The organism is Streptomyces sp. NPDC053755, from assembly GCF_040677675.1.
In the GTDB taxonomy this organism is placed as follows: domain Bacteria; phylum Actinomycetota; class Actinomycetes; order Streptomycetales; family Streptomycetaceae; genus Streptomyces.
In genome coordinates, this window is the sequence record NZ_JBFASK010000003.1 from 277,327 (window position 1) to 334,666 (window position 57,340).

The window sequence follows — 57,340 nt, forward strand, 5'->3', positions numbered from 1 at the left end:
GGCGACGGCGATACGGCCCGGGGTGCCCGAGCCACCGAGACCGAGCCCGACACGGCCCGGGATGCCGAGACCGAGATCGGGCCCGGCGCGGCCCTCGGCGCCCAGGGTGCCGTGTCCTCCACGGCCCGGGACGCCGCCACGGGGGCGGCCGACGGAACCGGCGCCGACACGGCCCAGGGTGCCCAGGGCACCGAGACCGACACGGCCCAGGACGCCCACGGCACCGAGCCCGACACCGCCCAGGGCACCGTCCCGTCGGGCTGGCTGGACACCGAGACCGCGCTCGCCCTGCTCGCCTCGCCGCTCGCCGGGATGGACCCCGCCGACCTCCGGAGGCTCGGGCGGGCCCTGCGGGACGAGGAGCGGGCCGGGGGGAACAAGGTGCCGCCGCCCTCCGACGTGCTGCTCACCCGCGCCCTCGCCGAGCCCGAGCGGCTCGTCGCCCACGACCAGTCCTACGCCCGCGGGGCCAAGCGCCTCGGCGACCTCCTGCGGCAGGCCCGTGCCCGCCTCGCCGCCGGAGGCACCGCCGAGGACGCCCTCTGGCTCCTGTGGAACGGCACCCCCTGGCCCGGCCGCCTGGAACGGGCCGCGCTGCGCGGCGGCGCCGCCGGGCGCAACGCCGACCGCGACCTCGACGCCGTCTGCGCGCTGTTCGAGACCGCCGCCCGGGCCGAGGACCGCGTCGGCGGGCGCGGCGCCCTCAACTTCCTCGAAGAGCTCGACGCCCAGGACATCGCCGCCGACACCCTCTCCAAGCGCCAGGCCCGTCCCGACGCCGTCCGGCTCATGACCGCCCACCGCTCCAAGGGCCTGGAATGGAGCCTGGTCGTCGTCCCCGGTGTCCAGGAGGGCCTCTGGCCCGACCTGCGCCGCCGCGGCTCTCTCCTCGAAGCCGACCGGATCGGCCGCGACGGCCTCGCCGAACCTCTCACCCCGGGCGCCCTCCTCGCCGAGGAACGCCGCCTCTTCTACGTCGCGGCCACCCGCGCCCGCGACCGCCTCGTCGTCACCGCCGTGAAGGCCCCCGCCGAGGACGGCGACCAGCCCTCCCGCTTCCTCGCCGAACTCGGCGTCGAGCCCAAGGACGTCCCGGGCCGCCCCCGCCGTCCCCTCGCCGTCGCCGCCCTCGTCGCCGAGCTCCGCGCCACCACCGTCGACCCCGCCGCCTCGCCCGCGCTGCGGGAAGCCGCGGCACAGCGCCTGGCCCGGCTCGCCGCTCTCACCGACGACGAGGACCAGCCGCTGGTCCCCGCCGCGCACCCGGACCGCTGGTGGGGCCTCTTCGAGCCGACCCACAGCACGGTCCCGCTCCGCGACCGCGACCACCCCGTGGCCCTGTCCGGCTCCGCGCTCGACCAGCTCGCCAACACCTGCGCCCTCCAGTGGTTCCTGGGCCGCGAGGTGAAGGCCGACGCGCCCGCCACCGCCGCCCAGGGCTTCGGCAACGTCGTCCACGTCCTCGCCGACGAGGTCGCCTCCGGCCGCACCCCCGCGGACCTGGACGTCCTGATGGCCCGCCTGGACTCGGTCTGGGACGCGCTCGCCTTCGACGCGCCCTGGAAGTCGGCCCAGGAGAAGGAGCACGCGCGCGTGGCGCTGGAACGGTTCCTGCGCTGGCACGTCATGGACCGCGGCGGTCGCACGCCCGCTGCCACCGAGCACGACTTCGACGTCACCCTCGAAGCCGGCGCGTACGAGGTCCGGATCCGCGGCTCCATGGACCGCGTCGAGACGGACGAGCACGGCCGCGCCTACGTCGTCGACTTCAAGACGGGCAAGTCGGCTCCCACCCGTGAGGAGGTGGCCCACCACCCCCAGCTCGCCGTCTACCAGCTCGCGGTCCGCGAGGGGGCCCTCGACGAGGTCTTCGACGGCCGCCGTCCCGCACCCGGTGGCGCCGAACTCGTACAGTTGCGCCAGCCCGCTCCCAAGAAGGAGGGCGGCGAAGCCCTCCCGCGGGTCCAGGCTCAGGAGCCCCTCGCGGGGGAGTGGGTCGGCGATCTGCTGGCCACGGCGGCGGGCCGGGTCCTCGACGAGCGCTTCACGCCCGCCACGGGACAGCACTGCACGCACTGCGCGTTCCGCGCCTCGTGCAGCGCCCAGCCGGAAGGCCGCCACATCGTCGAGTGAGGGCGCGGGACCCGCCGCCGCCTCGCCGACGAAGCCGAAGGTGATCCTCCTCTCCGCCTACGACAGGCCGGTGAGGGCCGTCGTCCCGCCGGCGGATGGGACGGTCGACCTCTCCCGACCGGGCCGGTGGCCGAGCCGCCGAGTTCCCGGGCCGGTGAGCCGACGAGCCGCCGAGTTCCCGGGCCGGTGAGCCGACGAGCCGCTCAACCCGCCGAGCCCCGGCTTACCGGGCCGCCGAGCCGTGCGCCGCCGTCGGCCCCCTCCCCGCCCGACGGCCCCGGGCGGGATTGTCGGTGGTCCCCGTTAGCCTCTTTGGAGTGACCGCACGCATCACCGACCCCGAGCAGCTCAAGGAGCTGCTCGGCATCCCGTTCACCCCGGAGCAGACGGCCTGCATCATCGCGCCGCCCGCCCCGCAGGTCATCGTGGCCGGAGCCGGTTCCGGCAAGACGACGGTGATGGCCGCTCGGGTGGTCTGGCTGGTCGGCACGGGCCAGGTCGCGCCCGAGCAGGTCCTCGGCCTGACCTTCACCAACAAGGCCGCCGGCGAGCTGGCCGAACGCGTCCGCACCGCCCTCGTCAGGGCCGGGGTCACCGACCCGGACGCCATCGACCCGGACGACCCCCCGGGCGAGCCGCGCATCTCCACGTACCACGCCTTCGCCGGACAGCTGCTCACCGACCACGGTCTGCGCATCGGCCTGGAGCCCACCTCCCGGCTCCTCGCCGACGCCACCCGCTATCAGCTCGCCGCACGTGTGCTGCGCGAGGCCCCGGGGCCGTATCCCGCCCTGACCAAGTCCTTCCCCACCCTGGTCGGCGACCTGCTCGCGCTCGACGCCGAGCTCGCCGAGCACCTCGTGCGGCCGCAGGACCTCGCGGCCTACGACTCCGACCTCCTCGACACCCTCTCCCGCGCCAAGCTGTCCAACGCCGACCTGCGCAAGGTGCCCGAGACCGCGGCCGCCCGCCGCGAACTGCTCGACCTCGTCGTCCGCTACCGCGCGGCCAAACGCTCCCGGGACCTCCTCGACTTCGGCGACCAGATCGCCCTGTCCGCCGAACTCGCCACCACCCGCCCCGAGGTCGGCGCGATCCTCCGGGACGAGTTCCGGGTGGTCCTCCTCGACGAGTACCAGGACACCTCCGTCGCCCAGCGACTGCTGCTCTCCGGTCTCTTCGGCGGCGGCAGCGGGCACGCCGTGACCGCCGTCGGCGACCCCTGCCAGGCGATCTACGGCTGGCGCGGGGCGTCCGTCGCCAACCTCGACGACTTCCCCGACCACTTCCCCTACGAGGACGGCAGCCCCGCCGCCCGCTACGCCCTCTCCGAGAACCGGCGCAGCGGAGGCCGCCTCCTCGACCTCGCCAACGGGCTCGCCGCCCCCCTGCGCGCCATGCACGCGGGCGTCGAGGCGCTGCGGCCCGCCCCCGGCGCGGAGCGCGACGGCTCGGTGCGCATCGCGCTGCTGCCCACCCACGCCGAGGAGATCGACTGGCTCGCCGACTCCCTCGCCCACCTCGTCCGCACCGGCAGGGAACCGGGCGAGATCGCCGTCCTGTGCCGCACGGCCACCGACTTCCCCGCCATCCAGGCCGCCCTGGTGGCCCGGGACGTGCCCGTCGAGGTCGTCGGCCTCTCCGGCCTGCTGCACCTGCCCGAGGTCGCCGACCTGGTCGCCGTGTGCGAGGTCCTCCAGGACCCGGGGGCCAACGCCTCCCTGGTCCGTCTCCTCACCGGCCCCCGCTGGCGCATCGGCCCCCGCGACCTGGCCCTCCTCGGCCGCCGCGCCCGGCTCCTCGTGCACCGTGAGCGGGGCGGCGGCACCGATGCCGACGAGCGCCTCGCCGCTGCCGTCGAGGGCGTCGACCCGGCCGAGGTGGTCTCGCTCGCCGACGCGCTCGACACCTTCCTGGAGTCCGGCGGCGAGGACGACGGCCTGCCGTTCTCCGCCGAGGCCCGGGTCCGCTTCGCCCGCCTCGCCGCCGAACTGCGCAGCCTGCGCTCCTCGCTCGCGGACCCCCTGATGGACGTCCTGCACCGCGTCCTCGCGACCACCGGCCTGGAGGTGGAGCTCTCCGCCTCCCCGCACGCCCTGGCCGCCCGGCGACGCGAGACCCTCTCGAACTTCCTGGACACGGCGGCGGGCTTCGCCTCCCTGGACGGCGAGGCGACCCTGCTGGCCTTCCTCGGCTTCCTGCGCACGGCCGCGCAGTACGAGAAGGGCCTGGACAACGCCCTCCCGGGCGGCGAGAACACCGTCAAGGTCCTCACCGCCCACAAGTCCAAGGGGCTGGAGTGGGACGTCGTGGCGGTGCCCGGCCTGGTCGCCTCCCAGTTCCCCAGCGGCAGGTCCCGCGAGTCGTGGACCTCCCAGCCTCAGGTGCTGCCGCACGCCCTGCGCGGCGACGCCGCCACCCTGCCGGACGTCGACGGCTGGGACGCGGCCTCCCTGAAGGCCTTCAAGGAGCGGATGCGCGAGCACCAGCACACCGAGGAGCTGCGCCTCGGCTATGTGACGTTCACCCGCCCGCGGTCCCTCCTGCTCGGCTCCGCCCACTGGTGGGGCCCGGCCCAGAAGAAGCCCCGTGGCCCGTCCGCGTTCCTCCACGACCTGTACGAGCACTGCGCGGCCGGCTTCGGCGACATCGAGGCCTGGGCAGACGAGCCGGACCAGGACGCCGAGAACCCCTCCCTCGCCGAACCCACGACGGACCGGGCCTGGCCGCTTCCGCTCGACCCGGACTCCCTGGCCCGCCGCCGGAAGGCGGCGGAGCGCGTGAAGACCCTGCTGTGGTCCACGGGCGAGCTGCCCGCGCAGGGTTCCGGGAGGCAGGACCACGAACCGGGGAACGACGCGCCGCGGGATCACGGGCTTCGGGATCACGGACCGCGGGACCACGCGCCGTCCGGTGAGGAACCCTGGCCGGAGGAGGAGCCCGTCTGGGACGACGAGCCCCTGTGGGACGAGGACCCCTTCCGTGACGACGAGCTGTCCCCCTGCGGCGGCCGCGCCGACGCCGACGACGGGATCGACGCCGACGGCCTGCCCCGCTCCGGCGGCCGCCCCGACGCCGACGGCCGGACGAACGCCGCCGACGCCTCCCGGGCCGGCTCGTCGTCGCTCTCAGCGCCCCCGCCCGCCGACGACGTTCCCGCCCCCCGCGCGCCCCTGGACGACGACCCCGTCCAGGGGGAGGACCGGTCCGGCCTCACCCCCGAGGAGCAGCGCACCCTCGCCTCCTGGGACCGCGACCTGGCCACCCTCACGACCGAGCTGCGCCGGGCCCGCGCCACCACCCGCGACGTCCTGCTGCCCGCCTATCTGTCCGCCTCCCAGGTCCTCCGCCTCGCCGCCGACCCCGACGGCTTCGCCCAGGACCTGGCCCGACCCATGCCCCGGCCCCCGCAGCCCGCCGCCCGCCGCGGCACCCGGTTCCACGCCTGGGTGGAGTCCCGGTTCGAGGAGCTGCCGCTCCCCCTGCTCGGACCCGACGAACTCCCCGGCGGCGAGGACTTCGCCGGCGAACCGGAGATCGCCGACGAGCGCGACCTCGACGCCCTCAAGGACGCCTTCGCCCTCACCCCGTACGCCCACCGCACCCCGTACCGCGTCGAGGTCCCGGTCCATCTCTCCCTCGCGGGGCGGGTCGTGCGCGGCAGGATCGACGCCGTCTACCGGGACCCGGATTCCGGCGCGTACGAGATCGTCGACTGGAAGACCAGCCACCTGCGCACGGCCGATCCCCTCCAGCTCGCGATCTACCGCCTCGCCTGGGCCGAGCAGCACGGCCTGCGCGTCGACCAGGTCACCGCCGCCTTCGTCTACGTCCGGACCGGCGACGTCGTGCGTCCCGCCCGCCTCCCCGGCCGGGCCGAGCTGGAGGAGATCCTGTCGGGCGAAGCGCCGGACACGGCGCCCGACGGAGAGCGGTACGGACCGCCGTACGGACAGGTGTACGGACCGCCGGACGGACCGGACCCGGACGCCGGATAGGCTCAGGAGCATGAGCGACACCCCGGACAGCGCCGTCCAGACCGCACGTACCCAGGCCGTACGCACGTACATCCGGCAGCACCGCGCCGCCTTCCTCGACGACCTCGCCGAGTGGCTGCGCATCCCGTCCGTGTCGGCGCAGCCCGCCCACGCCGAGGACGTACGGCGCAGCGCCGACTGGCTCGCCGCCAAGCTGACGGAGACCGGGTTCACGACGGCCGAGGTCTGGGAGACGGACGGCGCCCCCGCCGTCTTCGCGGAGTGGCCCTCCGGGGAGGCCGACGCCCCCACCGTGCTGGTCTACGGCCATCACGACGTCCAGCCCGCCGCCCGCGAGGACGGCTGGCGCACCGATCCGTTCGAGCCGCACATCGTCGACGGCCGGATGTACGCGCGGGGCGCGGCCGACGACAAGGGCCAGGTGTTCTTCCACACCCTGGGCGTCCGCGCGCACCTCGCCGCGACCGGCCGTACCGCCCCCGCCGTCAATCTCAAGCTGATCGTCGAGGGCGAGGAGGAGTCCGGCTCCCCGCACTTCCGCGAGCTGATCGAGGCCCGCGCGGACCGGCTCGCCGCGGACGTCGTGATCGTCTCCGACACCGGGATGTGGTCGGAGGACACCCCGACCGTCTGCACCGGCATGCGCGGGGTCGCGGACTGCGAGATCGAGCTGTACGGCCCCGATCAGGACATCCACTCCGGATCCTTCGGCGGAGCCGTGCCCAACCCGGCCACCGTCGCCGGCCGGATCGTCGCCGCCCTGCACGACGAGGACGAGCGGGTCGCCATCCCCGGCTTCTACGACGGCGTCACGGAGCTCTCGGAGACCGAGCGCGCCCTGATCGCCGAGCTGCCCTTCGACGAGGCCTCCTGGCTGCGCACCGCCAAGTCCCACGGCACCCTCGGCGAGGCCGGCTTCTCCACCCTGGAGCGGGTCTGGGCCCGCCCCACCGCCGAGGTCAACGGCATCGGCGGCGGCTACCAGGGCCCCGGCGGCAAGACGATCGTCCCCGCCTCCGCCCAGCTGAAGCTCTCCTTCCGGCTGGTCGCCGGCCAGGACCCGGCCAAGATCGAAATCGCCGTACGCGACTGGCTCGCCGCCCGCGTCCCCGCCGGGATCCGGTACGACATCGTCTTCGGCGCCCCGACCCGGCCGTGCCTGACCCCGCTGGACCACCCGGCCCTGCGGTCGGTCGCCCGCGCCATGAGCCTGGCCTTCGACGGCGCCACGATCCGTTTCACCCGCGAGGGCGGCTCCGGCCCCGCCGCCGACCTCCAGGACGTCCTGGACGCGCCGGTGCTGTTCCTCGGCATCTCCGTACCGTCCGACGGCTGGCACGCCCCCGACGAGAAGGTCGAGCTCGACCTCCTCCTCAAGGGCGTCGAGGCCACCGCTCATCTGTGGGGCGACCTGCCCGCTGCCGCTCCTGCAGCCGCCCCGCAGCGCTGAACGCCGAACCCACACACCGAACCGGGGGAGTTGGAAGCACCTGTGAGCAGCATGAACCACGAGACCGAGACCGGGCCCGCGGACCGTCCAATCGGGCTCACCGCCCCGAGCGGCATCGACCGCGCGGCCCACCACCGTCTCGACGAGGCCTGGCTGGCCGCCGCGTGGAGCCACCCGACGACCCGCGTCTTCGTCGTCTCCGGCGGCCAGGTGCTGATCGACGACACCCCCGACGGCCGCACCGAGCTGGTCATGACCCCGGCCTTCGAAGCCCCGGTCACCGAGACCCACCGCTACTTCCTGGGCACGGACGCCGACGGCGTCTCCTACTTCGCCCTGCAGAAGGACTCCCTGCCCGGCCGCATGGACCAGTCCGCCCGCCCGGCCGGACTGCGCGAGGCCGGGCTGCTGCTCTCGCCCCGCGACGCGGGCCTCATGGTGCACGCCGTCGCCCTGGAGAACTGGCAGCGCCTCCACCGCTTCTGCTCCCGCTGCGGCGAGCGCACGGTCATCGCGGCCGCCGGCCACATCCGCCGCTGCCAGGCGTGCGGCGCCGAGCACTACCCGCGCACCGACCCCGCCGTGATCATGCTGGTCACGGACGAGCAGGACCGCGCCCTCCTGGGCCGGCAGGTCCACTGGCCCGAGGGCCGCTTCTCGACGCTCGCGGGCTTCGTCGAGCCGGGCGAGTCGATCGAGCAGTCGGTGGTGCGCGAGGTCTTCGAGGAGGCGGGCGTCACGGTCGGCGAGGTCGAGTACGTCGCCAGCCAGCCCTGGCCCTTCCCCTCCAGCCTGATGCTCGGCTTCTTCGCGCGCGCCACCTCGTCGGAGATCAACGTCGACGGCGAGGAGATCCACGAGGCCCGATGGTTCTCCCGCGAGGACCTGACCGCGGCCTTCGAGTCCGGCGAGGTCCTGCCGCCGTACGGCATCTCGATCGCCTCCCGGCTGATCGAGCTCTGGTACGGCAAGCCGCTGCCGAAGCCGGGCGACGTGGTCTGACCCGGCGGGACAGCGCGGGAAGGCACGGTCCGGCGCGTCCCCGATGGCCGAAAAGAGCCCCCGTCCGGCGATGCCGGGCGGGGGCTCCTCGGGTGCGCGTGCGGCGACGACTCAGACGCCGACCTTCTGCTTCACCTGGGCGAGCGAGGGGTTGGTCAGCGTGGAACCGTCCGGGAAGAGCACGGTCGGTACCGTCTGGTTGCCCCCGTTGGCCTTCTCCACGAACGCGGCCGACTCGGGGTCCTGCTCGATGTTGATCTCCGTGTACGCGATGCCCTCGCGGTCCATCTGGCCCTTGAGCCGACGGCAGTAGCCGCACCACGTGGTGCTGTACATCGTCACAGTGCCCTGCATGACCTGGCGCTCCTCTGTTCGCGGATGGGTGCCGAGGAGGAGAACGTACGCCGCAGTCCGGCCATTCCCGGGCTTCGCGCCGCCGGAGCCACCGAGGCCGGATTCATATGACCGGAGCCCCGGCCCTGTGGACGACGTGCCGCATCCACCCCGCCGAACCTGGCAGCATGGCGGGGTGACAGCAGCAACGCACTCCACTCTTTTCCCGCGGGTTCCGGACTCGGCCGACGCGGTGCTCGACGGGCTCGACCCCGAGCAGCGCGAGGTCGCCCTGGCCCTGCACGGCCCGGTGTGTGTGCTGGCGGGAGCCGGCACGGGCAAGACACGGGCCATCACGCACCGCATCGCCTACGGCGTGCGGGCGGGCATACTCCAGCCCGGCAGTGTGCTGGCCGTCACGTTCACCAACCGGGCCGCCGGAGAGATGCGCGGGCGGCTGCGCGAGCTGGGCGCCGGCGGCGTCCAGGCCCGCACCTTCCACTCCGCCGCGCTCCGCCAGCTGCAGTACTTCTGGCCGAAAGTCGTCGGCGGCGATCTGCCCCGGCTCCTGGAGCGCAAGATCCAGCTCGTCGCCGAGGCCGCCGCCCGCTGCCGCGTCCGCCTCGACCGCAACGAGCTGCGCGATGTCACGGGCGAGATCGAGTGGGCCAAGGTCACCCAGACCGTCCCGGCCGACTATCCGGCCGCCGTCGCCAAGTCCGTGCGCGACGCCCCCCGGGACCCGGCGGAGATCGGCCAGATCTACGCCATGTACGAACAGCTCAAGCGCGACCGCTCGGTCATCGACTTCGAGGACGTGCTGCTGCTCACGGTCGGCATCCTCCAGGACCGGCACGACATCGCCGACCAGATCCGCCGGCAGTACCAGCACTTCGTCGTGGACGAGTACCAGGACGTCTCCCCGCTCCAGCAGCGGCTGCTCGACCTGTGGCTCGGTGACCGCGACAACCTCTGCGTCGTCGGCGACGCCAGCCAGACCATCTACTCCTTCACCGGCGCCACCCCCGACCACCTGCTGAACTTCCGGACCCGGCACCCCGACGCCACCGTCGTGAAGCTGGTCCGCGACTACCGCTCCACCCCCCAGGTCGTCCACCTGGCCAACGGACTCCTCAGCCAGGCACGCGGCCGCGCCGCCGAGCACCGCCTGGAGCTGATCTCCCAGCGCGACCCCGGCCCCGACCCCGCCTACACCGAGTACGCCGACGAGCCCGCCGAGGCGGAGGGCACCGCCCGCCGCATCCGCGACCTGATCGCCGCCGGCGTGCCGGCGGGCGAGATCGCCGTGCTCTACCGCATCAACGCCCAGTCCGAGGTCTACGAGCAGGCCCTCGCCGACGCCGGCGTGCCCTACCAGCTGCGCGGCGCCGAGCGCTTCTTCGAGCGCCAGGAGGTGCGGGAGGCCGGCATCGCCTTGCGGGGAGCCGCCCGCGCCGGCGGGAACGACTCGCTGCTCGACGACACCGAGGACCTTCCCTCTCAGGTCCGCGCCGTGCTCTCCACCAAGGGCTGGACCACCGAGCCGCCCGCCGGCTCGGGCGCCGTCCGCGACCGCTGGGAATCGCTCGCGGCCCTGGTCCGGCTCGCCGAGGACTTCGCCCGCGCCAAGGCCGGCGCCACCCTCTCCGACCTGGTCGCCGAACTCGACGAGCGGGCCGCCGCCCAGCACGCCCCCACCGTCCAGGGCGTCACCCTCGCGTCCCTGCACGCGGCCAAGGGCCTCGAGTGGGACGCCGTCTTCCTGGTCGGCCTCACCGAGGGCATGATGCCGATCACGTACGCCAAGACCGACGAGCAGATCGAGGAGGAGCGCCGCCTCCTGTACGTCGGTGTCACCCGCGCCCGTCTCCACCTCTCGCTCTCCTGGGCACTCTCCCGCTCCCCGGGCGGCCGCGCCTCCCGGCGTCCCAGCCGCTTCCTCAAGGGGCTGCGGCCCGGCTCCGGGCCTCTGGGCGCCGGCGGCCCGGGCGGCGGCGGCTCGGTCGAGCGGGGCAGTGGCGGCGGTCGCCGCAAGCGGCGCGGCCCGGTGCTGTGCCGGGTCTGCGGCGCCACGCTCACCGAGGCCGGCGAGATGAAGCTGATGCGCTGCGAGGACTGCCCCTCCGACATGGACGAGGCGCTGTACGAGCGGCTGCGCGAGTGGCGCTCCGACCAGGCCAAGGAGCTGGGGCAGCCCGCGTACTGCGTCTTCACCGACAAGACGCTGATGGCGATCGCCGAGTGCGTCCCCTCCAGTGACGGAGAGCTGGCCTCGATCTCCGGCGTCGGCGCCCGCAAGCTCGACCGGTTCGGCGCCGCCGTTCTGGCCCTCTGCGCGGGCCGGGAGCCGGATGAAGAGGCAGGTCAGGAGCCTGGAGGAGTCGACGAGACACCCTGAGTGAAACTCGTCGGAAAAATAGTTTGCGCACGCCCCGTCAAGCCCCATAGGTTCTTAACCACGGAAACAGCGGCTTCTTCGAAGCCCTGCTTTCGTGCTGTACTTGTCCAAATGAAGATGAGGGTCCGGCTCACACCGAGCCCTCCGAGACGCCGAGAGGAGGCGATTCCAGTGATCAGCAACATCGACAGCACCAACGTCAGCTTCGTCAGCACCGACAAAATGACCGATCGCTCGGTCGTCTCCACCTGCTCGCTCGGCCTCTCCGGTTCGGCGTTCATTGGCAGCGGTCTTCCTGGCACCGGTATGTCCGGCGCCGGTCTGGCCGGCGCCGTGGCCCTGCGGCCCGCGGCCGCCCTGGCGGTTCTCCCCGTCATGGAGCGCGACGAGCGACCGACCAAGGCACTGGAAGCAGGAGTAGCAGCGGGCAAGGCCACGGCCTATGCCTTTGCGGCGACCGGTGCCGGAACCCAGCAGCAGACGACGCAGCACCACACGATGTGGGCCTTCCGTGGGCTCGAACCCTGGAGTGATCCAGCCTGATTCTCCATCAGGCCGGCGCCTTCAGGGCCGCGGAACCCCACCCGGGATCCGCGGCCCTTCTGTTTGTCCTCGAACGGGGATGACGGAGCGAAGGGGCTTCGGGACGAAGCAAGACCCGGTACCAGCCGAAACCCCGGCCAACAGGCCGGAACAACAGACGAGGAAAGACACCCGTGCAACTCGAAGCGCACGCCCCGTCCGTACCGCCTTCCGAAACGATCCCCCCGCCCGGCCTCACGGAGGACTCCACCTTGACCCCCCTCGCCCCCCTCACCGCGCTCACCGCGCTCGACGACGCCATCGAGAACCTCGGTGTACCCGTCCCCTGCCGCTCGTACGACCCGGAGGTCTTCTTCGCCGAGTCCCCGGCCGACGTCGAGTACGCAAAGTCCCTCTGCCGCACCTGCCCGCTGATGGAGGCCTGCCTCGCCGGCGCCAAGGAGCGGCGCGAGCCGTGGGGTGTCTGGGGCGGGGAGCTCTTCGTCCAGGGTGTCGTCGTCGCCCGCAAGCGGCCGCGTGGTCGCCCGCGCAAGAACCCGGTCGCGGCATGAACATCACCGGAACCATCGATCGACCCCTCACGCACGATCCCCAGAAGCTGGCCCCGATGACCCCTTCCACCAGCGAGCCGTCCGGCTCCGCCACCCCAGACGTTTCCATCACCGGCGCGAACGCCTCGCGTCAGAACAGGACCCGCGAAATGCAACTCATTCCAGAAGCCCTGGCTCGTGCGCATATGCACGACCGCCTGCGGGAAGCCGACGCGGAACGCCAGGCCCAGCGCCTGGTCGCCGCCCGGCGGATGCAGCGGCGGGCCGAGCGCGTGTCGCTGCGCGCCCGGCGCGCGCTCGCCATGGCCGTCATGCACTGACCCGGAAGAACCCAGCGGGGGCCGGTCCGAACGGACCGGCCCCCGCGGTGCGTTGCCCCGGCGCCGACGCTCCCGCCGGACTATCGTCTTCCCTGTGACAGACGCCCGGACACCCGAGCAGCCCGTCGTGTGCGCGCACTGCGGCAAGACCGCCGAGGAGCTCCCGGTGACGTGGACCTGCTCACTGGAGAACGGCACCCGCCGCTACCTCTGCGACACCTGCGCCCGCGAGAACATCAGATCCATCGAAGGCCGCCTCGACTCCACCTGGTGGTGACGGGCCCGCCCCGCGCTACCTCTCCTCCTCCGCCTTCTCGGCGAGGAAGCCGGGCAGCCACTCCTCCAGCTCGTCGCGCAGCCGGACGGTCGCGTTCAGCTGGCACAGCACGCCGATCGTGCTCAACGTCACCCGGTGGATCAGCAGATACGACGGCGGCAGGTTGAGCTGCTTGCCCAACTGGTGGGCGGGAGAGCGAAGGTCGCCGATGCGGGCGGCCTGCGTGCGCAGCCATCCCCGGGAGAAGGCGAAGGCGTCCACCTCGGCCGGCTCGATGATCGGCAGGAGGTAGGCGAGTACGGCGTCCGGGTCGAGCTCGATGGACTCCCTGACGAACCCCTCCTCGCGGAGCACGGCGTAGACGCCCTCCGCGTCGCCCTCCAGCGTCATCCGCAGGCAGGCGCCGATCGTCTCGGGCAGCCCGCCCGGCAGCCGGTCCACCGTGCCGAAGTCCAGCACCCCGAGCCGCCAGCTCTCCGGGCCGTCCTCGTCCTCCCCGGCCCCGCCCGGCAGCAGCCGGAAGTTGCCCGGGTGCGGATCGGCGTGGAGCAGTCCCGTGCGCGCCGGGCCCGAGAAGAGGAAGCGCGCCAGGAGCTGGCCGGCCCGGTCCCGCTGCTCGGGAGTGCCGTCCGCGATCACCTCGGACAGCGGTATGCCCTCGATCCACTCCGTCACCAGCACCTGCTCCGACTGGTACACGACCCCGGGCACCACCACGTCCGGGTCGTCGGCGAACTCCTCCGCGTGCTGTCGCTGGGATTCCGCCTCCAGGGCGTAGTCCAGCTCCTCGGAGACCCGGTCGCGCAGCTCCTTGATCAACGGCTTGATGTCCATCCCGGGGATCAGCGGACCGAGCAGCCGGGCGAACCGGCTCAGCTGCGCCAGATCGGAGAGCAGCGCCTCGCCCGCGCCCGGGTACTGCACCTTCACCGCGACTTCACGGCCGTCGTGCCACACCGCCCGGTGCACCTGCCCGATCGAGGCCGCGGCCGCCGGCTTGTCCTCGAACTCGAGGAACAGCTCCCGCCACTCCTCGCCGAGCCGCTCCTCCAGCACTCCGTGCACCGTCCGCGTCGGCATCGGCGGCGCGGCCTCCTGCAGCTTGGTGAGCGCCGCCCGGTAGGGCCCCGCCACCTCCTCGGGCAGCGCCGACTCGAAGACGGACAGCGCCTGCCCGAGCTTCATCGCCCCGCCCTTCAGCTCGCCGAGGACCTTGAACAACTGCTCCGCCGTGCGCTGTTGCAGCTCGCGGGCGACGATCTCCGCCGACTTGCCACCGATCCGCTTGCCCAGGCCCCAGGTGGCCCTCCCGGCGAAGCCCAGCGGCAACGCGGCCAACTTGGCGGTCCGGGTGACCGCCTTTCGGGGAAGATCAGACATGCGCCCCTCCAATTCCCAGACTGCGTGCCGCGCAGGGCGGTTATCCCGCCATTGTGTCCTGTGGCATCCCCGCCCCCGAGGCGCGCTCCCCTTCTCTGTTACGTACGGCCCCGCACGGACACGCGGGATGGGGCCTCACCGGCTCCGTGCGCCACTCGAGCATCGGCAGCGACACCTCCCACCGGGCGCCGGTGCTCGCCGGTGATTCGCCGTCCAGGAAGGCCAGCGCATGGGCGGCGGCCAGGCCCGCGACGGCCGTCGCCAGGGAGAGATCGCAGGCCGGCAGGGCGTGGGGCGGACCCGAACGCCACTGCGCGAGCAGTCGCGGCCACACCGGCTCCCGGTCCGTCCGCTCCTCCTGCAGGCACCGCGCGCAGGGCGTCTCGCCCGGCAGCACCAGAGGTCCGACCACACCGGTGGCCTCCAGCACGCCCGCGTAGAGATGGGGGGTGCCCGTGGCGATCCACCCCTGGGCGGGCAGCGGATCGGGGACGTATGCCCCGAGTCCGTCCCGGGGCGTCACCACGACGAGTGACAGACCGGGCTCCCTTCCGGTCTCACCCGGGTCGGCGGGCGAAGGCCGGGGCACCCGGCCGCCCGGCGCCGCGCTCCGCACGAGCCGGCGTGCCGCCGCGGCCCGGCGTTCGCCGACCGACTCGGCGGGCAGCCCGCCCGGCGACACCTCCCACGGCTCCACCGAACCCGAGTCCAGCACCTCCACCCGGCCGACACCGGAGGCCGAGAGCAGCGCGGCGACGGCCGCGCCCACCCTGCCCGCTCCCCGGACCTGGACACGCAGGACCTGGCGGGCGGCCAGCCGCCGCGCCGCGCCGTCCGGTTCGGGATGCACGACCGAGAGGGACGCGAGGTCGGCGCGCAGCGGATCGAGCGCCGGGTCCGGGCGCCCGGCGGCCCCGGGCTTCCCCGGCCGGTGCGCCGTGGCGTCCGCGACGAGCCCGGCGCCCGCCAGCCGGTCGAGCAGCGCCTCCAGCTGACCCTCCGGCAGCCCCAGTGCCCGCGACTCCGCCCGCAGCAGGTCCATGCCGCGCGTGCCGTCGAGCAGTCTCAGCAGACTGCCGGTGGTCGTGTCCAGTGGTCCGACCAGGACCGCGTGCGCGGGTGTGGCCCCGAACTGCACGCACTGAAGATTTCGCCAGGCGCGCCGCAGCGCCGGTTTCACCATCGGATGCATATCCGCCCCCGTGATCTTGCTCCGTGATCCGTTCCGTGATCTCGATCGTCAGATTGCCCGGGAACCGCGACCGGCGGAGAAAGTTGTCCACAGCCCAGGAGTATTAGTCATTCAAATGGTGCACAGCGGGGCCGGATCAGCGCCGACCCGACCCGGAGGCGGGACTTCCCCCGCTGACAGCGGGTAACGTCGGGCCCGTGCCCGCCGACCCACAACGCAGCGTGACGAGGAAGCCGCCCCGCGGCTCGGCGACCGGTGCGGTCGAGGTCCGCAGAAGCCCTCGGCGGAAGAGGACCGTCTCCGCCTACCGCGAGGGTGACCGGACCATCGTGCTCATCCCGGCCCGGATGTCCGAGGCCGAGGAGCAGCGCTGGGTGTCGGTCATGCTGGACAAGCTCGCCGCCCAGGAGAGCAGGCGCGTCCTCGGCGACGCCGAGCTGAACGAGCGGGCGGAGCGGCTGTCCGAGCAGTACTTCGGCGGCCGGGCGCGCCCCGCGTCCGTGCGCTGGGTGACCAACCAGAACACCCGCTGGGGCTCGTGCACCCCGTCGGAGGGCAGCATCCGGCTGTCGCACCGCCTCCAGGGCATGCCCGAGTACGTCGTCGACTACGTCCTGCTCCACGAGCTGGCCCACCTGCTGGTGCCGGGCCACGGGCCGCGCTTCTGGCGGCTCCTGGAGGCCTACCCGCGCACCGAGCGTGCCCGCGGCTACCTCGAGGGCGTCGTCGCCGCCGAGCGCCTGCCGCACCTCCCCGCCGCTCGCGAGGAGTGACCGCGTCAATCCTGTACCGAATGTGTACCGGCTTGGCTCAATGTCGCATACAGCCGTTAGCCTGACGCGACGCATTCACATTTCGGGATGGGGGACGGTCGTTACGCATGGCCAGGGAATTCCAACGCGGCCACAAGGCCAAGATCAGTGATCTGACACCGGGGACCGATCTGTACGTGGGTGTGCAGATCGCGGCGCCCGGACTGACCTTCGACATCAGCTGCTTCGGCCTCGACGCCGACGAGCAGCTCTCGGACGACCGGTACTTCATCTTCTTCAACCAGCCGAAGTCGCCCGAGGAGTCCATCCAGCTGCTCGGCGCGCAGTCCGGCGACACCGAGTCCTTCCGCGTCACGCTCGACCGAATCCCGGCGAACATCCACAAGCTGTCGTTCACGGCCACGATCGACGGCGCCGGCCAGATGTCGCAGATCGGCCCCGGCTACATCCGCGTGGTGGCGGGCGGCGAAGAGGTCGTCCGCTACGCCTTCACGGGGTCGGAGTTCACCACCGAGCGCGCCGTGATGCTCGGGGACTTCTACCTCAAGGACGTCTGGCGGTTCGCCGCCGTCGGCCAGGGCTTCGACGGCGGCCTCGACGCGCTGCTCAGGAACTTCGGCGGCGAGGTCGCCGAAGACCAGCCGGCCGCGCAGCCGCCGCAGGGCGCGGCGCCGGGCTTCGGCGCGCCGGCGCAGGCCGCCGCCCCGCCCGCCTTCGGCGCACCGGCCCCCGCGCCGCACGTGCCCCAGCCGGCCCCCGCGTTCGGCGCTCCCGCGCCGGCGCCGCAGGCCCCGGTTCCGCCGGTGCACGCGGCTCCCACCATGGCCGCGCCCCTGGCCACGCCGTCCGCCCCCGCGCCGTACGGCCAGCCGCCCCAGCCGCAGTTCGGCCAGGTTCCGGGCCAGGCCGCGCCGCCCGCCGCGCCGTCGCCGTACGGCCAGCCCGCTCCCGCCCCCTACGGCCAGCAGACGCCCGCGCCGTACGGTCAGCCCGCGTTCGGTCAGCAGCCCCCGATGGGCATGCCCCCGGCCGGCATGGGGGTCCCGCAGGGAGCCCCGGCCACCGGCGCCGGACTCGCCGCCGCGCTCCAGCCGTACAAGGAGACCGCGACCGGCGCCCGGTGGGCCCCGCAGAACCAGCAGCTCATGCGGGTCGATCTCGCCATGGGCGGCGTGCCCGTCCTGGCCCGCCAGGGCAGCATGGTGATGTACCAGGGCAAGGTGGACTTCAGCCACAAGGGAGCCGGGTTCACCGGCCGGATCGTCGGCAACGCCACCGGCCAGGAGATGCAGCTGATGCGCTGTACCGGCCGCGGCCAGGTCTTCCTCGCCGAGGAGGGCGCCCACCTGCACCCCATCGAGCTGCAGGGCGACGGCATCTGCGTCTCCGCCGAGAACGTCCTCGCCTTCGACGAGTCGCTGCAGTACGAGGTCCGCCGGATCGAGGGCCACGGCATCCCCGGCGGCGCCCTGTTCACCATGCAGTTCCAGGGCACCGGCACGGTCGTCGTGAAGACGCACGGCGTCCCCGTGGTTCTGCCCGTCACGCCGACGACCTTCGCCGACTGCAACGCCGTCGTGGCGTGGTCGTCCGCCTCGCAGGTGATCCTCTCCAGCCAGGTCCGGCTGCGCCGCAACGCGTACCCCGGCCACAGCGGAGAGACCGTCAACCTCCAGTTCCGGGGCGCCCCCGGCAACTTCATCGTCGTCCAGCCGTACGAGGTCTGAGGGAGCCCGAACCGATGAACCAGCAACTCGCGGGCTTCGCCCCGACCCCGATGACCGCCCGGATGGAGAACCACGGCCGCAGCATGCTCAAGGTCGCCATGGGCTCCGGCCAGGACCTCTACGCACGCACCGGCTCGATGGTCGCCTACGAAGGCTTCATCACCTACGAGCCCAACCCGCCCGCCGTGCGCCAGGTCGCCCAGGCGTGGGCCACCGGCGAGGGCGCGCCCGTCATGAAGTGCTCCGGCGACGGACTGCTCTACCTCGCCGACTACGGCGCGGACGTCGTCGTGATCAACCTCAACAACGACTCCCTGTCGGTGAACGGCTCCAACATCCTCGCCTTCGACGCCCACCTCCAGTGGGGCGTCGAGAGGGTCAAGGGCATGGCGAAGTTCGCCGGCCAGGGCCTCTTCAACGTCGAGATCGCGGGCACCGGCTGGGTCGCCCTGACCTCCCGGGGCACCCCGATCGTCGTCGACTGCGGCCGCGGCGAGGACGAGACGTACGTCGACCCGGACGCGCTCGTCGCCTGGTCGCCGGCGCTCAAGGTCAAGGGCAAGCGCAGCTTCAAGGCCTCGTCCCTGATCGGGCGGGGCAGCGGCGAGGCCTACCAGATGGCCTTCTCCGGCCAGGGCATCGTCGTCGTACAGCCGAGCGAGGACAGCACCGACCGCCTGCGGGTCCGGGGCTGAGGGGGAGCGAGAACACATCATGCAGAGCCCGCTTTTCAACCACGCCGAGCAGCAGAGCCAGGAACGGTACGTCATCCAGAACCCGCAGCTGCTGCGGGTGGCGCTCACCGGCCAGGACGACATCCTCGCCCGCAAGGGCGCGATGGTCGCCTACCAGGGGCTCGTCGACTTCGACGGCGAGTACAAGACGCCCGGCCAGCGACGCGCCCAGGCCCGCACGGGTGAGGGCCTCGACCTGATGCGCTGCTCCGGTCAGGGCACGGTCTACTTCGCCAACCTCGCCCAGTACATCCACGTGGTGGAGGTCGAGCAGGAGGGCATGACCGTCGACAGCTCCTACGTCCTGGCGCTGGACTCGACCCTGCACACCGAGGTCATCGCCGTGGACAGCCAGTACGGCATCTCCGGCTCCGGCAAGTACCAGCTCAACATCTCCGGCCGCGGCAGGGTCGCCCTGATGACCTCCGGCCAGCCCCTGATGATGCAGGTCACACCCGACAAGTACGTCAACGTCGACGCGGACGCGATCGTCGCCTGGTCCAGTGGTCTGCGCGTGCAGATGCAGGCGCAGACCACGAACTCGAACATCCGCCGCCGCCGCGGCAACACGGGTGAGGGCTGGGAGCTCAGCTTCCTCGGCCAGGGCTTCGCCCTGGTTCAGCCCAGCGAGGTCATGCCGCCGCAGAACGCCGCCATCGGACAGGGCATCGCGGCCCAGTTCGGCGCCGGGCAGCACGGCGCGCACGCGCAGAACCAGAACAACGCCTGGAACTGAGCGCGCACCCGCGTGAGGGGCGGCCGCCACGGCGACCGCCCCTCAGGCGTTACAACCGGGCGAGTGTGGCCTCGGTCAGCCGCACCACCGACTGGTCGGCGACGGCCGCCACCTCGTCGTACGCGTACCAGCGCAGGTCCAGCGACTCGTCGCTGATCTCCGCCACCGCGCCCGACGGCGCGAGCGCGGCGTACTGCACGTCCAGATGCCAGTGGCAGGGCGCGGGAATCGGATGCCGGTCCAGCCGGACCGGCCCGCCCGCGAGCAGCGTCAGACCGGGGATCCCGGACTCCTCCGTCGCCTCCCGCAGCGCCGCCGCCGCCAGGCTCCGGTCCCCCGGCTCGCAGTGGCCGCCCATCTGCAGCCACATGCCGAGCTTCCGGTGCAGCGTCAGCAGGACCCGGCCCCGCTCCGGGTCGACCACCAGCGCGCTGGCCGTCAGATGGCCGGCCTCGCAGGCCTTCCACACGCCGTCCGGATGCGCGTCCAGGTGATCCAGGTAGAGCCGGCGCAGCTCTTCCTGTTCGCCGTCCGGGTCGTCGTACGCCTTCAGGACGAGGCAGGCGTCTTCGTGCAGGCTCACTTCTCGTCGTCGCCCTTGTCGTCCGTCTCGTCGCGCGCGGCGCCGTCGCGCTTGTCGGCCGCCTCGCCCAGCATCTTGTCCAGCTCCGAGAAGTCGAGCTGCTCGCGGTGCACGAAACCGTCCGGGTCGTCCAGGTCGGTCGCCGTCGGCAGCATGTCCGGGTGCTCCCAGAGATCGTCGCGCGCGTCGACACCCCGTGCGTCGGTGAGCGAGGCCCACAGCCGCGAGGCGTCCCGCAGCCGGCGCGGACGCAGTTCGAGTCCGATCAGCGTGGCGAACGTCTGCTCGGCGGGTCCGCCGCTCGCCCGGCGCCGCCGCAGCGTCTCCCGCAGCGCGTCCGCCGAGGTCAGCCGCGACTTGGCGGCCTCGTGGACCACCGCGTCCACCCAGCCCTCGACCAGCGCGAGCGCGGTCTCCAGGCGGGCCAGGGCCGCCTTCTGCTCGGGCGTGTCCTCCGGCTGGAACATGCCCTGCTGCAGCGCCTCCTGCAGCTGCTCGGGGTGCGTCGGGTCCAGCTGGCCGACCGCGTCCTCCAGCTTCGAGGTGTCGACCTTGATCCCGCGGGCGTACCCCTCGACCGCGCCGAACAGATGGGCGCGCAGCCACGGCACATGGGCGAAGAGCCGCTGGTGGGCGGCCTCGCGCAGTGCCAAATAGAGCCGCACCTCGTCCTTCGGGACGCCCAGGTCCTTCCCGATCGCCTCGATGTTCAGCGGCAGCAGCGCCGCCTTGCCCGCCGGGCCGAGGGGCAGGCCGACGTCCGTCGAACCGACGACTTCGCCCGCGAGCGCGCCCACCGCCTGGCCGATCTGCTGGCCGAACATGGCACCGCCCATCGAGCGCATCATGCCGATCAGCGGGCCCGCCATGGCCTGCATCTCCTCGGGCAGCACGTCGCCCATGGCCGTACCGACCCGCTCGGCGACCGGGTCGACCAGCTGCTGCCAGGCGGGCAGGGTCGCCTCGACCCACTCGGCGCGGCTCCAGGCCACGGCCGTGCTCGCGCCCGACGGCAGCGAGGTCACACCGTCCAGCCACAGGTCGGCCAGGCGCACGGCCTCCTCGACGGCCGACTTGTCGGCGGGGCCCACGCTGGCGTCCTTCGTGCCGTCGGCGGTGCCCTGCGCGACGACCTGGCGCGCGATCTGCTTGGCCATGTCCCAGTTGACGGGACCGCCCTCGTAGCTGAGCATCTGGCCGAGCTGCTGGAAGGCCGCGCCCAGGTCGTTGGGGTTCAGCGAACCGAACATCGCCGCGAACGGGTTGTCGGCGCCTCCCTGGCCACCGGGCAGGCCGCCGAAACCGAACGGATTGGCCCCGAACGGGTTGTCGCCGCCCTGGCCACCGGACCCCTGGCCACCTCCGGCGGGGTCCTTCTTCTTGCCCTCGTCGCCGTTCTCCGGCTCCTCCGGCGGAAGGCCGAATCCGAATGGGGTGTCACTCACAGGTTTCCTCGGCTCGTAGGGCCGCCGGCTTCCTGCCGACGGCGACTGCCCGTTTCTCCACACCACCAGCGTAGACATCCGGGCCGGATATGGGCTCGGTGCTCCGCCGGGCCGTGGCCTGCGGCAGGATGGACGCCACCTGGTACGTACGCGTCATTCGGGTACGTACTGAAGACAACCGCTGGAGACGCCCGGTGAGTTCCCCAGATCCTCAGGTTCGCGCAGCGCGAAACCCTTCGACCCGGTCCGCCGGACGCGGCCCCGTGGTCGCGGTCACCGGTGCCGCCTCCGGGGTCGGTGACCTGCTGACCAGGCGCCTGGCGGCGTCGGACGAGATCAAGCGGGTCGTCGCGATCGACGAGCGGCGCGGCGAGGTCGCCGAGGCGCAGTGGCACATCCTCGACGTCCGCGACCCCGCCATCGCCGAGAAGCTGAGGGGCGCGGACGTGGTCGTGCACCTCGCGGTCGACCTCGACCTGGAGTCGGATGCCGCCGCCCGGACGGCCTACAACGTACGCGGGGCGCAGACCGTCCTCACGGCCGCCGCTGCGGCCGGCGTGCACCGGGTGGTGCTCTGCACCTCCGCCATGGTCTACGGCGCGCTGCCCGACAACGACATCCCGCTCTCCGAGGACGCCGAGCTGCGGGCCACCGCCGAGGCCACCGGCGTCGGCGACATGCTGGAGATCGAGCGGCTGGGCCGCCGGGCGCCGCGCGCCCACCCCGGCCTCCACGTCACGGTGGTCAGGCCCGCCGTCCTGGTCGGCGGTACGGACACGGCCCTCACCCGCTACTTCGAGTCGCCGCGCCTGCTCGTGGTCGCCGGATCCCGCCCCACCTGGCAGTTCTGCCACGTCGAGGACCTGGTCAGCGCGCTGGAGTACGCGGCTCTCGGAAAGGTCGAAGGGGAGTTCGCGGTCGGCTGCGACGGCTGGCTGGAGCAGGAGGAGGTCGAGGAGCTCTCCGGGATCCGGCGCATGGAGCTGCCCTCCGCCGTCGCCCTCGGCGCGGCCGCGCGGCTGCACCGGATCGGACTCACCCCCTCCCCGGCCGGGGACCTGGCGTACACGATGCACCCGTGGGTGGTGAGCGTCGGCCGGCTGCACGACGCGGGCTGGCGGCCGCGCTGGACCAACGAGGAGGTGCTCACCGCGCTCCTGGAGGAGGTCGAGGGCCGGCACACGCTCGCGGGCCGGCGGCTGGGCCGCAAGGACGCGACGGCGGCGGGCGCGGCCGGTGCGACGGTGGCGCTGCTGGGCACGGCGGCGCTGGTCCGGCGGGCGCGCAAGCGGCGCGGTCTGTAGGACCCTCCTACGCCCGGTCGGGACAGCCGGTCGAAACCGCTATTCCGGGATGTCCGTGCGGTACGGCACCATGGGCACCATGGCACGTACCCATGACCACCCCGGCGAGCGGACAGCCGCCGATCCGATCAAGCTGCTCGCGATCCGGGACACCCCGCTCTCGGTGGACGAGGTCTTCCAGGCGGTCGGAGACGAGGCCGCCGGCGGCATGACCCTGTTCGTGGGCACCGTGCGCAACCACGACGGGGGTGCCGACGTCGACGGCCTCGGCTATTCGTGCCACCCGTCGGCCGAGGCCGAGCTGCGCCGGGTCGCGGAGAAGGTCGTCGCCGACTACCCCGTCCGCGCCCTGGCGGCCGTCCACCGGGTGGGCGAGCTGGGCATCGGCGACCTCGCGGTCGTCGTCGCGGTCTCCTGCCCCCACCGGGGAGAGGCCTTCGAGGCCTGCCGCAAGCTGATCGACGACCTCAAGCACGAGGTGCCCATCTGGAAGCACCAGAAGTTCTCGGACGGTACAGAGGAGTGGGTGGGGGCCTGCTGAGTTCCGGCCACGGGTATGGGGGCCCTGGACGGAGTCCGGGGGACGGTCGGCGCCTGCCGAGGGGGAGTGTCGGCACCTGCCGACCCACAGGCCCCTGCCCGGTGCCGGAGCAGTCGGCAAGGCGCCGCGCCGACCGACCGTAGTCGAACGCCCGATTTGCGTAACCGGGACCCTGGCGGCAGCGTTGAGGCAGCGGATCGTTAATCTGCTGATCGGCCGGTCGGCCGGTGCGGTCGCTCATGGGGATGGGAGGTCGGGATGGCAGCGCTCGCTTGGTTGCTCATACCGCTTTTCGCAGTCGTCGGTGCGGCGATATGGGGAAGCTGGGCCTCACGGGACAAGACCACCGGAGACGTCGCCGAGCTCGCCGGCTATGCCCGCTTCCGGGACGCGATGGAACGTTCCGCTTCCGGTGCGACGGGCGAGCTGACCGAGATGGCGCCGTCGACGGCCGCGTCCCCCGTACGCAGTAGCCACGTCTCCGGCTGAGATCGCCCCGGCGGCCGCCTCGTACGGACCCGCCCCACAGGTGCACTCACAGGCCGGTCCCGTACTGTCGTTCCATGCCACGCCGCACTGCGACGATGCTCGCCTCCACCCTGGTCCTGATCACGCTGCTCTGCGTGGGCGTCTTCGTCCCGGTGCCGTACGCGGAGATGAGCCCGGGCCCGACGGTCAACACCCTCGGCGAGGCCCGCGGAGAGCCCGTGCTGCAGATCTCCGGCCGCCGGACGTACCCGACCGACGGGCACCTCAACATGACGACGGTCCGCGTCACCAGCGCCGACTACCGCATGAACATGGTCGAGGCGATCTACGGCTGGCTGGCGCACGACAACGTGGTGGTCCCCAAGGAGACCCTCTACCCGGACGGCAAGACCGAGGAGGAGTCGAGCCAGGAGAACGCCGAGGAGTTCTCCCAGTCGCAGGAGAGCGCCAAGGTCGCCGCCCTCGGTGAGCTGGACATCCCCGTCACCACGCGGGTGGTCGTCGCCTCCGTCGTCAAGGACAGTCCCGCGCAGGGGGTCCTGCACGCCGGGGACGTCATCAAGTCCGTGGACGGCGCGCCCGTGAAGGAGCCGGGCGACGTGGCCGAGCAGGTGATCAAGCGCAAGCCCGGCGAGAAGGTCGAGTTCACGATCGTTCCCGCCAAGGACGCCGCCGCCGCGGAGAAGGCCGGCAAGGAGCCGACCACCACTCGCGCCGTCACCCTCACCACCGTGAAGTCGAAGGAGGGCGACCGGGCCATCGTCGGCATCCAGGCCGGCACGGACCACGTCTTCCCGTTCACCATCGACATCAAGCTCGCCGACGTCGGCGGCCCCAGCGCCGGACTCATGTTCGCGCTCGGCATCGTCGACAAGCTCACCCCCGAGAGCCTGACCGACGGCAAGTTCATCGCCGGCACGGGGACCATCGACGAGAAGGGCAAGGTCGGCCCCATCGGCGGGATCGAGATGAAGCTGGTCGGGGCCAGGAACGCCGGCGCCCGCTACTTCCTCACGCCGGCCGACAACTGCGAGTCGGCCGCCTCCGACATCCCCGAGGGCCTCACCCTGATCAAGGTGAACACCATCGAGGACGCGACGGCCTCCCTGGAGAAGCTCCGCGCGGGCGACACCGGGAACCTGCCCAGCTGCTCGACGGGCTGAGGCCCGCGCGGCGGGACGAGGGGCGGTCCTGGGCGAGCCGCGGCCCGTCCCGTTCCAGGCGCCCCGGTCACCGACCGGGGCGCCCCCTCGTGTCCCGCTGCTCAGGACTCGAACGTCGCCGCCAGCGCGTCCGCGAGCCCCGGCACCAGGTCGGCGCCGGTCAGCACCTCGTTCGGCGAATCCTTCTCGCGGAGCCGGATCGCCGCCTCGCGGGCTCCGTCGCGCAGGACGGCCACGGTCATCCGGACCTCCTGGCGGTCGGGGTGGCGGGCCACCCACTTCGCCAGACCGGCCTCGTCGAGACCGTCCGGTACGGACGCCTCGGCCGAAGGCGGCAGCATGAGCCGCTCGACGGTCAGCGCGCAGCCGGCCACGGCGTCGGGCCAGGCGATGGTGCCGAGGAACTCGTCGAGGGGCTTGCCGCGCGGCAGCTCCTCCTGCTCGATCGGGGTGTAGGCGGCGGCTTCGCCGTCCTTGAGGCCCAGCTGGGAGGCGAGTCCCGGCTCCTGGGCGCGCAGTCTGGCGGTGTCGACCAGGGCGAAGAGCCGGGCCGGCCGGTCCCAGCCGAGGCCGGAGGCGTACTCGTCGATCTCGAGCACCGCGCGGGTGAGGGGGCTCGCGGCCATGGGGGTACCGGAGGGGGAGACATTGGACATGGATGACATCCTGCCTCCTCCCGCCCCGAAGACGGGAACTAGGTAAAGCCTCAGTAAGTTGCATCAGTGGGCTCTACGATCGCGGGGCCTGCTTATCGACGCATCAACCTCGAGGGGCGCACGTTGGCTTTCCAGATGCCGGACCGCGGAGGCGGCGGAGGCCCGTCCGGGCCAAGGATCAGAGTCGGCCGGCCGTCCCGGCGGGCCCGCACCCTGCTCATGACGCTGGGCGTGCTGGCCGTTCTGGCCATGGCGTTCGTCATGTTCGCCGGGTTCTGGACGGACTGGCTGTGGTACCGCTCGGTCGAGTACTCCTCCGTGTTCACCACCACGCTGTGGACCAAGATCGGCCTGTTCCTCGTCTTCGGCCTGCTCATGAGCATCGTCGTCGGCCTGAACATCTGGCTGGCGCACCGGCTGCGGCCGCCGCTCAGCGCGATGTCGATGGAGCAGCAGAGCCTCGACCGCTACCGCATGGGACTCGCGCCGTACAAGAAGTGGGTGCTCCTCGCGATCTCGGCCCTGGTCGGGCTGATCGCCGGCGCTTCCGCCTCCGGGCAGTGGCGCACGTGGCTGATGTGGGTGAACGGCGTGCCGTTCGGCCAGAAGGACCCCCAGTTCGGCCTGGACGTGGCGTTCTACGCCTTCGACCTGCCCTGGTACCGCTTCCTGCTGGCCTTCGGCTTCGCCGCCACCGTCCTGTCCCTGATCGCCGCCGCGCTGACGCACTACCTGTACGGCGGACTGCGCGTCACCAGTCCCGGCGCGCGCGCCACGGCCCACGCGACCGGCCACCTGTCGGTGCTGCTCGGCGTCTTCGTGGCGCTGAAGGCCGTGGCGTACTGGCTCGACCGCTACGGCCTCGCCGTGAAGTCCAGCGACTTCAAGGCGGCGGGCAACTGGACGGGTCTGCGCTACGTCGACGCCAACGCCTATCTGCCGGCGAAGACGATCCTGTTCTGCATCGCGGTGATCTGCGCCGTGCTGTTCTTCGCGACGCTGTGGCGGCGCACCTGGCAGCTGCCGGTGATCGGCTTCGGTCTCATGGTGCTCTCGGCGATCCTGATCGGCGGCCTCTACCCGGCCATCGTGCAGAAGTTCCAGGTCCAGCCGAACGAGCAGGCCAAGGAAGCGGCCTACATCCAGAAGAACATCGACGCGACGCGCAAGGCGTACGCGATCGACGGCACGCAGCCGGAGAACTACTCCGGCAAGTCGACCGTCAAGAACAAGGACCAGCTCCGCACCGACGCCGACACGGCGGCCGGCTACCGCGTCCTCGACCCGAACATCGTGTCGCCGACGTTCCAGCAGCTGGAGCAGAAGCGGAAGTACTACCAGTTCCCGACCACCCTCGACATCGACCGCTACGAGGGCCAGGACACCGTCGTGGGCCTGCGCGAGCTCAACATCAAGGGCATCCCGAAGCGGAACTGGATCAACGACCACTTCACCTACACCCACGGCTACGGCGCGATCATGGCGGCGGGCACGCAGACGGACGCCAACGGCTCCCCGGTCTTCACCGAGGCCGGCCTGCCGACCACGGGCAAGCTCGGCCCGTACCAGCAGCGGATCTACTACGGCGAGAAGACCGACCAGTACTCGATCGTCGGCGGCCCGCAGAAGGAGCTGGACTACGAGGAGAACGGCGAGAAGTCGACCAGCTACGAAGGCAAGAGCGGGGTCAACCTCTCCAGCACCTTCAACCGCGCCGCCTACGCGGTCGCGCTGAGCGAGCCGCAGATCCTCTACTCGGGGGCCATCGGCGAGGGCTCGCGGATCCTCTACAACCGCACGCCCAAGGAGCGCGTCGAGGCGGTCGCCCCGTGGCTGACCATCGACGGTGACGCCTACCCGGCCGTCGTCGACGGCCGGATCCAGTGGATCGTCGACGCGTACACGACCACCAACGGCTACCCGTACGCCTCGCGCACGACGCTGGGGGAGACCACGGCCGACGCGCTGACGGTCGGAAACCAGCAGCGCGCTGTCGTCGCCCAGCAGAACCAGGTCAACTACATCCGCAACTCGGTGAAGGCCACCGTCGACGCCTACGACGGCACGGTGACCCTCTACCAGTGGGACAAGGAGGACCCCGTCCTCAAGACCTGGATGAAGGCGTTCCCGGACACCGTGGAGCCGCGCGAGGCGATCAAGCCCAGCCTCATGCAGCACCTGCGCTACCCGCAGGACATGTTCAAGGTCCAGCGCGAGCTGCTCACCCGGTACCACGTCACCAACCCGGCGCAGTTCTACAGCGGTTCGGACGCCTGGCAGGTGCCGGACGACCCGACCAACAAGGACGGCAACGCGGTCCCGCCGTACTACCTGAGCATGAAGATGCCCGGGGACAAGGACCAGCGGTTCTCGCTCACGACGACGTTCACCCCGAACGGGCGGCCCAACCTGGGCGGCTTCATGGCGGTCGACGCCGACGCGCGGAGCAAGGACTACGGCCGCATAAAGCTGCTGAGAGTGACCTCCGACGTCCCGGGCCCCGCCCAGGTGCAGAGCAAGCTCAACGGCCTGCCGGACGTGGCCCAGTTCGTGCGGGACATGAAGGGCGCCGACTCCGACATCCAGTACGGCAACCTGCTCACCGTGCCGCTGGACGGAGGCTTCCTCTACGTCGAGCCGGTGTACGCCCAGGGCCGCAACGCCCTCTACCCGCTGCTGAAGAAGGTCGCGGTGTCGTACGTGGACGCCGACCAGCCGGAGGGCGACACCACCAAGGACACCACGGTGTTCGAGAACAACCTCACCGAGGCGCTGAACGCGGTGTTCGGGGTCGACGGGGTGACACCGCCCCAGCCCGAGCAGCCGGGGACGACCCCGCCGACGACGCCCAGCTCGAACGACGCGGCCCTCAAGAAGGCCATCGCGGACGCGCAGAAGGCGTACGACGACGGTGAGGCCGCGCTGCAGAAGGGCGACTGGGAGGCCTACGGCAAGGCGCAGGACGCCCTGCAGCAGGCGCTCCAGCAAGCGGCGGAAGCCGGCGCCAAGCTGAAGTCGGACCAGAAGCCGGCGGAGAAGCCGGCCGGTCAGAAGCCCGCGGACCAGAAGCCGGCCGATGGCGCCCCCAAGCCGGGAGCCACACCGTCCAGCAGCGCGAGCCCGCCCAGCGGCTGAGAGGCCTGGTCAGGCACCCACCCCGCGTCGTGATACCTTGAGGACACAACGACGCGGGGTGGAGCAGCTCGGTAGCTCGCTGGGCTCATAACCCAGAGGTCGCAGGTTCAAATCCTGTCCCCGCTACTGAAGACGAGGGCCCGGATCCATCAGGATCCGGGCCCTCGTCGTATTCCGTCGGGCGCCGCGCGCGTGCCCGAAGAGGGGGTGAGAGAGGGCGAGTTGGGGTGAGACGTGTTTGACTTATCTCTCTGTGGGCATGTCGACAAAACGCTGAAGTGACCTCACTGGCTGCGGTATACCAGGTGTACGCGCGTTGCGGGTGGTGCGACGATGGGATTTATGGGGGACAGGGCAACTCTGTTGGAGACAGGGCGGTTTGTGCAGCGGCACGCCAAGAATGCCGCGGATGACATCATCGAGGCGGCGGTGGCCGCCGATGCGACCGTCGACACCACCGCCGAGACCGAGACGGAGACCGAGGCGCGCCACCGGCGCGCCGCCGAGAACGGCGACGCCGCCTCGATGAGCGTGCTCGGCGCGCTGCTGCTGCGCCGGGGGGATCTGGACGGCGCCGAGCCGTACCTGCGCGGGGCCACCGCCGAGGGGGACCGCGCCGCGGCGAACAACCTGGGCGTGCTGCTGCACCAGCGCGGGTACGCCGACGAGGCCGCCGGCTGGTGGCGGGTCGCGGCCGTCGCGGGCTCCGCGCCCGCCGCCCACGCGCTCGGCCGCCACCACCGGGAGCGCGGCGACGAACCGGCCGCCGAGTACTGGCTGCGCCAGTCCGCGGAGCAGGGCCACGCCCTCGGCGCGTACGCCCTCGCCGACCTCCTGGAGCACCGCAGCGACGTGGGGGCGGAGCGTTGGCTGCGGGCCGCCGCCGAACGGGGTCACCGCGAGGCCGCCTACCGGCTGGCCCGCACGCTGGAGCGACGCGTCACCGAGGCGGCCGCGGGCCCCGCGGGCGCGGGCGTGGCGACGGCACCGCACGGCATGGGCGGGAGCGCGGGAGCGGGCGAGGGCCACGGGGCGGGTCCCGGCGGCGCCGCGGGCGCCAAGCCCGGGGGAGACCTCGCCGAGGCCGAGCAGTGGTTCCGGCAGGCCGCCGCGCGCGGACACCGGCGGGCCGCGCTGCACCTGGGCGCGATCCTGGAGAAGCGGGGCGAGCTGAAGGAGGCCGGTCGCTGGTACCTCAGCTCGGCCAAGGAGGGCGAGGCCAAGGCCGCCTGCGCCCTCGGCTTCCTGCTGCGCGACGCCGGTGACGAGGAGAGCGCCGCCGTGTGGTGGCTGCGGGCCGCCCAGGACGGCGACGGGAACGCGGCCAACGCCCTCGGCGCGCTGCACGCGGCCCGGGGCGAGCAGCAGACCGCCGAGCGCTGGTACCGCGCCGCGATGGACGCGGGCGACGTGAACGGGGCGTACAACCTCGGGCTGCTCTGCGCCGCCCAGGACCGTATCCAGCAGGCCGAGCAGTGGTACCGCCGCGCCGCGTACGCCGGCCACCGCGAGGCCGCCAACGCGCTGGCCGTGCTGCTCCTCCAGGCGGGCGACGCGGGCGGCGCCGAGCCCTGGTTCTCCAAGGCCGCCGAGGCGGGCAGCGTCGACGCCGCCTTCAATCTCGGCATTCTCTACGCGGGTCGCGACGACGACCGTACGGCCCTGAGCTGGTACGAGCGCGCCGCCGCCGCGGGGCACACCGAGGCCGCCCTCCAGGTCGGCATCGCCTGCCTGCGCGACGGCGACGAGCAGTCGGCCGAGCGGCACCTGCGGTGCGCGGCGGGCGGGGGCAGCCCCGAGGCCGCGTTCCGGCTCGCCACCGTGCTCGACGCGCGGCGGCCCGAGCCGGGGCCGCCCGCTCTCGGGGCCTCCCGCGAGGAGAAGAGCGAGTGCGAGGAGTGGTACGAGCGGGCCGCCCAGCAGGGCCACCGGCGGGCCCAGGTCAGGGTCGGCATGCTGGCCGCCGGGCGCGGTGACGTGGCCGAGGCGGCGCGTTGGTACCGGGAGGCGGCCGAGGCGGGCAGCCGTAACGGCGCGTTCAACCTCGGGCTGCTCCTCGCGCGCGAGGGCAGCGAACGGGAAGCCGCCCTCTGGTGGGCCCGCGCGGCCCGCGCGGGACACGGGCGGGCCGCCCTGCGCCTGGCGCTGCTCGCGGCCCGCCGGGGCGAGCTGACGGAGGGACGCCGCTGGTGCGCCCACGCCGTGGAGCTGGGTCCCGCCGAGGTGGCCGAGCGGGCCGCCCGGCTGAGCGAGGCGCTCCACCAGGAGCTGACGGCCTGATCCCGTCCGGTTCTCCGGGCTCCGGGCGGCCCCGCACGGCCGGCCGCCCGGCCCGGGACAAGCGATTTGCGCTGGTCGAGGGCGTCCCGTAAGGTTGGGTTCACCGACGCGGGGTGGAGCAGCTCGGTAGCTCGCTGGGCTCATAACCCAGAGGTCGCAGGTTCAAATCCTGTCCCCGCTACTCAGTAGCACCGAAGGCCCGGATCCATTCTTTGGATCCGGGCCTTCGTCGTGCGCGAGGGCGGGCAGCGGTGCGTACGGGAAGAGGGGACGGCCGACGCGAAGGGCCCCCGGCCGGAGTCGGGGGCCCTTCGCGGTGTGCCGGGCGGAGCGTGTCCCGGGCGGAGATCCGCCCGGGAGGCTTGCTCAGGCGGAGGTGGCGCAGTTCGGGCAGATGCCCCGGTACGTGACCTCGACGTCCGAGATCGTGAAACCGAAGCGCTCGGAGTCGGGAAGGTCCGCCAGCGGGTTCCCCGCCGGGTGCACGTCACGGATCGCTCCGCAGCGGCCGCAGACCAGGTGCTGGTGCGGGCGGTGCGCATTGGGGTCGTACCGCTTGGCGCGGCCGTCCGTGGCGACCTCCATGACCTCGCCGAGCGTGACCATCTCGCCCAGCGTGTTGTAGACGGTCGCCCGTGAGATCTCCGGGAGCCTGCCGACGGCGCGCGCGTGCACCTCGTCGGCGGTCAGGTGGACATGGTCCCCATCGAGGACCTCGGCGACGACACGCCGCTGCGCGGTCATCCGCCAGCCGCGGCCGCGCAGTCGTTCCAACAGGTCACTCATGAGGACCAGCCTAACAGTCGGGGGAGCGGCGTCCCGAACGGGTGTGACTTTGGAAGTTCACTTGACTTAGACAATGTCTATCGTAGGATCGAACCCGGCATTGGCCAAGTGGTTCACCTCCGGGCGTGTGATCGGGGGGGCCGGCGGCCGACGACAGGACACGCAGGAATGACGCAGGAGGCGCTCGTGACGCAGGGACCGCTCACTACGGAGGCCGGGGCTCCGGTCGCCGACAACCAGAACAGCGAGACGGCCGGCGTCGGCGGTCCCGTCCTCGTCCAGGACCAGCTCCTCCTCGAGAAGCTCGCCCACTTCAACCGCGAGCGCATCCCGGAGCGCGTGGTCCACGCGCGGGGTGCGGGCGCCTACGGCACCTTCACGGTCACCCGTGACGTCTCGCAGTGGACGCGCGCCAAGTTCCTCTCCGAGGTCGGCAAGCAGACCGAGACCTTCCTGCGCTTCTCCACCGTCGCCGGCAACCTCGGCGCGGCCGACGCGGTGCGCGACCCGCGCGGCTGGGCGCTGAAGTTCTACACCGAAGAGGGCAACTACGACCTCGTCGGCAACAACACCCCGGTGTTCTTCATCAAGGACGCCATCAAGTTCCCCGACTTCATCCACACCCAGAAGCGCGACCCGTACACGGGCTCGCAGGAGGCGGACAACGTCTGGGACTTCTGGGGCCTCTCCCCGGAGTCGACCCACCAGGTGACCTGGCTCTTCGGCGACCGCGGCATCCCCGCCTCGTACCGCCACATGAACGGCTACGGCTCGCACACGTTCCAGTGGAACAACGAGGCCGGCGAGGTCTTCTGGGTCAAGTACCACTTCAAGACCGACCAGGGCATCAAGAACCTCACCACCGAGGAGGCCGTCCGCCTCTCGGGCGTCGACCCGGACTCCCACCAGCGCGACCTGCGCGAGTCCATCGAGCGCGGCGACTTCCCGACCTGGACCGTGCAGGTCCAGATCATGCCGGCGGCCGAGGCGGAGAACTACCGCTTCAACCCGTTCGACCTCACCAAGGTGTGGCCGCACGAGGACTACCCGCCGATCGAGATCGGCAAGCTGGAGCTCAACCGCAACCCGGAGAACATCTTCGCCGAGGTCGAGCAGTCGATCTTCAGCCCCGCGCACTTCGTGCCGGGCATCGGCCCCTCCCCGGACAAGATGCTCCAGGGCCGTCTCTTCGCGTACGGCGACGCCCACCGCTACCGCGTCGGCATCAACGCCGACCACCTGCCGGTGAACCGCCCGCACGCCACCGAGGCGCGGACGAACTCCCGTGACGGCTTCCTGTACGACGGCCGCCACAAGGGCGCGAAGAACTACGAGCCGAACTCCTTCGGCGGCCCGCACCAGATCGACCGCCCGCTGTGGCAGTCCGTCCCGGTGACGGGTGTGACCGGCGACCACGCCGCCCCGATCCACTCCGAGGACAACGACTTCGTCCAGGCGGGCAACCTCTACCGCCTGATGTCCGAGGACGAGAAGGGCCGTCTCATCGAGAACCTGGCGGGCTTCATCGCCAAGGTGTCCCGTGACGACATCGCCGAGCGTGCCATCAACAACTTCCGCCAGGCGGACGGTGACTTCGGCAAGCGGCTCGAAGCCGCTGTCCAGGCCCTGCGCGGCTGAGGACGCTTGTCGTAGATAAGGAGAGGGCCGGACTCCCGCGAGGGGGTCCGGCCCTCTCGCGTCCTAGCCGGCCAATGAGGGGGCCCGCCGGTGCGCCGGGATCCAGCACCGGATGATGTCACGCACGGAGACGATGCCGAGCGGCCCCGTCCCGTCGAGCACGACCAGGTGGCGGAAGCCGCCGTGCGTCATGGCCTCCGCGGCCTCCTCCAGGGTCCAGGTGGGTGCGGCGAAGACGACGTTGTTCGTGGTGTGGGCGCCCGCGGTCTCGTGGTCGGGATCCTGGTCCGCGCCGATCGAGTTGAGGATGTCGCGCTCGGTGAGGATGCCGAGGCCGCTGGTGTCGGTGTCCAGAACGATGGCCGCACCGACACGGCGGGCCGACATCAGCCGGGCCGCCTGCCGGAGGGTGTGAGCGGGCCCGATGGTGAGGACCACCGTGCTCATGGCGTCACGGACGAGCATGAAAGGAGCCACCTCCTTGGTGATTCGTTCCCGCGTTCAACGAGAACGGATTCACAAGTTCACAAGTGGGGGGACTCTCAGAGTTGCATCGGGTGGCCCGGGGGACAAGGGGGCGCGCACGGCATCCGCGGGGGCGCCCGAGGCGATCAAGCGACCGGCTCGACGGCCTCGGAGCCCCTCGGTCCGTCGGTCCTCCGCCCTCAGTCCTTCTGGTTCAGATAGCTCAGCAGCTCGCCGTGCAGCAGCCCGTTCGACGCCGCCGCGTTTCCGCTGTGCGGACCATGCCGGCCGTCGAGACCGGTGAACGTTCCCCCCGCCTCCTGCACCACGATCGCCGTGGCCGCCATGTCCCAGAGGGACAGCTCCGGCTCCGCGCAGATGTCGACCGAGCCCTCGGCGACCATCATGTACGGCCAGAAGTCGCCGTACGCCCGGGTACGCCAGCACGCGCGCGTCAGGTCGAGGAAACCGGGCAGCCGTCCGCCCTCCTCCCAGCCGCCCAGCGAGGAGTACGCGAACGACGCGTCCGCCAGCTCCCCGACCTTCGAGACGTGGATGCGGCTCGCGGAGGTCAGGCTCCGGCCGGTGAACGCGCCCGCGCCCTTCGCCGCCCACCAGCGCCGGCCGAGCGCCGGAGCCGAGACCACGCCGACCACCGGCTGGAAACCGGAGTCGCCGGCCTCCATCAGCGCGATCAGCGTCGCCCAGACCGGCACGCCCCGGACGTAGTTCTTGGTGCCGTCGATCGGGTCGATCACCCAGCGGCGGGGGCCCGTGCCCTCCACGCCGTACTCCTCGCCGAGGATCGCGTCGCGCGGACGGGCCCGCTGCAGCTGACCGCGGATCAGTTCCTCCGCGGCCTTGTCGGCTTCGCTCACCGGCGTCATGTCCGGCTTGGTCTCGACCTTCAGGTCGAGCGCCTTGAAGCGGTCCATGGTGGCCGCGTCGGCGGCATCCGCGAGGACATGGGCGAGACGCAGATCATCGTGGTAATCGGCCATGGTCGAAACTCTATCTGCCGGCGGGACACGGGCCCACGACAGACCTTGACAGTGCGTGGCCGCCCGTCAACCCTGAGCGCAGAACCGTTCTGGCCCGGAGGCGACGATGCCTACTGCCCGTGAGGCCCTGCTCAACGCCGCCCTCGCGGCGCTCGCGGGGCTGCCCTGGTCCGCGGTCCGGATGGTCGACGTCGCCACCGCCGCCGGCGTCTCCCGGCAGACCCTCTACAACGAGTTCGGCAGCAAGGAGGGCCTGGCCCGGGCCCTCGTGCGCCGCGAGGCCGACGCGTACGTCCGGGGCGTCGAGCGGCTGCTGACCGCACCGGCCCCGCCCGAGCGGAACCTCGCCGCGGTCGCCGAGTGGACCGTCGGCGTGGCGCGTGCCCGCCCGCTGCTGCGTGCGCTGCTCACCGGCTGCTGGAGCGAGCGGCTTCCGGCGCCCCGCCCGGCGCGGGCACGGGCGCGGGTGGCCGCCCTCCCGGCGCAGCGGCGCGCCGACGCGGGACCACCGTCACCGGCGGAGCTCCTCGGGCAGGCCAGGGACCTGGCGGCCGCCGCGCTGGTCGCGGCGGGCCGGACCGAGGACGCGGCGGAGGCCCTGCGCTCCTGTGAGATCGTCCTGCGCCTCACGCTGTCGTGCGTCGTCGCGCCTCCCGACCCGGCCGATCCGGTGCGCCTGGTCCGCGAGGAGCTGGCCCGGATGCGGGTGCGCCACTCGCTCAGTGCGACGAACCCGAAAGCTGGAGACCGATGACACCGCAGATCACCAGCGTGATCGAGACGATCTTGAGCGTGGAGACGACGTCACCCAGGAAGACCATGCCGTAGATCGCCGTGCCGGTCGCGCCGATGCCCGTCCACACCGCGTACGCGGGCCCCACGTCCAGCTTCTTCAGGGAGAGCGTGAGCAGTCCGAAACTGGCCAGGGCGAAGACGGCGAAGGCGATGGTCGGCCAGAGCCGGGTGAAACCGTGCGACAGCTTCAGGCAGACCGCGAACCCCGTCTCCAGGATTCCCGCGAACACCACCAGCAGCCACGCCATCGTCAGTGCCTCCCACGCCGTCGGTGACTGCTTCGTCTCACTTGGTGCGATTATGCACTTACCAACCGAACCCGACCGCAAACGTGCGCGACTCAGTCACCCTCGCGTCGCTCCCGGGTGGCGAGCAGCCGCCGCAGTGAGTAGAGCCGGGCCGGATCGGCGTGCCCCTCCGCCACCCACGCGTCCAGCGCGCACTCCTGCTCGTCGTGGCTGCATGCCCGCGGACAGTTCTCCGTGCCCGGGACGAGATCGGGGAAGGCGAGGATGACCCGGGACGGGTCGACGTGGTGCAGGCCGAAGGACCGCACGCCCGGGGTGTCGATCACCCAGCCCCCCTCCTTGTCGTTCAACGGGAGCGCCAGGGCCGAGGTGGTGGTGTGCCGTCCGCGGCCGGTGACCGCGTTGACATGGCCCGTCGAACGTCGCCGGTCCTCCGGGACCAGGGCGTTGACCAGCGTCGTCTTCCCGACCCCCGAGTGCCCGACGAACGCCGTGGTGCGCCCCTTGAGGTGCTCGTGCACCCGCTCGGCGGCGACCCCGTCGACGAACTCGTCGCGCGTGGTCACGACGTGCGGCACACCCAGCGCGCCGTACATCTCCAGCAGCTCGTCCGGCTTGGCCAGGTCCGACTTCGTGAGCACGAGCAGCGGGGTGAGCCCGCCGTCGTAGGCGGCGACCAGGCAGCGGTCGATCAGCCGGGGGCGCGGCTCGGGGTCGGCGAGCGCGGTGACGATCGCCAGCTGGTCGGCGTTGGCGACGACGACCCGCTCGAACGGATCGTCGTCGTCGGCCGTACGTCGCAGGACGGAGCTGCGCTCACCGATCCGGACGATGCGGGCCAGGGTGTCCTTCTCGCCGGAGAGGTCGCCCACCAGGGAGACCCGGTCCCCGACCACGGCGGCCTTGCGGCCCAGCTCGCGCGCCTTCATGGCCAGGACGACGCGGTCGTCCACCAGACAGGTGAGCCGGCCCCGGTCCACGGTGAGGACCATGCCCTCGACCGCGTCCTCGTGCTTCGGACGGATGTTGGTACGGGGACGGTTGCCCTTGCGGTTCGGCCGCTGGCGGATGTCGTCCTCGTCGGTGTTCTTCCCGTAACGCCGCATGGCTCAGGCTCCGAGCATTTCGGTCCACATCGTCGGGAAGTCCGGCAACGTCTTGGCGGTCGTCGCCACGTCCTCGATCCGCACGCCCTCCACGGCCAGGCCGATGATCGCGCCCGCCGTCGCCATGCGGTGGTCGTGGTACGTGCGGAAGACACCGCCGTGCAGCGGGCGGGGGCGGATGTGCAGACCGTCCTCGGTCTCCGTCACGTCGCCGCCGAGCTCGTTGATCTCCTTGGTGAGCGCCGCCAGCCGGTCCGTCTCGTGGAGGCGCAGATGGGCGACGCCGCGCAGCGTGGACGGCGAGTCGGCCAGGGCGGCGACCGCCGCGATGCCCGGGGTGAGCTCGCCGACCTCGCCGAGGTCGACGTCGATGCCGTGGATCCGTCCGGTCCCCGTGAAGGTCAGGCCGGCGTCGGTCAGCTCGCAGGAGCCACCCATCTCGGTGAAGATCTCGCGCAGCGCGTCACCGGGCTGGGTGGTCCTGGCCGGCCAGTCCGGGACGGTGACCCGTCCGCCGGTGACCAGGGCCGCGGCCAGGAACGGCTGGGCGTTGGACAGGTCCGGTTCGACCGTCAGGTCCCGCCCGAGCAGCGCGGACGGGGAGACCCGCCAGACGTTCGGCTCGCCACCCGTCTCCGGCTCGTCGACCTGCGCGCCGACCATCCGCAGCATGTCGACGGTCATCCGGATGTGGGGGAGGGAGGGGAGCTTCGCGCCGACGTGGCGGACCTCCACCCCCTGGTTGAAGCGGGGCGCGGAGAGCAGCAGGGCGCTGACGAACTGGGAGGAGGAGGAGGCGTCGATCTCCACCTCGCCGCCGTCCAGGGCGCCGCCTCCGTGCACGGTCATCGGCAGCGCGCCGCGCCCGTCGTCCTCGACCCGGGCTCCGAGGACGCGCAGCGCGTCGATCACCCCGTGCAGTGGCCGCTCGTGCGAACGGGCGTCGCCGTCGAAGTGCACAGGACCGTCGGCGAGGGCGGCGACCGGCGGCAGGAAGCGCATGACCGTACCGGCGTTGCCGACGTCCACGGTCGCGGGACCGCGCAGCGGCGCCGGGATGATCCGCCAGGCCTCGCCCGTACCGTCCGGGCCGACGCCCTCCTCGATACGGACGCCCAGCGTGCGCAGGGCCTCGGCCATCAGCAGCGTGTCGCGGGAGCGCAGCGGGCGGCGCAGCCAGCCCGGCTCGGCGGCGAGGGCGGCCAGCACCAGGCCGCGGTTGGTGACCGACTTCGACCCGGGCACGGTGACGGTCGCGTCGACTGCTCCGCTCGCGTACGGGGCGGGCCAGAGGTCGGAGTTCGGGTCGAGACGAGCGGAGCTTTCGGTCATGCCCTCACTTTAGTGGGGCCCACACCGGCAGGGGCCCGTCACCGGCCGTGGTGCACGGGATCCGCCGGCCGGACCGGCCCGCCGGGCGGCGACCCGCCTCAGAGCCCCAGCAGCCAGCGGCCTCCGCCGATGAGGGAGCAGATCGAGACGGCGTGGAAGAAGAAGAGCCAGATCGCCGCGTGGGCGTGGGTGAGGCGGGCGAGCTGGTCGGCGTCCGAGTCCGGGGCGCCTCCGTGACGCCTCTTGCGCTGGAGCTCGAAGACCGGGCGGACACCGCCCAGGAGCAGGAACCAGACGACGGAGTACGCGAACGCCGACTGGACGTCCGGTCCGGTCAGCCAGGAGACCAGGAGGAAGGCCGTGCCGGTGAGGAGGACGGTGAAGATCCCGTAGGCGTTGCGGACCATCACCAGGAGCGCCAGCAGAAGGGCGGTGGCCACCCACAGCAGCAGCGTGATGCGGTGGTCGGCCAGGAGCCACGCCCCGCCGAGGCCCAGCAGCGGGGCGGCGGTGTAGCCGGCGGCCGCGGTCAGGATCATGCCGATGCCGCGCGGGCGGCCGCGGGAGACGGTCAGGCCGCTGGTGTCGGAGTGCAGCCGGACGGCCTGGAGCTGGCGGCCGGTGGCGAGGGCGATCAGCCCGTGGCCGCCCTCGTGGGCGATGGTGATCGCGTTGCGTGACAGGCGCCACAGCGTCCTGGGGAGGACGGCGGCGAGGGCGGCGACGGCGGTGACGATCACCAGCCACAGTTCCGGGGCGGGCTGGGTGCCGAGGACTTCGGTCATGTGCGGGACGTGCTCCTCGGGTCGGGGGACGGGGGCCGGTGCGGAGCCCGGTCGTCGGAAGGCGGTGGTCTGGAGACGGGAGGGAGTGGCAGTGTGGCACGTATGTGCGGACGGTATGCGGCGAGTCGACGGCCCGAGGACCTGGTCGGTCTCTTCGAGGTCGAGAAGTGGGAGCCCGAGGAGACCTTGGCTCCGGACTGGAACGTGGCCCCCACCAAGGAGGTCTACGCGGTACTGGAGCGTCCACTGAAAGACGCGGAATCACCTCGGCCGGTTCGCCAGCTGCGGACACTGAAGTGGGGACTCGTACCGTCCTGGTCGAAGACGCCCGAGGGCGCGGCCCGGATGATCAACGCCAGGGCCGAGACGGTGCACGAGAAGCCGTCGTTCAAGCGGGCGCTCTCCGCGCGGCGGTGCCTGCTGCCCGCCGACGGCTATTACGAGTGGGTGACCGGGTCCGGCGAGCGGGATCTGGAGGTCGAGGGGAAGAAGAAGCGGCCGCGCAAGCAGCCGTACTTCGTGACCCCGGCGGACGGCTCGGTCTTCGCCATGGCGGGGCTCTACGAGTTCTGGCGGGACCGGACGCTGCCCGACGACCACCCGGCGGCGTGGTGGGTGACGTGCTCGGTCATCACCACGGAGGCGGAGACCGGCCCCCTGGGGGTCGCCCCGGAGGAGGGCCCCCGGTCGCTGGCCGACATCCACCCCCGGATGCCGCTCATGCTGACGCCCGACCGCTGGGACGCCTGGCTCGACCCGCGCACGACCGACGTCGAGGAGGTGCGCTCCCTGCTCTCCCCTCCGACGGAGGGCCTGATGCGGGCCTACCCGGTGGCGACCGCCGTGAGCAACGTCCGCAACAACGGCCCGGAACTGCTCCAGGAGCTGGACGGGCCGGAGGTCGCCACCCTCTTCTGATCCCCGGACCCCGGACCCCGGACCCCGGACCCCGGGCTGCGCCGCGAACGCACCCCGGTGGCGTCGGGCGGCAGGATGGGGACGTGACGAAGAGCGAGATCGTATCGACCGAGGCCGGGGACGCGCGGATCACCTGGCACCCCGGCCGGAAGCCCTGGACGGTCCTCGCCGTCGGCCACGGCGCCGGCGGCGGGATCGAGGCGCGGGACCTGGTGGCCCTCGCCGCGGCGCTGCCCGCGCACGGGGTGACCGTGGCGCTGGTGGAACAGCCCTGGCGGGTCGCGGGGAAGAAGCTCGCGCCCGCGCCCAGGACGCTGGACACCGGCTGGCGCGGCCTCTGGCCGGCGCTCGTCCGGCCGGGGCTCCCCGTGATCGCCGGCGGGCGCAGCGCCGGGGCCCGGGTCGTCTGCCGCACCGGCGCGGAACTCGGCGCGGCGGCCGTGCTCGCCCTGAGCTTCCCCCTCCACCCGCCCGGCAAGCCGGAGAAGACGCGCGCCGACGAGCTCCTCGGCACCGCACTGCCCACCCTCGTCGTGCAGGGCGGCAACGACCCCTTCGGGAAGCCCGGGGAGTTCCCCGAAGGGGAGTACGGCCTCGTCGAGGTGCCCCACGCGGATCACGGCTTCGCCGTCCCCAAGCGCGCGCCCCTCGGCCAGGACGAGGCTCTCGACCTCCTCACGGCCGAAGTCACCGCGTGGGCCGCGTCACTTCGCTGACGCCGGGCGGGAGACGGGAATGCGGAGGGGAGGACCCCTGTTGTCTCGGACATCGGTGAGAGAGCAAGGAAGAGGGAGTCCGTCGTATGGGTTCGACCATCTGCCCCCAGCGCCCGCAGGCCGCTGACCTCGACTGGACGGTCCTGCCCGCGGCCAAGATCGCCCCTATTCGGGCGGCGGGCGGAGCGGTTCCTCGTCTATCCTCCGAAACGAGCGGGTCCGCACTCGGGCTCGCCACCACGCTGGAGGAGGTGGGTCCGGTCACTGGGACCGACACAGGGACCGACGACGGCCCCGAGGAGACGACCGCGGAGCGCAACGCGCGCTTCGAGCGGGACGCCCTCGGCTACCTCGACCAGATGTACTCCGCCGCGCTGCGGATGACGCGCAATCCCGCGGACGCCGAGGACCTGGTGCAGGAGACGTACGCCAAGGCGTACGGCTCGTTCCACCAGTTCCGCGAGGGTACGAACCTGAAGGCGTGGATGTACCGCATCCTGACCAACACCTTCATCAACTCGTACCGCAAGAAGCAGCGCGAGCCCCAGCGCAGTGCCGCCGAGGAGATCGAGGACTGGCAGCTCGCCCGGGCCGAGTCGCACATGTCGACCGGTCTGCGGTCGGCCGAGTCCCAGGCCCTCGACCACCTGCCGGACTCCGACGTGAAGGAAGCCCTCCAGGCGATCCCGGAGGAGTTCCGCATCGCCGTCTATCTCGCGGACGTCGAGGGCTTTGCGTACAAGGAGATCGCGGACATCATGGGTACACCCATCGGTACGGTGATGTCCCGGCTGCACCGGGGCCGCCGCCAGCTGCGCGGCATGCTCGAGGACTACGCTCGCGACCGCGGGCTGGTTCCCGCGGGCGCCGGAGAGTCGAACGATCTGAAAGGCTCGGGCTCATGAGCTGCGGAGAGCCGCACGAGACGGACTGCTCAGAGGTCCTGGATCATCTCTACGAGTTCCTCGACCACGAGATGCCCGACAGTGACTGCACCAAGTTCGAGGTGCACTTCGAGGAGTGCTCCCCGTGCCTGGAGAAGTACGGCCTGGAGCAGGCGGTGAAGAAGCTCGTCAAGCGCTGCTGCGGCAGCGACGACGTCCCCACCGATCTGCGGGCCAAGGTGATGGGCCGGATCGACCTCATCCGTTCGGGTCAACTGGTTCCGGAACAAGACGTGACGGACGTGACCGACGTGCCGGCGGCCGCCCAGGAGTGACGCCCGTCCGCCGGGGAACGACGCCCCGGCGGTGACGCCCGACACGTACATCCGCACACGTCACATCGACACACAGGACGACGACGAGAGGGCCACCGCGACGCGCACGCGGTGGCCCTCGCGCGTATATCAGCTTGTATCACCCGATGGTGCGAATCGGCGGCAGCGGGGCGTTCCCGCCCGCCCGACTCGCTAGCGTGACAGGGGTGATGGGCGTGATGGTGATTCCGCGAGCGGCACGCGTGTACATCGGCTGCGCGCTGCTCGGCGCCGTCGCGTGCGGCGCTCCCGCGCTGCGTCCCGGTGCCCACACCCCCTGGGACGTGGCGGCGCTGCTCGCCGCCCTGTACGCCGTCTGCGAGCTGCCCGCCCGCCGTCGGCCGCCCGGCGCCGGCTCCTTCTTCGCCGTCCTGCTGGCCGCCGCGCTCCTCCTGCCGCCCTCTGCCGCCGCGCTCACGGCGTTGCCCGGCGCCCTCCTCACCCGGGTGGACCAGCCCCCCGCCCTGGTACGCCGCGTCTGGCGGGCCGCCCAGCTGGTGATCGCGGTCGGGGCCGCCGCTCTCGCCGCCGAGGTCCTGCGCCCCGACCGGGCCCTGGGGCACGGCCCGCACACCCCCGACTTCCCCTACGCCCTGCTCCCGGCCGGCGCGGCCGCGCTCACCTTCTGCCTCGTCATGACCGCCCTGGACGGCGGCATCCGGGCCACGGCCGAGGGGCTCGCGCCGCACACCGCCTGGCGCGGGCTGTTCGGCCGGGCGCTCGCCCCCCACGCGGTCCACGGGCTCGCCGGACTGATGATGGCCGTCCTCTGGCGCAGTTCGTACGGGCCCGTCGCCGCCCTCTTCGTCCTGCTGCCCATGTACATCTCCTGCTGGGTCTTCGCCCAGTACCACCGCGAGCGAGCCGCCCACCAGGCCACGATCCGCGCCCTCGTCCAGGCCGTGGACATCAAGGACAGGTACACCCGCGGGCACAGCGAACGCGTCGGCCGGGCCTCGGTGCTGATCGCGCGTGAGCTGGGGATGGCGGACGAGCGGCTGGAGAACCTGCGGTTCGCCGGGATCCTCCACGACGTGGGAAAGCTGGGCGTGCCGACGCGGGTGCTCCGCAAGGACGGCCCCCTGACGGCGCAGGAACGCCGGGTCATCGAGCTGCACCCCGAGTACGGCCACGAGATCGTCCGGGGCATCGGATTCCTCGGCGAGGCACGGTCGGCGATCCTGCACCACCACGAACGCATGGACGGCAGCGGCTACCCCTACGGGCTCAAGGGGGAGCAGATTCCGGAGTTCGCCCGGGTGGTCGCCGTCGCCGACGCCTTCGACGCGATGACGTCGACCCGCTCGTACAGCCGGGCCCGCCCGGTGGGGACGGCGGTGGCCGAGCTGGAGCGGTGCGCGGGCACCCACTTCGACCCGCGGATGGTACGGGCGCTGGTGCGGGCCCTGGACCGGCACGGCTGGCAGACCACGGTCACCGCCGACGAGCCGCCGCGCCCCGGGACCGCACTCCCGCCGCCCCGCCCCCACGGCCGGCCCGCCACCGCCCGGGCGACGGACACCGGCCCGGCCCGCGACGGTGACGCCGCCGGCCCCCGGCCCGCCCCGCCCCGGCGCCGGAGCGGCGCGTGAGGGGCGGGGGCGTCACCGTCGCGGCGGTCTACGGATCGGCGTTCCTGCTCACGGCCGGCGCGTTCGCCTCCACCCTCTGGCACGGCCTCGCCGAACCGGGCAACGCCCTCGCCTTCGGTGTGCTCATCGCCCTCGGCGAGCTCGCCCGCTGGGGCGCCCTGCCGGGGGAGAGGGAGCCCGCGCCGCTCGCCGCCGCCGGAGCGCTCGCGTACGCCCTCCTCGGCGAGAGCGGCGGCGTCCCCACCACCCACGGGGTGCCGCAGACCGTCGCCGTCGTCGTCGCCGGCGGGCTCGTCGGGATCGTGCCCCACGTGGCCCGGGGCGAGGGCCCCGGCCTCGACCACCTCGCCCGGCGCGTCCTCACGGTCGGCTTCGCCGCCCTCTGCTTCCAGCCGCTCTACAACAGCGGAGAGGTCACCGCCCACCTCGGCCGGGGCCCGTCCTACGCGCTCTTCCTGCTCCTGCTGCTCCTCCTCACCGCCCTCTGCGACGCCGTCGTCGCCGCCCTGCTGCTCCGCGCCCGCACGGCTCCCCGGGGCACCCTGCGGCGCACGGGAGGCACCCCCGCCCCCTACGGCCCCCTGCTCCGCGACGAGCTGCGCGCCCTGATCGGCATCGGCTCGGCCGTCGGTGCCACGGGCACCGTCATGGCCCTGGGGGTCGCCGCCACCGGCCTGTGGGCGCTGCCGGTCTTCTGCGTCCCGCTGCTGCTCGCCCAGGTCTCCTTCCGCCGCTACACCGCCGTCCGGATCACGAACGGCCAGACGATCGCCTCCCTCGCCCGCGCCACCGAGATCGCCGGCTACACCCCGCCCGGCCACGCCCACAGGGTCGCCGCCCTCAGTACGGCCGTCGGACGCGAGCTGGGCCTGTCCGGGCCCGACCTGACCGTTCTGGAGTACGCGGCGCTGATGCACGACATCGGCCAGCTCTCCCTCCTCGACCCCGTCCCCGACGGAGCCACCGCCCCCCTCCCCGCCGCCGAGCAGCGCCGGATAGCGCTGCTCGGCGGCGCCGTCGTACGCCAGACCGGTGTCCCGCCGGCCGTCGCCGTGGTCGTGGAACGGCTGGCCGACCCGTACGGCGAGCAGCCGCTGCCCGCCCGGATCGTCCGAACGGTCAACGCCTACGACGACTGGTCGAGAGACGGGGCCGGGGGCGCTCTGAACGCCATGGAACGCCTGCGCCTGGGGGCCGCGCGGGACTTCCACCCGGAGGTCGTGGAGTCCCTGGCCAGAGTCCTGGCACGGGGCGGCGTCGCCCCCGCCCCTCCTGGGTAACCCATGGGTAATGAGCGCGCGTCCAACCGGGCATGGTTGGATGCGAACAAGAGGGTGAAACGACCGGCAGGCGGGAATCGTGAGGATCTTCGGGAAGGTACGGCATCGGCCCTCCGCCTCGTGGCGGCAGGCCACCGACCGCGCGTTCACGCTGATCGGCGACGGCCGGTACGAGGACGCGGGCGCGCTGCTGACGCGCGCGGCGGATCTGGAGCCCTGGCTCTCGGAGTCCTGGTTCAACCTGGCGCTGCTGCACAAGTTCCGGCACGACTGGGAACAGGCACGGGCCGCCGGGCTGCGCGCCGTCGCGCTGCTCGACAAGGAGACCGGCGCCCCCGACTGGTGGAACGTCGGCATCGCCGCCACGGCGCTCCAGGACTGGCCGCTGGCCCGGCGCGCCTGGCAGGCCTACGGGCTGAAGGTGCCCGGCGCCTCCGCCGGGACCGGTGAACCGGCCGGCATGGAGCTGGGCAGCGCGGCCGTGCGGCTCTCCCCGGAGGGCGAGGCGGAGGTCGTCTGGGGCCGCCGGCTCGACCCCGCGCGCATCGAGGTGCTCTCGATCCCGCTGCCGTCCTCCGGCCGGCGCTGGGGCGAGGTCGTGCTCCACGACGGCGTGCCCAACGGCGAGCGGACCACCACTGCGGGCCCCTCCTATCCCGTCTTCGACGAGATCGAGCTGTGGGCCCCGTCCCCCGTGCCCACCTGGGTGGTCCTCCTGGAGGCCGCGACCGAGGAGGACCGGGACGCCCTGGAGCGGCTCGCCGCCGACGCCGGCTTCGCCGCCGAGGACTGGTCCTCGTCGGTGCGGCTGCTCTGCCGCGCCTGCTCCGAGTCGACCATGCCCAGCGCCGAGGGCGAGGGCGAGCACCTCGACCCCCACGACCACAGCGAGCCGGGGCACCCCGGCCCGCTGGGACACCGCTCGCCCGGGGAGCTGTGGGTCCCCGAACGCGAGTGCGGTATCGCCGCCCCCGTCGGCCTGGTCCGCGGGCTCCTCGACGGCTGGGTCGCGGACAGCCCGGACAGCCGTGAGTGGCGGGATCTCGAAGAGGTCTGCTGAGCCCGTGTCCACGGGCCCGTAGGCTGTCCTCCGACGGAATCGGGTTTTCAGGAAGGCGCGGCCGGACATGGCGCAGCAGGAGACGGACGAGCAGATCAACGACGGCTTCGTCGTGGACACGGAGGACTGCGAGGCGCGCGAGCTCGCCCACCGCGAGCGGGGCACGTCGCGTCCGATCACGGTCGTCGGCAATCCCGTGCTCCACCGCGAGTGCAAGGACGTCACCGAGTTCGACGACAAGCTCGCGGCGCTGATCGACGACATGTTCGCCAGCCAGAAGACCGCCGAGGGCGTGGGCCTGGCGGCGAACCAGATCGGTGTGGACCTCAAGGTCTTCGTCTACGACTGCATGGACGACGAGGGCGTCCGCCACGTCGGCGTCGTCTGCAACCCGGTCCTCGAGGAGATCCCGACCGAGCTGCGCGTCCTGGACGAGTCCAACGAGGGCTGCCTGTCGGTGCCCACCGCCTACGCCGAGCTGGGCCGCCCCGACTACGCCGTGGTCCGGGGGCAGGACCCTCAGGGCAACCCGATCAAGGTCCGCGGCACGGGTTACTTCGCGCGCTGCCTGCAGCACGAGACGGACCACCTCTACGGCTACCTCTACATCGACCGGCTCTCCAAGCGGGACCGCAAGGACGCCCTGCGCCAGATGGCCGAGGGCACCCCGCGCTACGAGACGGTGCCGAACGACTGATCCGCCGGACGCGTCAGTGGGAAGGGCCCCGCTCCCGAAGAGGAGCGGGGCCCTTTCGCGTACCTGACGCCCTAGAAGTCCTCGTCCAGGTCCACCGAGCCCTCCACCGCCACCTGGTAGGCGGACGGGCGGCGCTCGAAGAAGTTCGTCAGCTCCTGGACGCCCTGGAGTTCCATGAACGCGAACGGGTTCTCGGAGCCGTAGACCGGGGCGAAGCCCAGGCGCTGGAGGCGCTGGTCGGCGACGCACTGGAGGTATTCGCGCATCGACTCGGTGTTCATGCCCGGCAGGCCGTCGCCGCACAGGTCGCGGCCGAACTGCAGCTCCGCCTCCACGGCCTCCTTCAGCATGGCGGTGACCTGCTGCCGAAGCGCGTCGTCGAAGAGGTCGGGCTCCTCCTTGCGGACGGTGTCCACGACCTCGAAGGCGAAGTTCATGTGCATCGTCTCGTCGCGGAACACCCAGTTGGTGCCGGTCGCCAGGCCGTGGAGCAGACCACGGGACCGGAACCAGTAGACGTAGGCGAAGGCGCCGTAGAAGAACAGGCCCTCGATGCACGCGGCGAAGCAGATCAGGTTGAGCAGGAAGCGGCGGCGGTCGGCCCGAGACTCCAGGCGGTCGATCTTCTCGACCGAGTCCATCCACCGGAAGCAGAACTGCGCCTTCTCGCGGATGGACGGGATGTTCTCGACCGCGTCGAACGCGGCGGCGCGGTCCTCCGGATGGGGCAGGTAGGTGTCGAGCAGCGTCAGATAGAACTGGACGTGCACGGCCTCCTCGAACAGCTGGCGCGAGAGGTAGAGCCGCGCCTCGGGGGAGTTGATGTGCTTGTACAGCGTCAGCACGAGGTTGTTGGCGACGATCGAGTCACCGGTCGCGAAGAACGCCACCAGCCGCCCGATCATGTGCTGCTCGCCCGGCGTCAGCTTGGCGAGGTCGGCGACGTCGGAGTGGAGGTCGACCTCCTCTACCGTCCAGGTGTTCTTGATCGCGTCCCGGTAGCGGTCGTAGAAGTCCGGGTAGCGCATGGGACGCAGCGTCAGCTCGAAGCCCGGGTCGAGGAGGTTCTTCCGGTCGTTTGCGCTCATCACTGGCAGGCCTCGCAGGACTCGGGGTTTTCCAGGGAGCAGGCGACCGCGTCGGGGTCGGCGGCCTGCTGGACGGGGAGGGCGGCGGCGGGCGCCGCCTGGGCCGCGCGGGCGATCCGGGTCGCCGGACGGGACCGCAGGTAGTACGTCGTCTTCAGGCCCTGCTTCCAGGCGTACGCGTACATCGACGACAGCTTGCCGATCGTCGGCGTCTCCAGGAACAGGTTCAGGGACTGCGACTGGTCCAGGAAGGGGGTGCGGGCCGCCGCCATGTCGATCAGACCACGCTGCGGGATCTCCCACGCCGTGCGGTACAGCGCGCGGACCTCGGCGGGCACCCAGCCGAAGCCGGCCACCGAGCCGTTGGACTCGCGCAGGGCCTCCCGGGTCTGGGCGTCCCAGACGCCGAGCCGCTTCAGCTCGTCCACGAGGTAAGCGTTGACCTGGAGGAACTCCCCGGAGAGGGTCTCGCGCTTGAAGAGGTTGGAGACCTGCGGCTCGATGCACTCGTACACGCCGGCGATCGACGCGATGGTCGCGGTCGGCGCGATGGCGAGGAGGAGGCTGTTGCGCATGCCGACCGTGGAGATCCGCTCGCGCAGGGCGGCCCAGCGCTCGGGCCAGTGCAGCTCCACGTCGTAGTGGTCGGGGTGCAGCACCCCCCGGGCGGCACGGGTCTTCGGCCAGGCCGGGAGGGGGCCGTAGCGCTTGGCCAGGTCGGTCGACGCCTCGTACGCCGCGAGCATGATCCGCTCGGCGATCCTCGTCGACAGCGCGCGCGCCTCGGGCGAGTCGAAGGGCAGCTTCAGCTGGAAGAAGACGTCCTGGAGGCCCATCGCGCCCAGGCCGACGGGTCGCCAGCGGGCGTTGGAGCGGCCGGCCTGCTCGGTCGGGTAGAAGTTGATGTCCACGACCCGGTCGAGGAACGTGACGGCCGTGCGGACGGTCGCGTCGAGACGCTCCCAGTCGATGGCCTCCTCACCGTCGCGGGCGTCGGGCCGCACGAAGGCGCCGAGATTGACCGACCCCAGGTTGCAGACCGCGGTCTCGCCGTCGTCCGTCACCTCCAGGATCTCCGTGCAGAGGTTGGAGGAGTGGACCGTGTGGCCCGGCTCCGCCGTCTGGTTGGCGGTCCGGTTCGAGGCGTCCTTGAAGGTCATCCAGCCGTTGCCGGTCTGGGCCAGGGTCCGCATCATCCGGCCGTACAGGTCGCGCGCCGGCATCGTCTTGCGGGCCAGGCCGGCGGTCTCGGCGGCGCGGTAGGCGGCGTCGAACTCCTCGCCCCACAGGTCGACCAGCTCCGGCACGTCGGCGGGGGAGAACAGCGACCACGAGGCGTCGGCCTCGACCCGGCGCATGAACTCGTCCGGGATCCAGTGCGCCAGGTTGAGGTTGTGGGTACGCCGCTGGTCCTCACCGGTGTTATCCCGCAGCTCCAGGAACTCCTCGATGTCCGCGTGCCACGTCTCCAGGTAGACCGCGGCCGCGCCCTTGCGCCGCCCGCCCTGGTTCACGGCGGCGACGGAGGCGTCCAGCGTCTTCAGGAACGGCACGATGCCGTTGGAGTGCCCGTTGGTGCCGCGGATCAGCGAGCCGCGGGCGCGGACGCGGGAGTACGACAGGCCGATGCCGCCCGCGTGCTTCGACAGCCGCGCGACCTGGTGGTAGCGGTCGTAGATGGAGTCCAGCTCGTCCTTCGGGGAGTCCAGCAGGTAGCAGGACGACATCTGCGGGTGGCGGGTGCCGGAGTTGAAGAGCGTGGGGGAGGAGGGGAGGTAGTCGAGCCGGCTCATCAGCCCGTACAGCGCCGCCACCTCGTCCAGGGCGCGGGCGCTGTGGTCCTCGGCGAGGCCGCAGGCGACCCGGAGCATGAAGTGCTGCGGGGTCTCGATCACCTTGCGGGTGATCGGGTGGCGCAGGAGGTAGCGGGAGAAGAGCGTGCGCAGGCCGAAGTAGCCGAAGCGGTCGTCCGCCGAGGCGTCGATCAGGGAGTCGAGCCGGGCGGCGTGCTGACGGACGAACTCGGCCGTCCGGTCGGCGATCAGCCCCTCGTGGTGACCGACGGCCACCGAGGAGGAGAAGGTGACCGCGCCCTGGCCGGCGGCCTCGTCGGCGATGGTGATCGTGAGCAGCCGGGCCGCGAGCCGGGAGTAGGCCGGGTCCTCGGCGATCAGACCGGCGGCCGCCTCGGTGGCCAGCTCCCGCAGCTCCGCCTCGTCCGAGGCGGCGTTGCGGCCGCGCAGCGCGGCGGCGGCGACCCTGCCCGGGTCGGTGTCGGGGAGATCGGCGGTGAGGTCGGTCAGGGTCCGGAGCAGTACCGTCCCGGGTCCGTCGCTCTCGATCGCCGCGGCCGGATCGGCTGGCGCGATGGTCACGTGGGGCTCTCCCTCGCTCGGCCCGGGGGCGGCGGCGGGAAGCGGACGGCAGAGGGCACCCCTCAGGCGGGCGCGCGCCGTGTCCACCGGCCCACTCCGCGAGGCCCGGACGACTCTGGCACCCGGAACGGACGGACCGGGCGCGCCGTCCACAGGTCTTCGGACTCGGCAGGCGTACGGAAACGCCTGAACCACACCGTTGCGGGACAGTTCCGGATTTGCACCGGATTCCCCTGGGAGGACAGCGAGATGAGCATACATGTGGGGGGCGCTCCTCGAAGCACCCCCCACATGTTGTGTCATCGGTGCGTCCGGGGCCCGGGCCGCACCCGGAGGGGGCGGACGCCTCGCGGCGCCGGGCGGCGGGCGTCGGACGTCTCGGGGCACCGGGCGGCGGACGCCGGTTCCCCTACCGACGGCGAAGGCCGCCGCGCTCCCCTCGGGAGTCGCGGCGGCCTCCGGACCGTCCGTCACAGGGGCGCGGTCAGTGCGTCTCCTGCCCCAGCTTCGGCATGTCGGCCTGTACGCCGGGCTCGCCCGCGTCGGCCGTGTAGTCCGACGGCGAGGTCTCGTCGATGCCCTCCGGCGCCTTGACCGCCTTCAGGACGAAGGTGAGGACGACGGTGACGATCAGGTTCAGCACGAAGGCGGTCAGGCCGATGTAGCCGATCTCTCCGATGCCCGGGATCTCGGCGGACGAGCCGCCGAAGTGCTTCTGGGTCGGGCTGGCCACGCCGTACGCCGCCGCCGTGCCGTAGACCATGCCGACGGCCCAGCCGGCGAGCAGCGCCCAGCGGTGGAACCAGCGGGTGAACAGGCCGCCGACCAGCGCCGGCAGCGTCTGCAGGATCCAGATGCCGCCGAGGAGCTGGAAGTTGATGGCGACGGTCTTGTCCATGGTGAGGACGAAGGCCAGCGCGCCGACCTTCACCAGCAGCGACACCAGCTTGGACACCTTGGTCTCCTGCTCCGGCGTGGCGTCCGGCTTCAGGAAGTCCTTGTAGATGTTGCGGGTGAAGAGGTTGGCCGCGGCGATCGACATGATCGCGGCCGGCACCAGGGCGCCGATGCCGATGGCGGCGAAGGCCACACCCGCGAACCAGTCCGGGAACATGTTCTCGAACAGCTGCGGGATCGCGAGCTGGCCGTTGGAGACCTTGACCCCGGCGGCGATCGCCATGAAGCCGAGCAGCGCCAGCAGACCCAGCATCAGCGAGTACAGCGGCAGGATCGTGGTGTTGCGACGGATCACGTCACGGCTGCGGGAGGAGAGCGTCGCCGTGATCGAGTGCGGGTACATGAAGAGCGCGAGCGCCGAGCCGAGCGCCAGGGTGGCGTAGCCCCACTGGCCCATCTCGCCCGGCACCAGCGCGCCGCGCGGCTTGTCGGTCGCCGGGTTGACCGTGGCGTACGCCTCGCCGGCCTTGGCGAAGATCTCGTCGAAGCCGCCGAGCTTGATGGGGATGTAGATGATCGCCACGGCGATGACGATGTAGATCAGGGTGTCCTTGACGAAGGCGATGAGCGCCGGGGCGCGCAGACCCGAGGAGTACGTGTACGCCGCGAGGACACCGAACGCGATCAGCAGCGGCAGGTCCTTGATGAACCAGTGCGTGTTCTCGCCGCCGCCCACGCCCATCACGTCCAGGACGGCCTGGATGCCGACGAGCTGGAGCGCGATGTACGGCATGGTCGCGAGGATGCCGGTGAGGGCGACCGCCAGCGACAGGCCCTTCGAGCCGAACCGGCCGCGGACGAAGTCGGAGGTGGTGACGTAGCCGTGCTTGTGGGAGACCGACCACAGGCGGGGCAGGAAGGTGAAGATCAGCGGGTAGACCAGGATGGTGTACGGCACGGCGAAGAAGCCGGCCGCGCCCGCCGCGTAGATCGCCGCGGGGACGGCGACGAAGGTGTACGCGGTGTAGAGGTCGCCGCCGAGCAGGAACCAGGTCACCCAGGTGCCGAACGAGCGGCCGCCCAGGCCCCACTCGTCGAGGCTGTGCTCGTTCTCGGCCTTGCGCCAGCGCGAGGCGAGGAAGCCCATGACCGTCACGGCCAGGAAGAAGAAGATGAAGACGGCGAGTGCGACGCCGTTCACGCCGTCCTTCACTTCGACGCACCCCCCTTGCGGGAGCGCTGGTCACGCTGCCACAGCGTGTAGGCGACCATGGTCAGCGCGGTCGAGATGACCACCCAGGCCATCTGGTACCAGTAGAAGAACGGGATGCCGATGAAGGTCGGTTCGACCTTCGCGTACGAGCTCACCCAGAGCATCGCCACGAACGGCGCGATCAGGCAGAGCGCCACCACCACCCGCACGGGTGTGACGGTTGGTTGTCTTTCCTGCGTTTGCGACATACGGCGAACCGTCCCCTCACTGATCACCTGTTTAATGCGCAGGAAATCTAGGGGACGGGTTCGCCGTATGGAACCCCCGTCCGGATAACGGACGCAACTGGGGTCATTTGTCGGGGAATGGAATCGGGCCCGGTCAGCCGTTGGGGCGCTGCAGCCTGGCGACGAACTTGTACCGGTCGCCGCGGTAGACCGAGCGCACCCATTCGACCGGCTCGCCCTGGGCGTCCAGCGAGTGCCGGGACAGCATCAGCATGGGCAGGCCCACGTCCGTGCCGAGCAGCCCCGCCTCGCGCGGAGTGGCGAGGGAGGTCTCGATGGTCTCCTCGGCCTCGGCCAGGTGCACGTCGTACACCTCGGCCAGCGCGGTGTAGAGCGAGGTGTACTTCACCAGCGAACGGCGCAGCGCGGGGAAGCGCTTGGCCGAGAGGTGCGTGGTCTCGATGGCCATCGGCTCGCCGCTCGCCAGGCGCAGCCGCTCGATGCGCAGCACCCGGCCGCCCGCCGAGATGTCGAGCAGTCCGGCGAGCGTGTCGTCGGCGGTGACGTACCCGATGTCGAGCAGCTGGGAGGTGGGCTCCAGGCCCTGCGCCCGCATGTCCTCGGTGTAGGAGGTGAGTTGCAGCGCCTGGGACACCTTGGGCTTGGCCACGAAGGTGCCCTTGCCCTGGATGCGTTCCAGCCGGCCCTCGACGACCAGTTCCTGCAGGGCCTGGCGCACGGTGGTGCGCGAGGTGTCGAACTCGGCGGCGAGCGTGCGCTCCGGCGGGACGGGAGTGCCGGGCGGCAGGGTCTCCGTCATGTCGAGCAAATGCCGCTTCAGTCGGTAGTACTTGGGCACGCGCGCGGTACGGGTGGCGGGGGTGCCCTCCGTCTCCGTGCTGCCCGGGTCCGTGGCCATGGCCTGCCTTCCCGACTCCTGTGCTGCTGCCGTCACCGGCTCCTCCGTCTGTCGCGGCTCACATGGTGGCACGGACCGGTCACGGGTCGTCGCCCTCCCTCAGGTGTCGGTCCGATAACGGACCCGACTGCCCTTCTTATACACCCTTGACACCCCTAAAGGTCTAGGCCAAGCTCCCGGTACTGGTCTAAACCATTAAAGACCAGGTCCCAGCCCCACGAGCATTACTCGGCGTATGTCTTCGCGCGGTGGGCAGGGGTTGCAGGCATCCCTGAGGAGGGTGGCGTGAAGCGCAAGCTCATCGCGGCGATCGGCGTCGCGGGCATGATGGTCTCGATCGCGGCATGTGGCGGTTCGGACAAAAGTGGGGACAACGCCGGGGGCGACGTCAAGGAGATCACCGTCTGGCTGACGGTGGACGCCCAGAACAACTGGCCCGAGCTGGTCAAGGCCGCCGACGACGCCGTGGCCAAGAAGCACCCGGGCATCAAGATCAAGCACGAGTACTACGGCTGGCCGGACAAGAACACCAAGCTCGACGCGGTGCTCGCCACGGACAAGGCCCCGGACGTTGTCGAGATGGGCAACTCCGAGATGATCAGCTACATGGCCAAGGGTGCCTTCGCCGAGGTCGACGCCTCGAAGTTCGACAACTCGGACAAGTGGCTCGACGCCCTCAAGGACTCGGTCACCTACAACGGCAAGACCTACGGCGTCCCCTACTACGCCGGTGGCCGCGTGGGCACCTGGCGCAAGGACATCGCCGCCGAGGTCGGCGTCAAGGCCGCCCCGAAGACCTGGGCCGAGCTGACCGCCGCGCTCGACGCCATCCAGAAGAAGAAGGGCGACAAGTTCAGCGCCTGGTACCAGCCGTCGCCGGACTGGTACGCCGCGATGTCCTTCGTCTTCGAGGCCGGTGGCTCCATCGCCAAGCAGGACGGCGAGACCTGGAAGGCGAACCTGTCCTCGCCGGAGTCCGTCAAGGGCCTCACCGAGTACAAGAACATCCTCGACAAGTACATGCACGGCGACAAGACGAAGGACGAGGCCGACCGCCCGGTCGTCTTCGGCCAGGGCAACGCCGCCACGATGTTCGCCGCCGGCTGGGAGGGCGCCACCGCGGCCGACCCGAAGAGCGACAAGGTCGGCGGGCTGAAGGACAAGATCGAGAACTTCGTGATGCCCGGCCCGTCCGGCAAGAACCTCCCGGTCTTCCTCGGCGGCTCCGACCTGGCCATCCCGGTCAAGTCCAAGGCGCAGGGCGTCGCGGCCGAGTGGATCGCAGCCTTCACCGGCGCCGAGGGCCAGAAGGGCCTCGTCGCCAAGGGCAACCTGCCCAACAACAAGGCGGACCTCGCCCCGCTGAAGGCCGACCCGGCCACCACGGTCGCGGCCACCGCGGCCGAGTCCAGCTGGTTCGTCCCGACCGCCCCGGGCTGGGGCCAGGTCGAGAAGGCCCAGATCCTCAAGACGATGCTCATCGAGATCGCCAACGGCAAGAAGTCGGTCGAGGCCGCCGCGAAGGACGCGGACACCGCGATCGACAAGGTCATCAACACCAAGTGACCTATGAGCAGGGTCCCGTCACCTGGGCGAGGGAGCCGAAGGGGCACGCGGGCGTCGAGTGGGAGAACGCGCGGAGGGTCGCGAGGAACGAGCGACCCGAGCACGATCGACCGTCGGCGCACGCCGCGAGCGCCCCGGAGGAGAACCGAGCCTCGGAAAGGACGACGGGGCCCTGCTTCCCGTATCACGAGAGGGATCGCTGAGGAGCACGGGATGAGTGCCGCAGACACAACCACCGCGAAGGTGCCGCCGGTGCGGCAATCGCCACCATCCGGCCCCGTGGCCGGTACCCCGACGACGCCGGGGAAGAAGCCGTCCGCGGGCGGAGGCGGCATCCCCTGGATGCTGCTCGCCCCCTGCCTGCTCGTCCTTCTCCTGGTGCTCGGCTATCCGCTCGTGCGCCTGGTGACGCTCTCCTTCCAGTACTTCGGGCAGCCGCAGCTCTGGGGCTTCCAGGAGGCGGAGTGGGCGGGCTTCGACAACTTCACCAAGATCCTGGGTGACGGCGAGTTCTGGGCCGTCGTCCTGCGCACCGTGATCTTCGCGGGCGGCGCCGTGATCGCCACCATGGTCATCGGCATGCTGATCGCGCTGCTGCTCCAGCGGGTCTCCGGCTGGGTGAAGGCTCTGATCAACATCGTCCTGGTGGCGAGCTGGGGCATGCCCATCATCGTCGCCACCGCCATCTTCAAGTGGCTCTTCGACGCCGACTACGGCGTCCTGAACTGGCTGCTCAGCAAGATCCCGGGCGTCGACATGATCGGCCACAACTGGTTCGCCAGCGGCCCTCAGGGCCTCGCCGTCATCATGCTGCTGGTCGTCTGGGGGGCCGTGCCCTTCGTCGTCATCACGCTGAGCGCCGGCCTGACCCAGGTCCCCAAGGAGCTGGAGGAGGCCGCCCGCCTCGACGGCGCCGGCGCCTGGGGCGTCTTCCGCTTCGTCACCCTGCCCATCCTGAAGCCGATCATCGTCATGCTGACGACGCTCTCGGTGATCTGGGACATGGGCGTCTTCCCGCAGGTCTACGTGATGCGCAACGGCCACCCCGAGGCGGAGTTCCAGCTGCTCACCACGTACTCGTTCGACAAGGCCTTCGTGGTCAACGACTACGGCACCGGCTCCGCGATCGCGCTCGTCACCGTCCTCCTCCTGCTCGGCGTCGTCGCCGTGTACATGCGTCAGATGCTCAAGATCGGAGAAGTGGAGTGACCACGGACACCGCTGCTCCCGCCGTCACCGCGCGCCCCGTCACCCGGCGCCCCGCCGCCGGCCCGCGTCGCAAGTCCAAGCTCGGCTGGAACCTCGTCGGGCTGCTGGTCGTCGTCGTCATCGGCTTCCCGGTCTACTGGATGGTCAACACGGCCTTCAAGCCGGCCAAGGACGCCATCGACCCGAACCCCCACTTCTTCCCGACCACCTTCACGCTCGAGAACTTCAAGCGCGCGCTGGAGATCGCGGACTTCTGGGGCCCGGTCACCCGCAGCCTCGTCGTCTCGTCCGTGGTGGTCGTCATCGGCATCATCGTGGGCATGCTGGCGGCGCTCGCCATCTCCCGCTTCGCCTTCCGCGGGCGCAAGATCGTGATCGTCGGCATCCTCGCCGTCCAGATGGTCCCGCTCGTCGCGATGATCATCCCGGTCTTCCTGATGCTCAACGACCTGGGCCAGTACGACAAGATCACCGGCCTGATCATCACGTACCTGACCTTCATCCTCCCCTTCACGGTGTGGACGCTGCGCGGGTTCATCGTCAACATCCCCAAGGAGCTGGAGGAGGCCGCCCAGGTCGACGGCTGCACCCGCACCGGCGCCTTCGTGCGGGTCGTCTTCCCGCTCCTCGCGCCCGGCATGGTCGCCACCTCCGTCTACGGCTTCATCCAGGCGTGGAACGAGTACCTCTACGCCCTGATGCTGATGAGCCAGCAGAACCAGACGGCGACCGTCTGGCTCGGCAACTTCATCACGAAGAACGGCACCGAGTACGCCCCGATGATGGCGGGCTCCACCATGATGGCCGTCCCCATCGTGATCCTCTTCCTCCTTGTCCAGCGCAAGATGGCCGCCGGTCTGACGGCCGGCGCGGTGAAGGGATAACGCCTCCCATGACCACGCTCACCACCGGCACGGACACCCTGACCCGCGACGCGCTCACGGTCCTGCAACCCGGGTTCCTCGGCACCACCGCCCCCGACTGGCTGCTGCGCCGGATCGGCGAAGGGCTCTCCTCCGTCGGCCT

The 57,340-nt window shown here is 71.8% G+C and carries 51 protein-coding genes, 2 tRNA genes and 1 riboswitch (1 of these 54 cut by a window edge); of the genes, 35 read left to right on the forward strand and 18 right to left on the reverse strand.

Annotated features, from left to right (window positions below; translation table 11 throughout):
• The 4 genes from AB0K65_RS05860 to nudC form a co-directional block, all read left to right on the forward strand.
• On the forward strand, positions 1–2,133 hold a 2,133-nt coding region (locus tag AB0K65_RS05860; protein WP_365714474.1), incomplete at its 5' end, for a PD-(D/E)XK nuclease family protein.
• Between the two features lie 317 nt (positions 2,134–2,450).
• Entirely contained in the window at positions 2,451–6,131 is a 3,681-nt protein-coding gene (locus AB0K65_RS05865; protein WP_365714475.1) for an ATP-dependent DNA helicase, read from the forward strand.
• A gap of 10 nt (positions 6,132–6,141) precedes the next feature.
• Positions 6,142–7,581 carry a dipeptidase gene (locus AB0K65_RS05870; protein WP_365714476.1) on the forward strand — a complete coding sequence of 480 codons (1,440 nt, stop codon included), beginning with the start codon at positions 6,142–6,144 and terminating at the stop codon, positions 7,579–7,581.
• 42 nt (positions 7,582–7,623) lie between these two features.
• Positions 7,624–8,583: an NAD(+) diphosphatase gene (gene nudC / locus AB0K65_RS05875; protein WP_365714477.1), complete on the forward strand. Its 960-nt coding sequence runs from the start codon at positions 7,624–7,626 to the stop codon at positions 8,581–8,583.
• Positions 8,584–8,694: 111 nt separating this feature from the next.
• Here nudC and AB0K65_RS05880 read toward each other — a convergent pair whose 3' ends face one another.
• Positions 8,695–8,937, reverse strand: coding sequence for a mycoredoxin (locus tag AB0K65_RS05880; RefSeq protein ID WP_328905725.1), 243 nt, complete (start codon positions 8,935–8,937; stop codon positions 8,695–8,697).
• A 175-nt stretch (positions 8,938–9,112) separates the two neighbouring features.
• Here AB0K65_RS05880 and AB0K65_RS05885 point away from each other — a divergent pair, with 175 nt between their 5' ends.
• From AB0K65_RS05885 to AB0K65_RS05905, 5 genes are all read left to right on the forward strand, one after another.
• A complete protein-coding gene (locus tag AB0K65_RS05885) occupies positions 9,113–11,314 on the forward strand; it encodes an ATP-dependent DNA helicase UvrD2 (protein ID WP_365714478.1) in 2,202 nt (733 codons plus the stop codon).
• 222 nt (positions 11,315–11,536) lie between these two features.
• Positions 11,537–11,857, forward strand: a complete 321-nt coding sequence (locus AB0K65_RS05890; RefSeq protein WP_365714533.1) for a hypothetical protein — start codon at positions 11,537–11,539, stop codon at positions 11,855–11,857.
• A gap of 173 nt (positions 11,858–12,030) precedes the next feature.
• Positions 12,031–12,408: a WhiB family transcriptional regulator gene (locus AB0K65_RS05895; protein WP_365714479.1), complete on the forward strand. Its 378-nt coding sequence runs from the start codon at positions 12,031–12,033 to the stop codon at positions 12,406–12,408.
• Positions 12,405–12,728 (forward strand): hypothetical protein, encoded by a 324-nt coding sequence (locus AB0K65_RS05900; RefSeq protein ID WP_365714480.1) that lies wholly within the window; start codon positions 12,405–12,407, stop codon positions 12,726–12,728. Before AB0K65_RS05895 ends, AB0K65_RS05900 begins: the two co-directional genes overlap by 4 nt.
• A 94-nt stretch (positions 12,729–12,822) precedes the next feature.
• Complete coding sequence (locus AB0K65_RS05905; protein ID WP_365714481.1) at positions 12,823–13,005, forward strand: hypothetical protein; 183 nt, start codon at positions 12,823–12,825, stop codon at positions 13,003–13,005.
• 15 nt (positions 13,006–13,020) lie between these two features.
• Here the strand turns inward: AB0K65_RS05905 and AB0K65_RS05910 are convergent, their stop codons facing one another.
• Together AB0K65_RS05910 and AB0K65_RS05915 are read right to left on the reverse strand one after the other, a co-directional pair.
• Positions 13,021–14,385 carry an AarF/ABC1/UbiB kinase family protein gene (locus AB0K65_RS05910; RefSeq protein WP_365714482.1) on the reverse strand — a complete coding sequence of 455 codons (1,365 nt, stop codon included), beginning with the start codon at positions 14,383–14,385 and terminating at the stop codon, positions 13,021–13,023.
• A 40-nt stretch (positions 14,386–14,425) separates the two neighbouring features.
• The gene (locus AB0K65_RS05915; RefSeq protein WP_365714483.1) at positions 14,426–15,577 is read right to left on the reverse strand and encodes a TOMM precursor leader peptide-binding protein; all 1,152 of its coding nucleotides are present in this window, start codon (positions 15,575–15,577) and stop codon (positions 14,426–14,428) included.
• Between the two features lie 197 nt (positions 15,578–15,774).
• On the opposite strand from AB0K65_RS05915, the gene AB0K65_RS05920 reads away from it, so the two are divergent.
• The 4 genes from AB0K65_RS05920 (at position 15,775) to AB0K65_RS05935 (ending at position 19,547) form a co-directional block, all read left to right on the forward strand.
• The gene (locus tag AB0K65_RS05920) at positions 15,775–16,350 is read left to right on the forward strand and encodes a M48 family metallopeptidase (protein WP_365714484.1); all 576 of its coding nucleotides are present in this window, start codon (positions 15,775–15,777) and stop codon (positions 16,348–16,350) included.
• A 107-nt stretch (positions 16,351–16,457) separates the two neighbouring features.
• A complete protein-coding gene (locus tag AB0K65_RS05925; protein WP_365714485.1) occupies positions 16,458–18,077 on the forward strand; it encodes a TerD family protein in 1,620 nt (539 codons plus the stop codon).
• A 14-nt stretch (positions 18,078–18,091) separates the two neighbouring features.
• Entirely contained in the window at positions 18,092–18,772 is a 681-nt protein-coding gene (locus AB0K65_RS05930) for an AIM24 family protein (RefSeq protein ID WP_365714486.1), read from the forward strand.
• Positions 18,773–18,791: 19 nt separating this feature from the next.
• Positions 18,792–19,547 carry an AIM24 family protein gene (locus AB0K65_RS05935; RefSeq protein ID WP_365714487.1) on the forward strand — a complete coding sequence of 252 codons (756 nt, stop codon included), beginning with the start codon at positions 18,792–18,794 and terminating at the stop codon, positions 19,545–19,547.
• A gap of 49 nt (positions 19,548–19,596) precedes the next feature.
• On the opposite strand, the gene AB0K65_RS05940 is transcribed toward AB0K65_RS05935, so the two are convergent.
• Complete coding sequence (locus tag AB0K65_RS05940) at positions 19,597–20,130, reverse strand: NUDIX hydrolase (RefSeq protein ID WP_365714488.1); 534 nt, start codon at positions 20,128–20,130, stop codon at positions 19,597–19,599.
• Positions 20,127–21,575: a zinc-dependent metalloprotease gene (locus AB0K65_RS05945; protein WP_365714489.1), complete on the reverse strand. Its 1,449-nt coding sequence runs from the start codon at positions 21,573–21,575 to the stop codon at positions 20,127–20,129. The genes AB0K65_RS05940 and AB0K65_RS05945 overlap by 4 nt, the downstream gene beginning before the upstream one ends.
• 194 nt (positions 21,576–21,769) lie before the next feature.
• Between AB0K65_RS05945 and AB0K65_RS05950 the strand changes: the two genes are divergently transcribed.
• The 4 genes from AB0K65_RS05950 to AB0K65_RS05965 all read left to right on the forward strand — a co-directional run bounded on the left by AB0K65_RS05950 (position 21,770) and on the right by AB0K65_RS05965 (position 25,072).
• Positions 21,770–22,879, forward strand: coding sequence for an SDR family oxidoreductase (locus AB0K65_RS05950; RefSeq protein ID WP_365714490.1), 1,110 nt, complete (start codon positions 21,770–21,772; stop codon positions 22,877–22,879).
• 79 nt (positions 22,880–22,958) lie between these two features.
• Complete coding sequence (locus AB0K65_RS05955) at positions 22,959–23,420, forward strand: molybdenum cofactor biosynthesis protein MoaE (protein WP_365714491.1); 462 nt, start codon at positions 22,959–22,961, stop codon at positions 23,418–23,420.
• 258 nt (positions 23,421–23,678) lie between these two features.
• Positions 23,679–23,909, forward strand: a complete 231-nt coding sequence (locus AB0K65_RS05960) for a hypothetical protein (protein ID WP_365714537.1) — start codon at positions 23,679–23,681, stop codon at positions 23,907–23,909.
• Positions 23,910–23,983: 74 nt separating this feature from the next.
• Complete coding sequence (locus tag AB0K65_RS05965) at positions 23,984–25,072, forward strand: PDZ domain-containing protein (protein ID WP_365714492.1); 1,089 nt, start codon at positions 23,984–23,986, stop codon at positions 25,070–25,072.
• 101 nt (positions 25,073–25,173) lie between these two features.
• Here the strand turns inward: AB0K65_RS05965 and AB0K65_RS05970 are convergent, their stop codons facing one another.
• Positions 25,174–25,728: a PPA1309 family protein gene (locus AB0K65_RS05970; protein ID WP_365714493.1), complete on the reverse strand. Its 555-nt coding sequence runs from the start codon at positions 25,726–25,728 to the stop codon at positions 25,174–25,176.
• Positions 25,729–25,863: 135 nt separating this feature from the next.
• On the opposite strand from AB0K65_RS05970, the gene AB0K65_RS05975 reads away from it, so the two are divergent.
• The 4 genes from AB0K65_RS05975 to AB0K65_RS05990 all read left to right on the forward strand — a co-directional run bounded on the left by AB0K65_RS05975 (position 25,864) and on the right by AB0K65_RS05990 (position 31,324).
• Entirely contained in the window at positions 25,864–28,863 is a 3,000-nt protein-coding gene (locus AB0K65_RS05975; RefSeq protein WP_365714494.1) for a UPF0182 family protein, read from the forward strand.
• A gap of 52 nt (positions 28,864–28,915) precedes the next feature.
• Positions 28,916–28,989 (forward strand) — tRNA-Met (locus tag AB0K65_RS05980).
• 207 nt (positions 28,990–29,196) lie between these two features.
• Positions 29,197–31,143 (forward strand): tetratricopeptide repeat protein, encoded by a 1,947-nt coding sequence (locus AB0K65_RS05985; RefSeq protein ID WP_365714495.1) that lies wholly within the window; start codon positions 29,197–29,199, stop codon positions 31,141–31,143.
• A gap of 107 nt (positions 31,144–31,250) precedes the next feature.
• A tRNA-Met gene (locus AB0K65_RS05990) sits at positions 31,251–31,324 on the forward strand.
• Positions 31,325–31,509: 185 nt separating this feature from the next.
• On the opposite strand, the gene AB0K65_RS05995 is transcribed toward AB0K65_RS05990, so the two are convergent.
• On the reverse strand, positions 31,510–31,929 hold the full coding sequence (locus tag AB0K65_RS05995) for a Fur family transcriptional regulator (RefSeq protein WP_365714496.1): 420 nt from the start codon (positions 31,927–31,929) through the stop codon (positions 31,510–31,512).
• A 168-nt stretch (positions 31,930–32,097) separates the two neighbouring features.
• Here AB0K65_RS05995 and AB0K65_RS06000 point away from each other — a divergent pair, with 168 nt between their 5' ends.
• Positions 32,098–33,567 (forward strand): catalase, encoded by a 1,470-nt coding sequence (locus AB0K65_RS06000; protein ID WP_365714497.1) that lies wholly within the window; start codon positions 32,098–32,100, stop codon positions 33,565–33,567.
• 63 nt (positions 33,568–33,630) lie between these two features.
• Here AB0K65_RS06000 and AB0K65_RS06005 read toward each other — a convergent pair whose 3' ends face one another.
• Positions 33,631–34,032: a CBS domain-containing protein gene (locus AB0K65_RS06005; protein WP_365714498.1), complete on the reverse strand. Its 402-nt coding sequence runs from the start codon at positions 34,030–34,032 to the stop codon at positions 33,631–33,633.
• A 200-nt stretch (positions 34,033–34,232) separates the two neighbouring features.
• Entirely contained in the window at positions 34,233–35,033 is an 801-nt protein-coding gene (gene hisN, locus AB0K65_RS06010; protein WP_365714499.1) for a histidinol-phosphatase, read from the reverse strand.
• Positions 35,034–35,139: 106 nt separating this feature from the next.
• Here hisN and AB0K65_RS06015 point away from each other — a divergent pair, with 106 nt between their 5' ends.
• A complete protein-coding gene (locus AB0K65_RS06015; RefSeq protein WP_365714500.1) occupies positions 35,140–35,787 on the forward strand; it encodes a helix-turn-helix domain-containing protein in 648 nt (215 codons plus the stop codon).
• On the opposite strand, the gene AB0K65_RS06020 is transcribed toward AB0K65_RS06015, so the two are convergent.
• From AB0K65_RS06020 to AB0K65_RS06035, 4 genes are all read right to left on the reverse strand, one after another.
• Positions 35,753–36,076: a multidrug efflux SMR transporter gene (locus AB0K65_RS06020; protein ID WP_365714501.1), complete on the reverse strand. Its 324-nt coding sequence runs from the start codon at positions 36,074–36,076 to the stop codon at positions 35,753–35,755. The two genes, AB0K65_RS06015 and AB0K65_RS06020, sit on opposite strands and share 35 nt — an antisense overlap.
• Before the next feature lie 92 nt (positions 36,077–36,168).
• Positions 36,169–37,182 carry a ribosome small subunit-dependent GTPase A gene (gene rsgA / locus AB0K65_RS06025; RefSeq protein WP_365714502.1) on the reverse strand — a complete coding sequence of 338 codons (1,014 nt, stop codon included), beginning with the start codon at positions 37,180–37,182 and terminating at the stop codon, positions 36,169–36,171.
• Positions 37,183–37,185: 3 nt separating this feature from the next.
• Positions 37,186–38,514: a 3-phosphoshikimate 1-carboxyvinyltransferase gene (gene aroA, locus AB0K65_RS06030; RefSeq protein ID WP_365714503.1), complete on the reverse strand. Its 1,329-nt coding sequence runs from the start codon at positions 38,512–38,514 to the stop codon at positions 37,186–37,188.
• Between the two features lie 98 nt (positions 38,515–38,612).
• On the reverse strand, positions 38,613–39,299 hold the full coding sequence (locus AB0K65_RS06035; protein ID WP_365714504.1) for a M50 family metallopeptidase: 687 nt from the start codon (positions 39,297–39,299) through the stop codon (positions 38,613–38,615).
• Between the two features lie 102 nt (positions 39,300–39,401).
• On the opposite strand from AB0K65_RS06035, the gene AB0K65_RS06040 reads away from it, so the two are divergent.
• From AB0K65_RS06040 to def, 8 genes are all read left to right on the forward strand, one after another.
• Positions 39,402–40,217 carry an SOS response-associated peptidase gene (locus AB0K65_RS06040; RefSeq protein WP_365714505.1) on the forward strand — a complete coding sequence of 272 codons (816 nt, stop codon included), beginning with the start codon at positions 39,402–39,404 and terminating at the stop codon, positions 40,215–40,217.
• 83 nt (positions 40,218–40,300) lie between these two features.
• Positions 40,301–40,933 carry an alpha/beta family hydrolase gene (locus AB0K65_RS06045; RefSeq protein ID WP_365714506.1) on the forward strand — a complete coding sequence of 211 codons (633 nt, stop codon included), beginning with the start codon at positions 40,301–40,303 and terminating at the stop codon, positions 40,931–40,933.
• A 251-nt stretch (positions 40,934–41,184) separates the two neighbouring features.
• Entirely contained in the window at positions 41,185–41,838 is a 654-nt protein-coding gene (locus AB0K65_RS06050) for a sigma-70 family RNA polymerase sigma factor (RefSeq protein WP_365714534.1), read from the forward strand.
• Positions 41,835–42,152: a mycothiol system anti-sigma-R factor gene (gene rsrA, locus AB0K65_RS06055; protein WP_365714507.1), complete on the forward strand. Its 318-nt coding sequence runs from the start codon at positions 41,835–41,837 to the stop codon at positions 42,150–42,152. The genes AB0K65_RS06050 and rsrA overlap by 4 nt, the downstream gene beginning before the upstream one ends.
• Positions 42,153–42,361: 209 nt before the next feature.
• Complete coding sequence (locus AB0K65_RS06060) at positions 42,362–43,783, forward strand: HD-GYP domain-containing protein (RefSeq protein WP_365714508.1); 1,422 nt, start codon at positions 42,362–42,364, stop codon at positions 43,781–43,783.
• Positions 43,780–45,063 carry a metal-dependent phosphohydrolase gene (locus AB0K65_RS06065; RefSeq protein ID WP_365714509.1) on the forward strand — a complete coding sequence of 428 codons (1,284 nt, stop codon included), beginning with the start codon at positions 43,780–43,782 and terminating at the stop codon, positions 45,061–45,063. Before AB0K65_RS06060 ends, AB0K65_RS06065 begins: the two co-directional genes overlap by 4 nt.
• A 79-nt stretch (positions 45,064–45,142) precedes the next feature.
• Entirely contained in the window at positions 45,143–46,123 is a 981-nt protein-coding gene (locus AB0K65_RS06070) for a hypothetical protein (RefSeq protein WP_365714510.1), read from the forward strand.
• A 67-nt stretch (positions 46,124–46,190) separates the two neighbouring features.
• Positions 46,191–46,820, forward strand: a complete 630-nt coding sequence (def, locus tag AB0K65_RS06075; RefSeq protein WP_365714511.1) for a peptide deformylase — start codon at positions 46,191–46,193, stop codon at positions 46,818–46,820.
• 71 nt (positions 46,821–46,891) lie between these two features.
• On the opposite strand, the gene AB0K65_RS06080 is transcribed toward def, so the two are convergent.
• From AB0K65_RS06080 to AB0K65_RS06100, 5 genes are all read right to left on the reverse strand, one after another.
• Positions 46,892–47,908 (reverse strand): ribonucleotide-diphosphate reductase subunit beta, encoded by a 1,017-nt coding sequence (locus AB0K65_RS06080; RefSeq protein WP_365714512.1) that lies wholly within the window; start codon positions 47,906–47,908, stop codon positions 46,892–46,894.
• Positions 47,908–50,283: a ribonucleoside-diphosphate reductase subunit alpha gene (locus AB0K65_RS06085; protein ID WP_365714513.1), complete on the reverse strand. Its 2,376-nt coding sequence runs from the start codon at positions 50,281–50,283 to the stop codon at positions 47,908–47,910. Before AB0K65_RS06085 ends, AB0K65_RS06080 begins: the two co-directional genes overlap by 1 nt.
• 154 nt (positions 50,284–50,437) lie before the next feature.
• Positions 50,438–50,516: riboswitch (cobalamin riboswitch) on the reverse strand.
• Positions 50,517–50,767: 251 nt separating this feature from the next.
• Entirely contained in the window at positions 50,768–52,393 is a 1,626-nt protein-coding gene (gene mctP / locus AB0K65_RS06090) for a monocarboxylate uptake permease MctP (protein WP_365714514.1), read from the reverse strand.
• On the reverse strand, positions 52,390–52,641 hold the full coding sequence (locus AB0K65_RS06095) for a DUF3311 domain-containing protein (RefSeq protein ID WP_365714515.1): 252 nt from the start codon (positions 52,639–52,641) through the stop codon (positions 52,390–52,392). Before AB0K65_RS06095 ends, mctP begins: the two co-directional genes overlap by 4 nt.
• Positions 52,642–52,774: 133 nt before the next feature.
• Positions 52,775–53,539, reverse strand: a complete 765-nt coding sequence (locus tag AB0K65_RS06100; RefSeq protein WP_365714535.1) for a GntR family transcriptional regulator — start codon at positions 53,537–53,539, stop codon at positions 52,775–52,777.
• 285 nt (positions 53,540–53,824) lie between these two features.
• On the opposite strand from AB0K65_RS06100, the gene AB0K65_RS06105 reads away from it, so the two are divergent.
• From AB0K65_RS06105 to AB0K65_RS06120, 4 genes are all read left to right on the forward strand, one after another.
• Positions 53,825–55,105 carry an extracellular solute-binding protein gene (locus AB0K65_RS06105; RefSeq protein WP_365714516.1) on the forward strand — a complete coding sequence of 427 codons (1,281 nt, stop codon included), beginning with the start codon at positions 53,825–53,827 and terminating at the stop codon, positions 55,103–55,105.
• Positions 55,106–55,318: 213 nt separating this feature from the next.
• Positions 55,319–56,314, forward strand: coding sequence for a sugar ABC transporter permease (locus AB0K65_RS06110; protein ID WP_365714517.1), 996 nt, complete (start codon positions 55,319–55,321; stop codon positions 56,312–56,314).
• A gap of 101 nt (positions 56,315–56,415) precedes the next feature.
• Positions 56,416–57,198 carry a carbohydrate ABC transporter permease gene (locus tag AB0K65_RS06115; RefSeq protein WP_365714536.1) on the forward strand — a complete coding sequence of 261 codons (783 nt, stop codon included), beginning with the start codon at positions 56,416–56,418 and terminating at the stop codon, positions 57,196–57,198.
• 8 nt (positions 57,199–57,206) lie between these two features.
• Positions 57,207–57,340, forward strand: the 5' end (the start) of a protein-coding gene (locus tag AB0K65_RS06120) for a glycoside hydrolase family 3 protein (protein WP_365714518.1). 1,384 nt of this gene lie beyond the right edge of the window; 134 of the gene's 1,518 nt are visible here — the first part of the coding sequence; its start codon is at positions 57,207–57,209; its stop codon lies beyond the right edge, outside the window.

Coding starts and splice junctions, on each gene's coding strand:
- AB0K65_RS05960 (WP_365714537.1), top strand. CDS start 23,679: ATGGCAGCGCTCGCTTGGTTGCTCATACCGCTTTTCGCAGTCGTCGGT.
- AB0K65_RS05910 (WP_365714482.1), bottom strand. CDS start 14,385: ATGTCTGATCTTCCCCGAAAGGCGGTCACCCGGACCGCCAAGTTGGCC.
- hisN (WP_365714499.1), bottom strand. CDS start 35,033: ATGGCCGATTACCACGATGATCTGCGTCTCGCCCATGTCCTCGCGGAT.
- AB0K65_RS05930 (WP_365714486.1), top strand. CDS start 18,092: ATGAACCAGCAACTCGCGGGCTTCGCCCCGACCCCGATGACCGCCCGG.
- AB0K65_RS06110 (WP_365714517.1), top strand. CDS start 55,319: ATGAGTGCCGCAGACACAACCACCGCGAAGGTGCCGCCGGTGCGGCAA.
- AB0K65_RS05925 (WP_365714485.1), top strand. CDS start 16,458: ATGGCCAGGGAATTCCAACGCGGCCACAAGGCCAAGATCAGTGATCTG.
- def (WP_365714511.1), top strand. CDS start 46,191: ATGGCGCAGCAGGAGACGGACGAGCAGATCAACGACGGCTTCGTCGTG.
- AB0K65_RS05915 (WP_365714483.1), bottom strand. CDS start 15,577: ATGCATCCGATGGTGAAACCGGCGCTGCGGCGCGCCTGGCGAAATCTT.
- AB0K65_RS06095 (WP_365714515.1), bottom strand. CDS start 52,641: ATGTCGCAAACGCAGGAAAGACAACCAACCGTCACACCCGTGCGGGTG.
- rsrA (WP_365714507.1), top strand. CDS start 41,835: ATGAGCTGCGGAGAGCCGCACGAGACGGACTGCTCAGAGGTCCTGGAT.
- AB0K65_RS05870 (WP_365714476.1), top strand. CDS start 6,142: ATGAGCGACACCCCGGACAGCGCCGTCCAGACCGCACGTACCCAGGCC.
- AB0K65_RS06020 (WP_365714501.1), bottom strand. CDS start 36,076: ATGGCGTGGCTGCTGGTGGTGTTCGCGGGAATCCTGGAGACGGGGTTC.
- AB0K65_RS06100 (WP_365714535.1), bottom strand. CDS start 53,539: ATGGCCACGGACCCGGGCAGCACGGAGACGGAGGGCACCCCCGCCACC.
- AB0K65_RS05985 (WP_365714495.1), top strand. CDS start 29,197: ATGGGATTTATGGGGGACAGGGCAACTCTGTTGGAGACAGGGCGGTTT.
- AB0K65_RS06000 (WP_365714497.1), top strand. CDS start 32,098: ATGACGCAGGAGGCGCTCGTGACGCAGGGACCGCTCACTACGGAGGCC.
- rsgA (WP_365714502.1), bottom strand. CDS start 37,182: ATGCGGCGTTACGGGAAGAACACCGACGAGGACGACATCCGCCAGCGG.
- AB0K65_RS06060 (WP_365714508.1), top strand. CDS start 42,362: ATGGGCGTGATGGTGATTCCGCGAGCGGCACGCGTGTACATCGGCTGC.
- AB0K65_RS05900 (WP_365714480.1), top strand. CDS start 12,405: ATGAACATCACCGGAACCATCGATCGACCCCTCACGCACGATCCCCAG.
- AB0K65_RS05970 (WP_365714493.1), bottom strand. CDS start 25,728: ATGTCCAATGTCTCCCCCTCCGGTACCCCCATGGCCGCGAGCCCCCTC.
- aroA (WP_365714503.1), bottom strand. CDS start 38,514: ATGACCGAAAGCTCCGCTCGTCTCGACCCGAACTCCGACCTCTGGCCC.
- AB0K65_RS05955 (WP_365714491.1), top strand. CDS start 22,959: ATGGCACGTACCCATGACCACCCCGGCGAGCGGACAGCCGCCGATCCG.
- AB0K65_RS05975 (WP_365714494.1), top strand. CDS start 25,864: ATGCCGGACCGCGGAGGCGGCGGAGGCCCGTCCGGGCCAAGGATCAGA.
- AB0K65_RS06005 (WP_365714498.1), bottom strand. CDS start 34,032: ATGCTCGTCCGTGACGCCATGAGCACGGTGGTCCTCACCATCGGGCCC.
- AB0K65_RS05935 (WP_365714487.1), top strand. CDS start 18,792: ATGCAGAGCCCGCTTTTCAACCACGCCGAGCAGCAGAGCCAGGAACGG.
- AB0K65_RS05995 (WP_365714496.1), bottom strand. CDS start 31,929: ATGAGTGACCTGTTGGAACGACTGCGCGGCCGCGGCTGGCGGATGACC.
- AB0K65_RS05890 (WP_365714533.1), top strand. CDS start 11,537: ATGACCGATCGCTCGGTCGTCTCCACCTGCTCGCTCGGCCTCTCCGGT.
- AB0K65_RS06035 (WP_365714504.1), bottom strand. CDS start 39,299: ATGACCGAAGTCCTCGGCACCCAGCCCGCCCCGGAACTGTGGCTGGTG.
- AB0K65_RS06080 (WP_365714512.1), bottom strand. CDS start 47,908: ATGAGCGCAAACGACCGGAAGAACCTCCTCGACCCGGGCTTCGAGCTG.
- AB0K65_RS06040 (WP_365714505.1), top strand. CDS start 39,402: ATGTGCGGACGGTATGCGGCGAGTCGACGGCCCGAGGACCTGGTCGGT.
- AB0K65_RS06015 (WP_365714500.1), top strand. CDS start 35,140: ATGCCTACTGCCCGTGAGGCCCTGCTCAACGCCGCCCTCGCGGCGCTC.
- AB0K65_RS05965 (WP_365714492.1), top strand. CDS start 23,984: ATGCCACGCCGCACTGCGACGATGCTCGCCTCCACCCTGGTCCTGATC.
- AB0K65_RS05880 (WP_328905725.1), bottom strand. CDS start 8,937: ATGCAGGGCACTGTGACGATGTACAGCACCACGTGGTGCGGCTACTGC.